This is a genomic window from Chromobacterium sp., from assembly GCF_041912965.1.
In the GTDB taxonomy this organism is placed as follows: Bacteria; Pseudomonadota; Gammaproteobacteria; order Burkholderiales; family Chromobacteriaceae; genus Chromobacterium; species Chromobacterium aquaticum.
The window spans coordinates 54,708-110,588 of record NZ_JAYSGF010000010.1 but is presented as its reverse complement, the minus strand read 5'-3'; the positions used below and the strand labels follow the sequence as shown (position 1 = coordinate 110,588).

The 55,881-nt window shown below is 63.9% G+C and carries 52 protein-coding genes (2 of these 52 running past the window's edge); 25 read left to right on the top strand and 27 right to left on the bottom strand.

Annotated features, from left to right (window positions below):
* Both ccoO and ccoN read right to left on the bottom strand, forming a co-directional pair.
* Window positions 1–16, bottom strand: the 5' end (the start) of a protein-coding gene (gene ccoO / locus ACE3QM_RS07695; RefSeq protein ID WP_043632373.1) for a cytochrome-c oxidase, cbb3-type subunit II. The gene continues 599 nt to the left of window position 1, outside the view; the window shows 16 of its 615 coding nt (coding positions 1–16); the start codon lies at window positions 14–16; the stop codon falls past the left edge of the window.
* A gap of 16 nt (window positions 17–32) precedes the next feature.
* The gene (gene ccoN / locus ACE3QM_RS07690; RefSeq protein ID WP_048410957.1) at window positions 33–1,457 is read right to left on the bottom strand and encodes a cytochrome-c oxidase, cbb3-type subunit I; all 1,425 of its coding nucleotides are present in this window, start codon (window positions 1,455–1,457) and stop codon (window positions 33–35) included.
* Between the two features lie 478 nt (window positions 1,458–1,935).
* Here ccoN and ACE3QM_RS07685 point away from each other — a divergent pair, with 478 nt between their 5' ends.
* Both ACE3QM_RS07685 and pepN read left to right on the top strand, forming a co-directional pair.
* Window positions 1,936–3,714, top strand: coding sequence for a M61 family metallopeptidase (locus ACE3QM_RS07685; RefSeq protein ID WP_374421313.1), 1,779 nt, complete (start codon window positions 1,936–1,938; stop codon window positions 3,712–3,714).
* Window positions 3,715–3,796: 82 nt separating this feature from the next.
* Window positions 3,797–6,421: an aminopeptidase N gene (gene pepN, locus ACE3QM_RS07680; protein ID WP_374421311.1), complete on the top strand. Its 2,625-nt coding sequence runs from the start codon at window positions 3,797–3,799 to the stop codon at window positions 6,419–6,421.
* Window positions 6,422–6,499: 78 nt separating this feature from the next.
* On the opposite strand, the gene ACE3QM_RS07675 is transcribed toward pepN, so the two are convergent.
* Together ACE3QM_RS07675 and ACE3QM_RS07670 are read right to left on the bottom strand one after the other, a co-directional pair.
* Window positions 6,500–6,931 carry an Hsp20/alpha crystallin family protein gene (locus ACE3QM_RS07675; protein WP_231464867.1) on the bottom strand — a complete coding sequence of 144 codons (432 nt, stop codon included), beginning with the start codon at window positions 6,929–6,931 and terminating at the stop codon, window positions 6,500–6,502.
* A 115-nt stretch (window positions 6,932–7,046) separates the two neighbouring features.
* Entirely contained in the window at window positions 7,047–8,717 is a 1,671-nt protein-coding gene (locus ACE3QM_RS07670) for an SgrR family transcriptional regulator (protein ID WP_374421310.1), read from the bottom strand.
* Window positions 8,718–8,770: 53 nt separating this feature from the next.
* Here ACE3QM_RS07670 and ACE3QM_RS07665 point away from each other — a divergent pair, with 53 nt between their 5' ends.
* The 6 genes from ACE3QM_RS07665 (at window position 8,771) to ACE3QM_RS07640 (ending at window position 14,866) form a co-directional block, all read left to right on the top strand.
* A complete protein-coding gene (locus ACE3QM_RS07665; protein ID WP_374421309.1) occupies window positions 8,771–10,060 on the top strand; it encodes an MFS transporter in 1,290 nt (429 codons plus the stop codon).
* Between the two features lie 101 nt (window positions 10,061–10,161).
* Window positions 10,162–11,079 (top strand): alpha/beta fold hydrolase, encoded by a 918-nt coding sequence (locus ACE3QM_RS07660; RefSeq protein ID WP_374421308.1) that lies wholly within the window; start codon window positions 10,162–10,164, stop codon window positions 11,077–11,079.
* Window positions 11,080–11,138: 59 nt separating this feature from the next.
* Window positions 11,139–11,783, top strand: coding sequence for a 2OG-Fe(II) oxygenase (locus tag ACE3QM_RS07655; RefSeq protein ID WP_374421307.1), 645 nt, complete (start codon window positions 11,139–11,141; stop codon window positions 11,781–11,783).
* Window positions 11,784–11,840: 57 nt separating this feature from the next.
* Window positions 11,841–12,941, top strand: coding sequence for a chorismate synthase (gene aroC / locus ACE3QM_RS07650; protein ID WP_374421306.1), 1,101 nt, complete (start codon window positions 11,841–11,843; stop codon window positions 12,939–12,941).
* A gap of 50 nt (window positions 12,942–12,991) precedes the next feature.
* Window positions 12,992–14,428: an EAL and HDOD domain-containing protein gene (locus ACE3QM_RS07645; RefSeq protein ID WP_374421305.1), complete on the top strand. Its 1,437-nt coding sequence runs from the start codon at window positions 12,992–12,994 to the stop codon at window positions 14,426–14,428.
* Window positions 14,429–14,728: 300 nt separating this feature from the next.
* On the top strand, window positions 14,729–14,866 hold the full coding sequence (locus tag ACE3QM_RS07640) for a hypothetical protein (RefSeq protein ID WP_374421304.1): 138 nt from the start codon (window positions 14,729–14,731) through the stop codon (window positions 14,864–14,866).
* A 234-nt stretch (window positions 14,867–15,100) separates the two neighbouring features.
* Here ACE3QM_RS07640 and ACE3QM_RS07635 read toward each other — a convergent pair whose 3' ends face one another.
* Both ACE3QM_RS07635 and ACE3QM_RS07630 read right to left on the bottom strand, forming a co-directional pair.
* Window positions 15,101–16,285 carry an FAD-dependent monooxygenase gene (locus ACE3QM_RS07635; RefSeq protein ID WP_374421302.1) on the bottom strand — a complete coding sequence of 395 codons (1,185 nt, stop codon included), beginning with the start codon at window positions 16,283–16,285 and terminating at the stop codon, window positions 15,101–15,103.
* Between the two features lie 94 nt (window positions 16,286–16,379).
* On the bottom strand, window positions 16,380–17,312 hold the full coding sequence (locus ACE3QM_RS07630) for a LysR family transcriptional regulator (protein WP_048410946.1): 933 nt from the start codon (window positions 17,310–17,312) through the stop codon (window positions 16,380–16,382).
* Between the two features lie 328 nt (window positions 17,313–17,640).
* On the opposite strand from ACE3QM_RS07630, the gene ACE3QM_RS07625 reads away from it, so the two are divergent.
* The 3 genes from ACE3QM_RS07625 to adhE all read left to right on the top strand — a co-directional run bounded on the left by ACE3QM_RS07625 (window position 17,641) and on the right by adhE (window position 22,403).
* Entirely contained in the window at window positions 17,641–18,006 is a 366-nt protein-coding gene (locus ACE3QM_RS07625) for an ester cyclase (RefSeq protein ID WP_231465427.1), read from the top strand.
* A 138-nt stretch (window positions 18,007–18,144) separates the two neighbouring features.
* Window positions 18,145–19,320, top strand: coding sequence for a hypothetical protein (locus tag ACE3QM_RS07620; protein ID WP_374421301.1), 1,176 nt, complete (start codon window positions 18,145–18,147; stop codon window positions 19,318–19,320).
* Window positions 19,321–19,733: 413 nt separating this feature from the next.
* On the top strand, window positions 19,734–22,403 hold the full coding sequence (gene adhE / locus ACE3QM_RS07615) for a bifunctional acetaldehyde-CoA/alcohol dehydrogenase (RefSeq protein ID WP_374421300.1): 2,670 nt from the start codon (window positions 19,734–19,736) through the stop codon (window positions 22,401–22,403).
* A 42-nt stretch (window positions 22,404–22,445) separates the two neighbouring features.
* Here adhE and ACE3QM_RS07610 read toward each other — a convergent pair whose 3' ends face one another.
* Both ACE3QM_RS07610 and ACE3QM_RS07605 read right to left on the bottom strand, forming a co-directional pair.
* Window positions 22,446–23,174, bottom strand: a complete 729-nt coding sequence (locus tag ACE3QM_RS07610; protein ID WP_374421299.1) for a substrate-binding periplasmic protein — start codon at window positions 23,172–23,174, stop codon at window positions 22,446–22,448.
* Entirely contained in the window at window positions 23,174–24,571 is a 1,398-nt protein-coding gene (locus ACE3QM_RS07605) for a methyl-accepting chemotaxis protein (RefSeq protein WP_374421298.1), read from the bottom strand. Before ACE3QM_RS07605 ends, ACE3QM_RS07610 begins: the two co-directional genes overlap by 1 nt.
* A gap of 306 nt (window positions 24,572–24,877) precedes the next feature.
* Here ACE3QM_RS07605 and ACE3QM_RS07600 point away from each other — a divergent pair, with 306 nt between their 5' ends.
* Window positions 24,878–26,275, top strand: coding sequence for an amino acid permease (locus tag ACE3QM_RS07600; RefSeq protein ID WP_374421297.1), 1,398 nt, complete (start codon window positions 24,878–24,880; stop codon window positions 26,273–26,275).
* Window positions 26,276–26,624: 349 nt separating this feature from the next.
* Here ACE3QM_RS07600 and ACE3QM_RS07595 read toward each other — a convergent pair whose 3' ends face one another.
* Window positions 26,625–27,068, bottom strand: coding sequence for a hypothetical protein (locus ACE3QM_RS07595; RefSeq protein WP_156183923.1), 444 nt, complete (start codon window positions 27,066–27,068; stop codon window positions 26,625–26,627).
* A gap of 419 nt (window positions 27,069–27,487) precedes the next feature.
* On the opposite strand from ACE3QM_RS07595, the gene ACE3QM_RS07590 reads away from it, so the two are divergent.
* Complete coding sequence (locus ACE3QM_RS07590) at window positions 27,488–27,829, top strand: DUF6616 family protein (protein ID WP_374421295.1); 342 nt, start codon at window positions 27,488–27,490, stop codon at window positions 27,827–27,829.
* Between the two features lie 306 nt (window positions 27,830–28,135).
* Complete coding sequence (locus ACE3QM_RS07585) at window positions 28,136–28,648, top strand: N-acetyltransferase family protein (RefSeq protein ID WP_374421293.1); 513 nt, start codon at window positions 28,136–28,138, stop codon at window positions 28,646–28,648.
* A 98-nt stretch (window positions 28,649–28,746) separates the two neighbouring features.
* Here ACE3QM_RS07585 and ACE3QM_RS07580 read toward each other — a convergent pair whose 3' ends face one another.
* The 4 genes from ACE3QM_RS07580 to ACE3QM_RS07565 all read right to left on the bottom strand — a co-directional run bounded on the left by ACE3QM_RS07580 (window position 28,747) and on the right by ACE3QM_RS07565 (window position 35,225).
* On the bottom strand, window positions 28,747–29,514 hold the full coding sequence (locus ACE3QM_RS07580; RefSeq protein WP_374421290.1) for a hypothetical protein: 768 nt from the start codon (window positions 29,512–29,514) through the stop codon (window positions 28,747–28,749).
* 338 nt (window positions 29,515–29,852) lie between these two features.
* Window positions 29,853–31,205 (bottom strand): exodeoxyribonuclease VII large subunit, encoded by a 1,353-nt coding sequence (gene xseA / locus ACE3QM_RS07575; protein ID WP_231462575.1) that lies wholly within the window; start codon window positions 31,203–31,205, stop codon window positions 29,853–29,855.
* A 413-nt stretch (window positions 31,206–31,618) separates the two neighbouring features.
* Window positions 31,619–35,023 (bottom strand): transcription-repair coupling factor, encoded by a 3,405-nt coding sequence (gene mfd / locus ACE3QM_RS07570; RefSeq protein WP_374421288.1) that lies wholly within the window; start codon window positions 35,021–35,023, stop codon window positions 31,619–31,621.
* Entirely contained in the window at window positions 35,013–35,225 is a 213-nt protein-coding gene (locus ACE3QM_RS07565) for a hypothetical protein (RefSeq protein WP_374421286.1), read from the bottom strand. The genes mfd and ACE3QM_RS07565 overlap by 11 nt, the downstream gene beginning before the upstream one ends.
* Before the next feature lie 83 nt (window positions 35,226–35,308).
* Between ACE3QM_RS07565 and ACE3QM_RS07560 the strand changes: the two genes are divergently transcribed.
* From ACE3QM_RS07560 to rplI, 9 genes are all read left to right on the top strand, one after another.
* Window positions 35,309–38,611 (top strand): EAL domain-containing protein, encoded by a 3,303-nt coding sequence (locus tag ACE3QM_RS07560; protein WP_374421284.1) that lies wholly within the window; start codon window positions 35,309–35,311, stop codon window positions 38,609–38,611.
* A 68-nt stretch (window positions 38,612–38,679) separates the two neighbouring features.
* The gene (gene rlmB / locus ACE3QM_RS07555) at window positions 38,680–39,435 is read left to right on the top strand and encodes a 23S rRNA (guanosine(2251)-2'-O)-methyltransferase RlmB (protein WP_048410934.1); all 756 of its coding nucleotides are present in this window, start codon (window positions 38,680–38,682) and stop codon (window positions 39,433–39,435) included.
* Window positions 39,436–39,613: 178 nt separating this feature from the next.
* Window positions 39,614–41,107, top strand: a complete 1,494-nt coding sequence (locus ACE3QM_RS07550; protein ID WP_374421282.1) for a multicopper oxidase family protein — start codon at window positions 39,614–39,616, stop codon at window positions 41,105–41,107.
* A 107-nt stretch (window positions 41,108–41,214) separates the two neighbouring features.
* Window positions 41,215–41,541: a metal-sensitive transcriptional regulator gene (locus ACE3QM_RS07545; protein ID WP_048410932.1), complete on the top strand. Its 327-nt coding sequence runs from the start codon at window positions 41,215–41,217 to the stop codon at window positions 41,539–41,541.
* A gap of 25 nt (window positions 41,542–41,566) precedes the next feature.
* A complete protein-coding gene (locus ACE3QM_RS07540; protein ID WP_374421280.1) occupies window positions 41,567–41,869 on the top strand; it encodes a hypothetical protein in 303 nt (100 codons plus the stop codon).
* Between the two features lie 330 nt (window positions 41,870–42,199).
* Window positions 42,200–42,577: a 30S ribosomal protein S6 gene (gene rpsF, locus ACE3QM_RS07535; RefSeq protein ID WP_048410930.1), complete on the top strand. Its 378-nt coding sequence runs from the start codon at window positions 42,200–42,202 to the stop codon at window positions 42,575–42,577.
* An 18-nt stretch (window positions 42,578–42,595) separates the two neighbouring features.
* Entirely contained in the window at window positions 42,596–42,895 is a 300-nt protein-coding gene (priB, locus tag ACE3QM_RS07530; protein WP_048410929.1) for a primosomal replication protein N, read from the top strand.
* Between the two features lie 5 nt (window positions 42,896–42,900).
* Window positions 42,901–43,128: a 30S ribosomal protein S18 gene (gene rpsR / locus ACE3QM_RS07525; RefSeq protein WP_011137185.1), complete on the top strand. Its 228-nt coding sequence runs from the start codon at window positions 42,901–42,903 to the stop codon at window positions 43,126–43,128.
* A gap of 22 nt (window positions 43,129–43,150) precedes the next feature.
* Window positions 43,151–43,600: a 50S ribosomal protein L9 gene (gene rplI / locus ACE3QM_RS07520; protein ID WP_231462569.1), complete on the top strand. Its 450-nt coding sequence runs from the start codon at window positions 43,151–43,153 to the stop codon at window positions 43,598–43,600.
* Between the two features lie 79 nt (window positions 43,601–43,679).
* Here rplI and ACE3QM_RS07515 read toward each other — a convergent pair whose 3' ends face one another.
* On the bottom strand, window positions 43,680–44,015 hold the full coding sequence (locus ACE3QM_RS07515; protein ID WP_374421274.1) for a DUF2322 family protein: 336 nt from the start codon (window positions 44,013–44,015) through the stop codon (window positions 43,680–43,682).
* Window positions 44,016–44,554: 539 nt separating this feature from the next.
* On the bottom strand, window positions 44,555–45,106 hold the full coding sequence (locus tag ACE3QM_RS07510; protein WP_374421272.1) for a hydrolase: 552 nt from the start codon (window positions 45,104–45,106) through the stop codon (window positions 44,555–44,557).
* A 173-nt stretch (window positions 45,107–45,279) separates the two neighbouring features.
* Here ACE3QM_RS07510 and ACE3QM_RS07505 point away from each other — a divergent pair, with 173 nt between their 5' ends.
* Window positions 45,280–45,783, top strand: a complete 504-nt coding sequence (locus tag ACE3QM_RS07505; protein ID WP_048410925.1) for a GNAT family N-acetyltransferase — start codon at window positions 45,280–45,282, stop codon at window positions 45,781–45,783.
* Window positions 45,784–45,826: 43 nt separating this feature from the next.
* Here ACE3QM_RS07505 and ACE3QM_RS07500 read toward each other — a convergent pair whose 3' ends face one another.
* The 4 genes from ACE3QM_RS07500 to ACE3QM_RS07485 form a co-directional block, all read right to left on the bottom strand.
* Window positions 45,827–45,994, bottom strand: a complete 168-nt coding sequence (locus tag ACE3QM_RS07500; RefSeq protein WP_197081514.1) for a hypothetical protein — start codon at window positions 45,992–45,994, stop codon at window positions 45,827–45,829.
* Between the two features lie 238 nt (window positions 45,995–46,232).
* A complete protein-coding gene (locus tag ACE3QM_RS07495) occupies window positions 46,233–46,430 on the bottom strand; it encodes a hypothetical protein (protein WP_231462567.1) in 198 nt (65 codons plus the stop codon).
* 147 nt (window positions 46,431–46,577) lie between these two features.
* Window positions 46,578–46,742 (bottom strand): hypothetical protein, encoded by a 165-nt coding sequence (locus ACE3QM_RS07490; protein WP_197081513.1) that lies wholly within the window; start codon window positions 46,740–46,742, stop codon window positions 46,578–46,580.
* Window positions 46,743–46,771: 29 nt separating this feature from the next.
* Complete coding sequence (locus ACE3QM_RS07485) at window positions 46,772–46,939, bottom strand: hypothetical protein (RefSeq protein ID WP_197081512.1); 168 nt, start codon at window positions 46,937–46,939, stop codon at window positions 46,772–46,774.
* A gap of 194 nt (window positions 46,940–47,133) precedes the next feature.
* On the opposite strand from ACE3QM_RS07485, the gene ACE3QM_RS07480 reads away from it, so the two are divergent.
* A complete protein-coding gene (locus ACE3QM_RS07480) occupies window positions 47,134–48,033 on the top strand; it encodes a LysR family transcriptional regulator (RefSeq protein ID WP_231462565.1) in 900 nt (299 codons plus the stop codon).
* Window positions 48,034–48,231: 198 nt separating this feature from the next.
* Here ACE3QM_RS07480 and ACE3QM_RS07475 read toward each other — a convergent pair whose 3' ends face one another.
* The 8 genes from ACE3QM_RS07475 to purN form a co-directional block, all read right to left on the bottom strand.
* The gene (locus tag ACE3QM_RS07475; protein WP_374421268.1) at window positions 48,232–49,476 is read right to left on the bottom strand and encodes a uracil-xanthine permease family protein; all 1,245 of its coding nucleotides are present in this window, start codon (window positions 49,474–49,476) and stop codon (window positions 48,232–48,234) included.
* A gap of 115 nt (window positions 49,477–49,591) precedes the next feature.
* Window positions 49,592–50,224 (bottom strand): uracil phosphoribosyltransferase, encoded by a 633-nt coding sequence (upp, locus tag ACE3QM_RS07470; protein ID WP_019100726.1) that lies wholly within the window; start codon window positions 50,222–50,224, stop codon window positions 49,592–49,594.
* Between the two features lie 137 nt (window positions 50,225–50,361).
* The gene (locus tag ACE3QM_RS07465; protein WP_048410921.1) at window positions 50,362–51,174 is read right to left on the bottom strand and encodes an EAL domain-containing protein; all 813 of its coding nucleotides are present in this window, start codon (window positions 51,172–51,174) and stop codon (window positions 50,362–50,364) included.
* Window positions 51,175–51,297: 123 nt separating this feature from the next.
* On the bottom strand, window positions 51,298–51,609 hold the full coding sequence (gene grxD, locus ACE3QM_RS07460) for a Grx4 family monothiol glutaredoxin (protein ID WP_019100724.1): 312 nt from the start codon (window positions 51,607–51,609) through the stop codon (window positions 51,298–51,300).
* Window positions 51,610–51,842: 233 nt separating this feature from the next.
* A complete protein-coding gene (locus ACE3QM_RS07455; RefSeq protein ID WP_374421265.1) occupies window positions 51,843–53,222 on the bottom strand; it encodes a chloride channel protein in 1,380 nt (459 codons plus the stop codon).
* Window positions 53,223–53,333: 111 nt separating this feature from the next.
* A complete protein-coding gene (locus tag ACE3QM_RS07450; RefSeq protein WP_048408761.1) occupies window positions 53,334–54,584 on the bottom strand; it encodes an RsmB/NOP family class I SAM-dependent RNA methyltransferase in 1,251 nt (416 codons plus the stop codon).
* Complete coding sequence (locus tag ACE3QM_RS07445) at window positions 54,580–55,746, bottom strand: DUF3108 domain-containing protein (RefSeq protein WP_374421262.1); 1,167 nt, start codon at window positions 55,744–55,746, stop codon at window positions 54,580–54,582. Before ACE3QM_RS07445 ends, ACE3QM_RS07450 begins: the two co-directional genes overlap by 5 nt.
* A gap of 4 nt (window positions 55,747–55,750) precedes the next feature.
* Window positions 55,751–55,881, bottom strand: the 3' portion of a protein-coding gene (gene purN, locus ACE3QM_RS07440; RefSeq protein WP_374421260.1) for a phosphoribosylglycinamide formyltransferase. Its footprint extends 499 nt past the window's final position; only the last 131 of its 630 coding nucleotides appear in the window; its start codon lies off the right edge, out of view; the stop codon is at window positions 55,751–55,753.

Here is a 55,881-nt window from a genome sequence, read left to right as displayed (position 1 = left end):
TTTGAATCTTATCCATGATGATTCCTTGCGCCTCAGTGAGCGTGGGCGGTGATGGCCGGGATCTTGGCGTCTACGGCACGGCCCGCGGTTACGGTGCGGAAGGTGTTGTAGGCCATCAGGAACATGCCGAGCAGGTACAGGAAGCCGCCGATCAGACGCACGAAGTGGTACGGATAGGTTGCCTTGACCGCTTCAACGAAGGCGTAGGTCAGGGTGCCGTCCGGGTTCAGCGCGCGCCACATCAGGCCCTGGGTCACGCCGGAGATCCACAGCGCGGCGATGTACAGCACCACGCCGACGGTGGCGAGCCAGAAGTGGGCTTCAACCAGTTTCAGGCTGAACATGGATTCGCGGCCGAACAGGCGCGGGATCAGGTAGTACAGGGAACCGATGGTGATGAAGCCAACCCAGCCCAGCGCGCCGGAGTGCACGTGGCCGATGGTCCAGTCGGTGTAGTGGGACAAGGCGTTGACGGTCTTGATCGACATCATCGGGCCTTCGAAGGTGGACATGCCGTAGAAGGACAGCGATACCACCAGGAACTTCAGCACCGGGTCGGTGCGCAGCTTATGCCAGGCGCCGGACAGGGTCATGATGCCGTTGATCATGCCGCCCCAGCTCGGAGCCAGCAGCACCAGGGAGAACACCATGCCTACGGATTGAGTCCAGTCCGGCAGGCTGGTGTAGTGCAGGTGGTGAGGACCGGCCCACATATAGGTGAAGATCAGCGCCCAGAAGTGCACCACGGACAGGCGATAGGAGTAAACCGGACGGCCGGCCTGTTTCGGGATGAAGTAGTACATCATGCCCAGGAAGGCGGCGGTCAGGAAGAAGCCCACGGCGTTATGGCCGTACCACCATTGCACCATGGCATCCACGGCGCCGGAGTAGGCGGAGTAGGATTTCCACAGCGATACCGGCACGAAGGCGGAGTTGACGATGTGCAGCAGGGCCACGGCCAGGATGAAGGCGCCGTAGAACCAGTTGGCCACGTAGATGTGCTTGACCTTGCGGATGGCGATGGTGCCGAAGAAAACGATGGCGTAAACAACCCAGACCACTGCGATCAGCACTTTGATCGGCCATTCCAGTTCGGCGTATTCCTTGCTGGTGGTCAGGCCCAGCGGCAGGGTGATGGCCGCCAGCACGATCACCAGCTGCCAGGCCCAGAAGGTGAAGGCGGCGAGCTTGTCGGAGATCAGCCGGACATTACAGGTGCGTTGCACCACGTAGTAGGAGGTGGCGAACAGGCCGCAACCGCCAAAGGCGAAGATGACCGCGTTGGTGTGCAGCGGACGCAGGCGGCCGAAGTGGAACCAGGGCCCGAAGTTCAATTCGGGCCATACCAGTTGGGCCGCAATGATGACGCCCACCAACATGCCGACAATGCCCCACACGACGGTCATGATGGCAAATTGGCGCACCACCTTATAGTTATAAGTGGATTGCGTTTCCATTTAGGGTTTTCTCCAAGGTTGCTAACTCAGAACGTGACATATCTATCCATCGACGGCTTGAAAGTCCGGGCGACTGTCCCAATCTGTACTGATGTGACTGTGTCCAGGCGAAGCCGCAGGGAAAACGACTTTTTTAAAATCAAGCGCTTGACCCGTATCGCAGCGGTTCCGATGTCTGTATTAGCAGTTCATCCCGCATTGCGATAGCGCAATTTCCCCATTTAGTTAACCCGGCATTCTAAATCAATTACCCATATCGGGCCAGTTTGGAAGCCTGGGGAGGTCGCTTTCCCTATTTGTCTTTTTTATGTCTCAAGCGAGCGCAACAGTTCTTGCAAATACTGTTGCTACTGGCGAGATTGTATTGTCTATCGGGCTTGCCTTCTTGACCTGGATCAAAATGTCATAAAACGCGGCGTATCCGCGCAGGAAGTGCTAAAATCAGAAGGTTTTGCAACGATTACAGGCAAATCTGCTCATGACCGTTCCCGTTCGCTACACAATACTCCCTTGCGACCCGGCGGCGCATCTTTTCGAGGTCGCCGTCATCGTGTCCCGGCCCGCCAAGAAGGGCCAGCAGTTCGTGCTGCCGGCGTGGATTCCCGGCAGTTACATGATTCGGGAGTTCTCCAAGCATATTGTTGAAATCCGCGCGGAATCCGGCGGGAAAACGGTGGAACTGGTCCAGCTGACAAAAAACAGCTGGCAAGCCGCGCCGGTCAAGGGCGCGCTGACTTTGCGCTACAAGGTTTATGCATTTGATCTGTCGGTTCGCGGCGCCTATCTGGACGAACAACGCGGCTTCTATAACGGCACCAGCGTGTTCCTGGCGGTGGAAGGCTATGAGAGCGACCCCTGCTCTGTGCAGATACTGCCGCCGGAAGGCAAGGCCTATGCCGGCTGGAAGGTGGCGACCAGCCTGCCTGCGCGCGGCGCCGACAAGAAAACCGGCTTTGGCGGCTACCAGGCCGCCTGTTACGACGAGTTGATCGACCACCCGGTGGAACTGGGCGAGTTCGAAAGCGTCAGCTTCAAAGCCTGCGGCGTGCCGCATGAGTTCGTCGTCTCCGGCCGCTTCCGCGCCGATCTCAAGCGCCTGGCGCGCGACGCCAAGAAAATCTGCGAATACCAGATCAAGCTGTTCGGCGAACCGGCGCCGTTCGAGCGCTACGTGTTCATGCTCTTCGTCGGCAAGGACATCTACGGCGGGCTGGAGCACCGCGCGTCCACCGCGCTGGTGGCCAACCGCGACGATCTGCCGCAACTGGGCGTCGAGGACATCGGCGACGGTTATCTGAAACTGCTGGGCCTGATCAGCCACGAGTACTTCCACAGCTGGAACGTCAAGCGGATGAAGCCGGCGGCGTTCACCCCCTATGACCTGAACCAGGAAGGCTATACCCGTTTGTTGTGGGCCTTCGAGGGCATTACCTCTTATTACGACGATCTGAGCCTGGTGCGTTGCGGCCTGATCGACGAGAAGCGCTACCTGGGCCTGCTGGCGGAAACCGTCAGCGGCGTCGAGCGCGGCGCCGGCCGTCTGAAGCAGACGCTGGAGCAGTCCAGCTTCGAAGCCTGGACCAAGTACTACCGGCAGGACGAAAACAGTCCCAACAGCATCGTCAGCTATTACACCAAGGGCGCGCTGGCCGCGCTGGCGCTGGACCTGACCATACGTCGCGACAGCCAGGGCCGCCAGTCGCTGGACGATGTGATGCGCGCGCTGTGGCGCAAATGGCTGGACGACGGCAAGGGCCTGGCCGAGGACGAGTGGGAAAGCCAGGCGCAAGCCGCCGCCGGGCTGGATCTCACGGCCTTCTTCGACCACGCGCTGCGTAGCGTCAAGCCGCTGCCGCTGGCCGAGCTGCTGGCGACCCAGGGCGTGGAGTTGCGCTTCGAGCCGGCGGCCAATGCCGGCGACCGCGGCGGCCTGGCGCTGAGCGGCAAGCCGGCACCGGCCAGCCTGGGCGTCAAGGCGGTGGCCGAGGCCCAGGGCGTGCGCGTGCTCAATGTCTACGATGGCGGCGCGGCGCAACGCGCCGGCGTGTCCGGCGGCGATGTGATCGTGGCCATAGACAAGCTCAAGGCGGTGGATCTGGACAAGGCGCTGGCGCGCTATCAGCCCGGCGACAAGCTCAAGTTGCACCTGTTCCGCCGCGACGAACTGCTCAGCCTGCAGCTTGAACTGCAAGCCGCGCCGGCGGACGCCTGCCGCCTGCTGGTGCAGGACGGCGGCGCCAAGTGGCTGCGCCACTGACATTCATCGGGGCGTCGCCGCTGCCCGGCGGCGTCCTCCTCCAGCCAAGACCGGCGCAGCCGGCATCGAAGGAGACCTAGGCATGGTTCAACAGCCGCAAGTCAAGTACCGCGAAGATTACGCAGCGCCCCCCTTTCTGATCGACCGCGTCGATCTGAGCTTCGATATCGAAGACGACGCCACCCGTGTGCATGCGCGGCTGGTGGTGACCCGCAACGACAAGGCCGCGCGCCAGGATGACCTGGTGCTGGACGGCAGCGCGACGCTGGCGGCGGTGACGCTGGACGGCGAACGCTTGGGCGACGACGGCTATGCGCTGCTCGACGACAAGCTGACCGTGCGCGGCGTGCCGGACAGCTTCATCCTGGAACTGGAAACCGAGATCGACCCGGTGGCCAATACCAGCCTGATGGGCTTGTACGCGTCCAACGGCAATCTGTTCACCCAGTGCGAGCCGGAAGGCTTCCGCAAGATCACCTATTACCTGGACCGTCCCGACGTGATGGCCAAGTTCACCACCACCATCGTCGCCGACAAGCACAAGTTCCCGGTGCTGCTGTCCAATGGCAACAAGGTGGGCGAGGGCATGGTGGACAAGAAGCGCCACTGGGTTAAGTGGGTGGATCCGTACAAGAAACCGTCCTATCTGTTCGCGCTGGTGGCCGGCAAGCTGTCCGCGCTGAAAGACAAATTCGTCACCATGCGCGGCCGCGAAGTGGCGCTGGAGATCTGGACCGAGCCGGCGGACCAGGACAAGACCCAGCACGCGATGGAAGCGCTGAAGCACTCGATGAAGTGGGACGAGCAGCGCTTTGGCCTGGAGTACGACCTCGACATCTATATGATCGTCGCCGTCGGCGACTTCAATATGGGCGCGATGGAGAACAAGGGCCTCAACGTCTTCAACACCAAGTACGTGCTGGCGCGCAAGGACACCGCCACCGACGCCGACTTTCAGGGCGTGGAGCGGGTGATCGGCCATGAGTACTTCCATAACTGGACCGGCAACCGCGTCACCTGCCGCGACTGGTTCCAGCTGTCGCTGAAGGAGGGCCTGACTGTGTTCCGCGATCAGGAATTCGGCGCCGACATGAGCAGCCGCGCGGTCAAGCGCATCGAGGACGTCAAGGGCCTGCGCGTGCACCAGTTCCCGGAAGACGCCGGTCCGACCTCGCATCCGATCCGCCCGGACAGCTATATCGAGATGAACAATTTCTACACCATGACGGTGTATGAAAAAGGCGCGGAAGTGGTGCGCATGTATCACACCCTGCTGGGCGAGGCCGGCTTCCGCAAGGGCATGGACCTGTATTTCAAGCGCCACGACGGCCAGGCGGTGACTTGCGACGATTTCCGCGCGGCGATGGCCGACGCCAACGGCGTCGATCTGGAGCAGTTCGGCCTGTGGTACAGCCAGGCCGGCACGCCGCGCCTCAGCGTCAGCGGCCGTTACGACGGCGCGGCGCAAAGCTACACCCTCAAGGTGAGCCAAAGCTGCCCGGCCACGCCGGGACAGGAGCGGAAGCAGCCCTTCCACATCCCGTTGGCCTTGGGCTTGGTGGGCGCCGACGGCGCCGATTTGCCACTGCGGCTGGATGGTGAAGCCGAAGCGCAAGGCGGCACCCGGGTGCTGGACGTCAAGGAGGCGGAACAAAGCTTCACCTTCGTCGGCATTGCGGCCGAACCGGTGCCCTCGCTACTGCGTGGTTTCTCCGCGCCGGTGAAGCTGGAGTTCGATTGGCGCGATGATCAGTTGGCCTTCCTGATGGCCAACGACGGCGACAGCTTCAGCCGCTGGGAAGCCGGCCAGACGCTGGCGGAACGGCTGTTCAAGCAATTGCTGGCGACGGTCGCCGCCGGCGGCGAGTTGAAGCTGCCGGAAACCTTCGTCGCCGCCTTCCGCGCGGTGCTGAAAGACCATGCGGCCGATCCTGCGTTCAAGGCGCTGATGCTGACCCTGCCGTCCGAGGGCGAGATCCTGGAAATGGTGGAAGCGGCCGACCCGGCGCTGATCCACCAGGTGAGGGACTTTGTGCTGGACGAATTGGCGCAGGCGCTGCGCGGCGAATGGCGCGAGGCTTACGAGCTGAACCTGACCCGCGACTACAAGCCGCAGGACGCCGGCCGGCGCGATCTGAAAAACCGCGCGCTGGCCATGCTGAACCGGCTGGATGATGCCTGGCCGGCCGAAGCCGCCGCCAAGCAGTGCCTGGGCGCGGATAATATGACTGACCAGATGGGCGCGCTGATGGCCTTGCGCGACCGCGACGGCGCCGAGCGCGATGAATGCTTCACCGCCTTCGCCGCCCGCTGGCAGCAGGACGCGCTGGTGATGGACAAGTTCTTCATGCTGGTGGCCAGCAGCCAGCTGCCTGGCACGCTGGAGCATGTACAAGCGGCGATGCAGCACCCGGCCTTCACCTTGAAGAACCCGAACAAGGCGCGCGCGCTGATTGGCAGCTTCGGCGCCAATATGGCGCTGTTCCATGCGGCGGATGGCAGCGGCTACCGCTTCCTCGCCGACCAGGTGTTGGCGCTGGACGCGATCAACCCGCAAGTAGCCAGCCGCATCGTCAATGCCTTCCGCCGGCTGAAAAAGCTGGAGCCGGCGCGTCAGGCGCTGATGCGCGAGCAATTGCAGCGCCTGGCCGCGCAGCAACTGTCCAAGGACGTGTACGAGATCGTGTCCAAGATCTTGGAAGCCTGACGCTCGCTAGCCATTCACAACAAAGCCCCGGTTTAAAACCGGGGCTTTTTTCATGACGGCTTGGGTTTCCCGCGCGGCTTATTCTATATGTAGCCGCTGTCCGCCCTGTCCACCCTGCTTTTTCGGCAGCGTCAGGCTGAGCACGCCGTTTTCATACTTGGCGCTGGCGGCGTCGCGATCTATCTCCGCCGGCAGCTGGAAGCTGCGCGATACCGCGCCGTAATAGCGCTCCATGCGCAGATTGCGTTCATCCTTGCTGTCGCTGTCCGTCTGGCGTACCTCGGCCTTGATGGTGACCAGCGGACCGTCCACTTCCACATGGATATCCTGTTTGTTGACGCCGGGGATGTCCGCGCTCACGGTGAAATGCGTCGCGCTTTCCTTCACGTCTATCTTGATTTGGCTGGGCAGCGGGTCGCCATGCAGCGGCTTGATGAAAAAGCCGGGGGTGAAATCGCGGAACAATTCGTCAAACAGGCTCACATTGCCGCGGGAAGGCAGGATGTTCATCGTACTCTCCTTTTTGATCAATGGTTTAGCTGAGAAACGGGCCCTGTTGTCGATATAGGGTCTAAGCCGGGATTATCAAGCCCCTGCGTTGTTGGCTGGAGCGGAGGCACTTTGTTCAGCCCGACTGCTCGGGGCGCAACCACAGGCTGGCGAAGTCAGTCCAGCCGTTCTCGCTCATTTGTAGCCCGGCTAGCCGCGGGCTGGCCTGATGCCCTTGGCGCTCATGCGACAGCGGCAGCACCCAGCCCTCGGCGCACAGCCAGTCGCCGATGGCGGCGTAACCGGCCATGCGCAGGCTGGTGTCAGGCTGGCGCTGAATGTCCCGCAGCTGTGCGTTCAAGCGCGCCTGGGTGGCGGCGTCGAGGCCGCGTTGCAGCGGCTGGCGGGTGCCCAGCCATTCGTGACAGCTGTAGTCGCGGTCGTCGTGCAGCACTTCGCTGCACAGCATCAGGTCAGCCTGCGGCCACCAGTCCTGATCGTGAAAGAAGGCGCGCCGGCTGAGGGCGTGGATCTCCAGTTCTATGGACAAGCCGGCCAGGCGTTGGCGGATGGCGGCGGCCAGAGGCGGGAAGCTGGGCAGGTCGTAATGGAACAGCCGTAGGCGGGCGCGCTCAAGCCTGGGGCGGCGCTGGGCTTGCGGCAAGGGATGGCGCCAGCCGGGCAACAAGCCCAGCGCCGGTGTCTGCAGCGGGTCGTTGGGCTGCACCAGCGCCGGTTCCGCCAGCCAGCGCATCAGCGGGGCGCGCTCGCTGCCGGCCCAGTCCGGATTCAGCAATAGATAGGTGCAGGCGGATTGCAGCGTGCCGTCGCTGCCGTCGTTGGCATAGTCCAGGCGCAGATGGAAGTCCTGGCCGTCGTCGCAGTTGGGAATGAACCACAGCTCGATCTCGTCCAGTAGCGCCCGCTCGCGGTAATGGTGGGCGAAGGCGGTCAGGCCCAGCCTTTGCTCGCTGTGGCGGGAGACCCGGAACGGGCCGCTGCCCACCGGCAGGCGTTCAAAGTCGGCGCCGCGCCGCAGCGGCGCGATCGAGCTGTTGGCGGTGGCCAGCCGCTGCGGCCATAGGAAGTCGCCGTCGTCCAGCTGGCAGCTGAAGGATAGCGGGTCATGGATGTCGACCGCGCGCAGATGGCGGTATTGCACTTGGTAGGGATTGCCGGCTTCGCGCAGCCGCAACAGGCTGACGGCGGCGGCGTCGGACTGCAGCGGCGTTCCATCGTGGAATTGCAGACCCGGGCGCAGCCAGAAACGCCAGCGGCGCGCGGCGGCGTCGCTTTCCCAGTGATGGGCCAGCCCGCCTTGCAGGCTTTGCAAGCCGCGGTCGAAACGGCACAGGCGGTCGAAGATCTGTCGCACCAGATGAGACTCCAGCCGGCCGCTGACGTGCAGCGGGTCCAGGCTCAGCGGCGGATGCGGAATCGGGATGCGCAGGCAGCGGCCCTGGGCGGCGCTGCCCAGATATTGCGGCAGCGCCGCCAGCAATTGCGCGCGGCGCTGAGCGGACAGCCGTGCGAACGCCTGTTCCAGCTTGCCGTCGCGCAGCAGTTGCTGCTGCCGCTGCCATTCCAGCTGCTCCGGCGCGCAGAGCAGGCTGAGCCGCGACTTGCGGCCGCGCCCGCGGCCGGGCTCCCAGGCCAGCCAGCCGCGCTCGCGCATCTTGGCCAACTGCAGCCGGGCATTGCGCTCGCTGCAGTTCCACAAGGCGCACAGCTCGGCCAGCCCCGGCTGGGCGGGGCGCTGTTCGGCGTAGGCCTGATACAGGGCCTGATATTGTTGTTCCAGCTTCATCCGCTGCTTTGCTTTCCAGTTCGCACGCCAAAAGCGGAAGTTATTTTCCCGGCATGCATCCATTTTTTGATTCCGCTTTTGACAGGATACTGTCCGGGTTTCCTGTTTGCATAGGCGTGGTGGCGATGGCGGATGTAAGAAATGAGGAGCAAATCCGGTATTTACTGGTCTGCTCATGGCTGTTGACGATGAGCCGGGCGGTGATCGCACCCTTGCTGGTGCTGACCCTGGGGCGGCAATTGCGGCTGGACAGCGAGCAGATTGGCCTGTTGCTGGGCGCGGTGCTGCTGCTGTCCGCGGTGATGGGCCTGTATGGCGGTCACCTGGTGGACCGCTGGCCGCGGCGGCCGGTGTTGTGGGGCGCGGCGCTGCTGATCGCCGGCAATTACTTGGTGCTGCCGCTGAGCCAGCAGCTGTGGTGGACCGCGTTGGCGCTGGCGCTCAGCGAGATCGGCCAGGCGGTGCACGGCATCGCGGTCAAGGCGCTGATCAGCGATCTGCTGCCGCCGGAGCGGCGCGGCAAGGCCTTTTCCCTGCGCTACACCCTGGCCAATGTCGGCTGGGCGGTGGGACCGCTGCTATGCAGCCTGCTGCTGGGCTGGAACGGAAATTGGCCGTTCTGGTGCGCGATCGCGCTGGCGCTGGCCGGCGGCTTGGCGACGCCGCGTGGCGGCGCGGCCGCGCCGCGCGCCGCAGCCGACGCCCCAGGCGCGGGATTCATCGACACGCTGTCCAGGCTGCGTCAGGACCGGGTGTTGGTGTTGTTCACCTTGAGTTGCGCCTTGGCCAATCTGGTGTATGCGCGTTTTTCCAACTATCTGCCCTTGTATCTGATGCAAACCTTGCCCGAGGTGGAGGTGCTGCGCTGGATGTCGGCGCTGATCAGCTGCAACGCGGTGTGCGTGGTTCTGCTGCAATATCCGCTGGGGCGTGGCTTGCGGCCTGGCCGCCTGATGCCGGCGATAGGCGCGGGCTTTGTCTTGCTGGGACTAGGCACGCTGGGCTTTGGCTGGATGCCGGGCGGCTTGTGGGGCATGTGCGCGGCGATGCTGGTGTTCTCCTTGGGCGAGATTGTGCTGGTGCCGGCCGAGTATCTGTATATAGACGCGATCGCGCCGGAGGACTGCAAGGGCATTTATTACGGCGCGCAAAACCTAGCCAGCCTGGGGGGCGCGCTGGGACCGATGCTGGCTGGCTGGGTGCTGGCCCGCGCGTCCGCCGGGCTGCTGTTCGCCGGAATGGCGGCGTTCTGCGCGCTGGCCTGGTTGCTGGCCTTGCGCGGCGAGACCTTGCGGCGGACCCGGCGCGGCAGTCGCTGGCAGGCTTCGGTCTTGAGGGCGTGATGTGACACGGGCTATCTCTTTGGCGGTTTTTTTGTCATGATCAAGCGCTTGTTTGAATTGTCGCGCAGACGACGAAACAAGCCCGATACGAGGAGAAGGCCATGGATAAACGCGAACAGGATTTATTTGTCGCGGTAGGGGAAGAGCAGCTGTATCTCAAGCGCATTTACTGTCGCGAGGAAGGCCCGCCGGTACTGCTGCTGCACGGCGTGATGGCGAATGGCCGCACTTTTTACAGCGACTCCGGCAAGGGGCTGGCGCATTACCTGGCCGAGGCCGGCTACGATGTGTTCGCCGCCGACCTGCGCGGCCGCGGGCGCAGCCTTCCCAAGATCAGCCGCGCCTCGCGCCACGGTCAGACCGAGACCATCTGCGAGGACCTGCCGGCGCTGCATCGTCACATCCGCGAACTCAAGCAGGACGCGCCGCTGCACTGGATGGCCCATTCCTGGGGCGGCGTGCATATGTCCAGCTGTCTGATGCGTTTTCCCGAGCTGGCTGAGCAAGTGGCCAGCCTGGTCTACTTCGGCAGCAAGCGCAGCGTGCGGGTGCGCAATCTGAACAAGCTGGTGGAAGTGGACTTCATGTGGAATATCGCCTCGCGGGTGTTGATCCGCTGCTTCGGCTATCTGCCGGCGCGGCGCATCCGCCTGGGCGCGGACGATGAGAGCGACAAGAGCCATCTGCAAAGCAAGCTGTGGGCGCAGCCCAAGCCCTGGGTGGACAGCGACGACGGCTTCGACTATGGCGCAGCCGCCCAAAGTGCGCGTTTACCGCCAGCGCTGTACTTTGCCGCCGGCAACGATCCCTGTCGCGGCCACCCGGAGGATGTGCGCCGTTTTCGCGACGAATCCGGCCCGCATCTGTCGCGGCTGCATCTGTTGTCGCGGCGCGCCGGCCATCTGCACGACTACAATCATGTGTCATTATTGACCCATCCTGATGCCATCCGGGACCATTTCCCGCTGGTATTGGCATGGCTGCATGGGCAGTATGATAGGGTCAGCGAAAATTACTGATAAATCACATTCTCCTGGACACGCGGCTGTGGTAGAAATCGCGGCTGGGAGAATGAATCATGACACAACACTTTGAAGTTACGCCCTATTTACTGGGGCCTGTTATCGACAACCTTGCCGAACAGGGCTGGGTCGTGGACCGCAGCCTGTTTAGCGCAGAAGAGATCCGCCTGCTGCGCGAGGAGTGCCTCGCCAACTGGCAGCAGGGCAAATTCCACGAGGCCGCCGTTGGGCGCGCCGCGCAGCAAAACCGCCGCAGCGAAATCCGTTCCGATTCGGTGCTGTGGCTGGAGCCGGACAAGGCGGATTCCGCCGCGTCCTTGTATTTCTCCAAGCTGGACGCCGTCCGTCAGGCGGTGAACCAGGCCTTCTACATGGGGCTGGAGGACCTGGAGTCCCACTTCGCCGTGTATCCGCAGGGCGCATTCTATAAAAAACACCTGGACCGCTTCCGCGACGACGACGCGCGCGCGCTGACCGCGGTGCTGTATCTGAACGACGACTGGCCGGCCGACGCCGGCGGCGAGATGCGCCTCTATCTGGACGAGGACGGCGCGCGCCATGTCGATGTCCGGCCGGAAGCCGGCACCCTGGCGCTGTTTCTGTCCGACCGTTTCTGGCACGAGGTATTGCCGGCCGGCCAGCAGCGGCTGTCCATCACCGGCTGGTTCCGCCGTCGGCTGGCAACGGCGGTCGGCTGGTAGCCGGAACGGTCGTGCTAGAATCTTCGCCAAGCATTCAGCACACAAAGGACAGTGAAGATGTCAGGCAATACCATGGGATTGTTGTTCACGGTGACTTCCTTCGGCGAAAGCCACGGCCCGGCCATAGGCTGCGTGGTGGACGGCTGCCCGCCGGGACTGGAGATCAGCGAAGCCGACATCCAGCTGGAACTGGACCGGCGCAAGCCCGGCACCAGCCGCCATGTGACCCAGCGCCGCGAGCCGGACAGCGTTGAAATCCTGTCCGGCGTGTATGAGGGCAAGACCACCGGCACGCCGATCGCGCTGCTGATCCGCAACACCGATCAGCGCAGCAAGGACTACGGCAATATCGCCGACACCTTCCGTCCCGGCCACGCCGATTACTGCTATTGGCACAAATACGGCATCCGCGATCCGCGCGGCGGCGGCCGTTCCTCCGCCCGCGAAACCGCGGTGCGGGTGGCCGCCGGCTCCATCGCCAAGAAATGGTTGAGCGAACGCTACGGCATCGTCATTCGCGGCCATATGAGCCAGATCGGCGAAGTCGCCATTCCGTTCAAGGCTTGGGAGCATGTGTCCACCAACCCCTTCTTCGCCGCCGATCCCGAGGTGGTGCCGCAGCTGGAAAGCTATATGGACAGCGTGCGCAAGAGCCTGGATTCGATAGGCGCGCGGCTGCGGGTGGTGGCCGAGAACGTGCCGGTGGGCTGGGGCGAGCCGGTGTTCGATCGGCTGGACGCCGACATCGCCCACGCGATGATGAGCATCAACGCGGTCAAGGGGGTGGAAATCGGCGCCGGCTTCGGCTGCGTCACCCAGCGCGGCAGCGAGCACGGCGACGAACTGACGCCGCAGGGCTTCGCCAGCAATCACGCCGGCGGCGTGCTCGGCGGTATTTCCACCGGCCAGGACATCGAGGTGTCCATCGCCATCAAGCCGACATCCTCCATCGCCCAGCCGCGCCGTTCCATAGACAAGCAGGGCCAGCCGCTGACCATGGAAACCCATGGCCGCCACGATCCCTGCGTTGGCATCCGCGCCACGCCCATCGCCGAGGCGATGCTGGCGCTGGTGCTGATCGACCACGCCTTGCGCCATCGCGCGCAATGCGGCGATGTTTCGGTAGATACTCCCAGAATTGCCGGCCGAATCAGCTAGACTTTAAACCGTAAGCCGGGACGACGCCGGCATATCCGGTGGGACGGAACATGCTGAAAAATCTGATCAGTGGCCTGACCGGCCGTTTGAAGAAGCCCGCGGACGCCGCCTACGACGAGGCGGTGGTTCCGACGCCATTCACTGAGCTGGCGCCCAATAGCGCGGCCAGCCGGCAGCTGGAAAACTCGCCGCCGCTGGACCTGCCCGCCACCCTGGGCTTTGTGTCGCACCAGCCGGTGATGGACCGGTTGCAGCGGGTGGTGGCTTACGATTTCTTCGTGCGCCAGGGCAAGCGCAACATCGCCGCCGGCAAGCAGCAGGAATTCGACCGGCTGATGCTGAGCACTTTGCAGAATATGGACATCTTTCGCCTGCTGGCTTTCCGCCGCGCCTTCGTCCATATCTCCATCGACACGCTGGACGATCCCATGCTGTCCAATATGCCGGCCAGCAGTGTGATCTTCGTGTTGGAGCCGTCGCAGACTGGATCGGTCTCCGACGAGATGCTCCAGCAGCTGGACACGCTCAAGCAAAGAGGCATGCGCTTCGCGCTGGAGCCGGCGGCCTACGATCCTGGCAGCCTGCCGGCGCATCTGCAGAACGATTTGTTCAGCCGCATGGACTTCATGGTGCTGGACTTCGCCGCGCCCTCGTCCAAGGTGCTGGCACCGATTCTGGATCAATTGCCCAAGCGCTACCCCACGGTGCGCTGGATGGCACGCAATGTCGGCACCGCCGAGGATCTGGACGTCTGCCTGCGCGGCCCCGGCCATCACCGTTTCGCCTTGTTCCACGGTCCCTTCATCGCCACCGTGCGCGCGCTGGAAGGCGGCAAGGTGGACGCCAGCCAGACCAGGGTGCTGCAGATCATGCGCATGTTGCGCGCCAATGCCGAGGCGGCCGAGATTGAAATCCAGTTCAAGCTGGATTCGGTATTGCTGTTCAAGCTGCTGCGCTTCATGAATTCCCCGGTGCATGGTTTGTCGCGCAAGGTGCAGACCATAGAGGAAACCCTGATGCTGCTGGGGCGCGAGACCTTGTTCAAGTGGCTGTCCATGCTGTTGTTCACCTCGCGCAAGGACGATGGCACCGCGGTGTCGCTGCTGGAAAAGTCCTTGATCCGCGCGCGCCTGCTGGAGCGCATGGGCAGTTATCGCGGCAATAAGGTGGAAGCCGAGCATCTGTTTCTTACCGGCATGTTCTCCATGCTGGATGTGTTGCTGGGCGTGCCGTTTCCCGATGTGCTGGACCCGCTGGAACTGGCCTCGCCGGTGCGCGAGGCGGTGGTGGAGCACCGCGGCATGTTCGCCCCCTTCCTGGCGATGGCCTTGGCCTGTGAGCAGGGCGACACCGAGCAGATCGAGGCACTGGCCAAGGTACTGGATTTCGAGGTGGAACTGGTGAACCAGTACTATATGGACGCGGCGGTATGGGCGCAGGTGGTGTTGCGCGACGGCGAGGTCCACAACAATGTGGAAGCGGTGTGAGCATCTGTTCGCCAGCGCGTTGACAGCAAGCAGGCCGCATCCTTGGATGCGGCCTGTTTGCTTTGCCTATTGGCTGTTGCCGGCCTGGGCTGGAGCCTGTCCCTGCGCGGCCGCATCGTCGGCGCCGGGCGGCGCGTGACGGTCTCCCGGGGGCGCGCCGCTGGGCTGGCCGGATGGCGCATTGCCCGGGGCCGCGCCGTGTTGCGGGCCGTCGTTGGCCTTGCCTGGGCCGTTGCCGCCTTGGGGGCCGCCGTCATGGCTGCCGGCCCCGCCGGGACCGCCTGCTGATCCGCCGCCGCCGTGGCCTCCACCTCCGCCATCATGGCCGCTACCACCGCCTCCGGAACTGCCGCCGCCGCCATCATGTCCGCCACCGCCACCGCCACCGCCACCGCCACCGCCACCGCCACCGCCACCGCCACCGCCTTGGCTGAATAGCGGGCCGTGCGTCGGCGCGGCGCACCAGGCCGGCATGGTAACGGCGCCGAGCGTGCAAACCAGGGTTGCCAGCAATGTCAGGCGTTTCATCGGAGAGGCTCCTTGAGCGGTGGCCGGCTCGCCGTGAAGGCGGCATCGGCACAGATGAGAGCGCGCCCATGAGGGCGCGGCTGCTTCAGCATAGCCGTCCAAGCGCCATGGCGCCGTGGCCGGTCAAGGAAAAATGGTCAGGCGTCAGCCGCCTTTCAAGCCCAGCGCATAGCGTATCGCCTCGCGTTTCAACGGCCCGGCGTGGTCGGCCAGGCGCATGCCCAGGCGGCGCGCCAGCCGCAGCGGCGCGATATCGTTGGCGAAGCCGTAGCAGAACGCGTCCATCGCGGTTTGCATCGCCAGATTGGCCGGCTTGCGCGCGCGCTGGTAGCGTTGCAGCGCATCGGCGCTGGCGAAGTCGCGGCCATGGGCGGCTGCCTCCAGTATCACCTCGGCCAGCTTGGCGGCGTCCTGGAAGCCCAGGTTGACGCCCTGGCCGGCCAGCGGGTGTATGGTATGGGCGGCGTCGCCGACCAGGACCACGCCGTCCTTGATGTAACGCTGCGCGTGGCGGCGGGTCAGCGCGAAGCTGCCCTTGGCCAGGATGCGGCGGATATTGCCCAGCTTGCGCGGGAAGGCGGCGTGAAAGGCGGCGGCCAGCTCGGCCTCGTCCAGCGCCAGCAAGCGCTGCACTTCCGGCGGGCGGTGATACCAGACCAGGGAACCGTAGGACCCGGTCAGCGGCAGGAAGGCCTGCGGGCCGTTCGGGGTGAAGCGTTGCCAGGTGATGTCCTGCTGCTCCTGATCCAGTTCGCAGCTGGCCACCAGCGCGTGCATGGGATAATCCCAGCTGGTGACCCCGATACCGGCGGCGTCGCGCACCGCGGAACGCGCGCCGTCGGCGGCGATCAGCAGCCGGGAGCTCAATTGGCGTCCATCCTCCAGCGTCACCCGCGATGCAAATGGCTGATAAGCCAGTTCGGCTATGCGCGCAGGCGCCAGATAGTCGACGTCGGCGCATTGGCGCAGCGCTTCGGTGGCGGCCAGCTGCACGATGCGGTTTTCCACGATGTGGCCCAGCGCCGCCTCGCCGGCCTCGGTGGCGCTGAACAGGGTGCCGGCGGCCTCCTCGTCCTCCCATACCTGCATGCGCAGATAGGGCGCCGCGCGCATCTCCAGTACCCGGGGCCAGGCGCCGATGCGCTGCAGAAAGCGCGCCGAGGCCGGGCTGATCGCCGATACGCGCAGATCCGGTGGCTGGGCCGCGTCGAACGGGGCGGGCGGCGCTTGCTCCAGCACCGCGATGCTCAGGCCATGGCCGGACAAGGCGGCGGCCAGCGCCGAGCCCACCATGCCGCCGCCGACGATGAGAATATCGCTGTATTGCATAAATCCCTTTCCAATCGTTTGCCCGCGCTTTTCGCCGAGCGCCGGGTCGCGCGCCAGCATAGCCCAGGGGAGGCTTCGCGCGTCTTGGCTTGGATCAAGCCGTTTGCGGTTCCGCCGCCAGCAGCGCGCGCAGCCGCGGCACCACGTGCTGGATGAACACTTCGTTCTTGCGCGGCAGCGGGTGGCGATAGGGGTAGACCAGGAAGGCCGGCCAACAGTCGTGGCTCCAGCCCGGCAGCACCGGCACCAACTGGCCGCTGGCGAGAAAATGGCTGGCCACATAATGCGGCAGCAGCGCCAGCCCGCAGCCGGCCACCGCGCCGGACAGCAACGGCGCGTACTGATTGCAACTGAGCACCGGCCGCACCGGCATGCGCAGGTAAACGCCGTCTTTCTCCAGCGACCATTCCACCGCCTCGCTGGGCGCCTTGCTGGAGTCATACAGCACGCGGTGCAGGCACAGGTCCTCCGGGTGCTCCAGCCGCGGCGCCTGCGCCAGGTAGCCGGGGGAGGCGTAGACGGTTTCGCGCATGAAGCCCAATGGCTTGGCCACCAGGCCCTCATCGTAGACATTGCGCGTGCGCACGCAGAAATCCAGGCCCTCGGCCACCGGGTCCTGCAGGCGGTTTTCCACTTGCAACTGCATTTCCAGCCCCGGGTACTGATTGGAGAGCTCGGACAGAATGGGCACCAGCAGGAATTGGGCGAAGGCGGAGGCCGAGCTGATCACCAGCGGCCCTTCCACGCAGTCCTGCACATTGCCGACATCGCCGCGCACCCGGTCCAGCATTTCGCGAAGCTGGCGCGCATGCACGGCCAGGCGCTGGCCGGCCTCAGTCAATGCCACGCGCCGGGTATTGCGCAAGACCAGCACCGTGCCCAGCTCCTGTTCCAATTGCTTCACCAACTGGCTGATGCGGCTTTTGGCGCAGCCGAGCGCATCGGCCGCCGCGGTGAAGCCGCCATGACGGGCCAGCGCGTCGAAGGCCAGCAAAGCGTCTGGCGAGGGAGGATGATTTGTTTTCATTTCAGAACAGTGTGTGGGTTTTTGGCGGATTTTATTGTTTGTGCATGTAGATTAGCATGGCTGCGTAATCAATAGCAGAACAATTGGAGCGCATCATGGTGTCGGGAGCCAAGCAGGCATGGAGTCGGTTCTGGGGGCGGCTGGGTCGCTTGTGGTGGGAAGGGATGTGCGCGCATGCGCGGCATGCGCTCCGCGATGAGGTCGAGGCGCTGGAGCGGGTGAAGTGCACGGCGGCGCGAGGGGGGCGGCCGTGCGTCAATTCGGTGGACGGCGCGCGGGGCCGCCGCGTTTTTCATTGATGGCAATGGCCAATAGAGGAGGAATGACGATGCAGGATACGAGAGCAGTGGTAACGGGATTTTTGAACGAAGTGCGCTCCGGGCGCGATCCGGACGCGGCGGAGCGCTATTTCGCGCCGCGGGTACTCGCGCATCAATTAGTGGCGGAGGCGCCATATGCGCTGGAGCGCAGCCCGGCCGACTACGCCGCGCATATACGCGAATTCCTGCGCGACTACGGCGCGTTCGAATTGCGGGTGGATGAATTGCTGGTGGACGGCGACAAGGCGTACGCGCGCTGGACCCAGACCGGGCGCGACCTGGCGGGCAGCGGCGAGACGGTGCGGCAAATCGGCAGCGCCTGCTATCGGGTGGCGGACGGCCGCATCGTCGAATACTGGATACAGAGTAGTTGACGGCGGCGCCGGCCACGCGACCCATGTCGGGTTTGAGCCGTTATTCATGCAGAAATCGACGCCGGCTTTCAGTTTTGTCAAACTTGGCCGATATTGCATAAATATAATGTTGGCCAAGATGACAATAAGGAGTTGTGCATGGGGATGCTTGGACGCAAGGGCCGGTTAGCGCTCTGCCTGGCGATGTTGATGGCCCAGGCCTGGGCCGAGGAAGCGCCGTCGGCCGATGGCTCGCAGCCCAAGACCGTGATCAAACTGCCCTTGAAGCTGAAGCCGCAAGCCGCCGCCGACGCGCACAAGGACGAGCCGGCCAAGCCCGCGGCGCCGGTGGCCAAGCCGGAAGCGAAACCCGCCGCCAAGGCGGAGCATCAGCCCGAGGTCAAGGCGGCCAAGGCGGCGGAGCATCCGCCCGAGGCCAAAACCGCCAAGCCGGAAGCCAAGCCAGGGGCCAAGCCGGAGGTCAAGGCCGCCGCCAAGCCTGAAGTCAAAGCCGAGGCCAAAGCGGTCGCCAAGCCGATGGCGAGCAAGCCGGCCGAGGCCAAGGCGCCGGAAAAGCTGGAGCCGGCCGTCAAGATGTCGCCGCCGCCGGTCCACAAGGACTTGAGCCAGCCCAGCCCGGAAGTTCACGGGCCGGATTCCTTGCGCCATGCGCCGCGCAAGCGGCTGGTCAAACGCAAGCTTAAACCGGCGGCCGCAGCCGCGGGCGATATGCAGGCGGCCACCTTGCGCCAGTTGCAGCCCTTGCTGGCCTCGGTGGCCAAGGCGGGCCATGGCCTGCCGGGCGGGCAGGACGCGCGCGCCACCCTGGTGTCCTGCTCCGCGTCCAGAACGCCGGCCAAGGCCGAACGAGTGGGCGAGGGCAAGCAGGTGCTGCTGGTGCCCAGCTATGGCAGCCAACTGGCCGGCGCCGGCGGCGCCGTCGAATACGGCGTGCGTCAGCTGCATACCCCGCTGTTGGTGTTTGTCAGCCAGGCCGATTGCGAAGCGGTCAAGCTGGCCGCCTCGGATTACAGCCAGCAGTCCGAAGCCCAGCAGCAGGCGCTGGCCGCGATCAATATTCCCAAGGACATCGACGCGACCAATGGCGCGCTGCTCAATATCAATAATCAGGTGGAAGCGGCGATCATGACCTTTTCCGGCGAAGTGGAGGCCGGGCGGCTCGCCGTGGTGGGCGCCTTCTACGACGTGGGCAACGATCTGAAGCAGGGACGCGGCAAGCTGGTGATCACCAATCTGAACGGGGAAACCGATCCGGCCAAGATTCGCGGCATGAGCCGCGCCGGGCAGTACTTCAAATACAGCTTCATGAAGTAGCGGCTCCGCCGCCGCTCACGCCGATGGCCGCCGCAAGGCGGCCATTTTGCTTGCGCGGTAGCGCCGCCGTTACAGCCGGCGGCGGCTTATTTCCCGTCATTATTCCGACTACGACATTTTTTCTCCGCTTAATCCGTATTTGTTTGGCAATGCGCAAAACCGAATATTGTTTTTTCGCTTAGCATGGGTTTATTGATGCCGCCGCTATGGTTTCGTCTTTGCCGGCGACAAGGTTTTCTGCATTGAAAGCGCCTTGTTGTAACGCGCTTGCTACAAATAAGTTTTAGCGCGATGAGAATGCGTGGTAAATGGACAATAGTATTGTCACGATTTTATTTTCATAAATGAAAATGAATTGTCGCCAATTAGTCATTCTCTCGCCGCGACAGGTTTAACTGTTTGGGAGACTTGAAATGACCGTTAGCAATGAACTGGAACTGGACGCGCTGGTGGCGCGGGTGAAAAAGGCGCAGGCCGCGTTTGCCGGCTTCAGCCAGGAGCAGGTGGATCACATCTTCCGCTCGGCGGCGCTGGCCGCCGCGGACGCGCGGATTCCGCTGGCCAAGATGGCGGTGGCGGAGACTGGCATGGGCGTGCTGGAAGACAAGGTGATCAAGAACCACTTCGCTTCCGAGTACATCTACAACAAGTACAAGGATGACAAGACCTGCGGCGTGCTGGCCGAGGATGACACCTTCGGCACCATCACCATCGCCGAGCCGGTGGGCCTGATCTGCGGCATCGTGCCGACCACCAATCCCACCTCCACCGCCATCTTCAAGGCGCTGATCTCCTTGAAAACGCGCAACGGCATCATTTTCTCGCCGCATCCGCGCGCCAAGCGCTCCACTTGCGAAGCGGCGCTGCTGGTATTGCAGGCGGCGGTGGCCGCCGGCGCGCCGCCGGACATCATCGGCTGGATAGACGAGCCCTCGGTGGCCTTGTCCAATCAGCTAATGCATCACCCCGACCTCAATCTGATCCTGGCCACCGGCGGCCCGGGCATGGTGCGCGCCGCTTATTCCTCCGGCAAGCCCGCCATCGGCGTCGGCGCCGGCAACACCCCGGCGGTGATAGACGAAACCGCCGACATCAAGCGCGCGGTCGCCTCCATCCTGATGTCCAAGACTTTCGACAATGGCGTGGTGTGCGCGTCGGAGCAGTCCGTCATCATCGTCGACGCCATCTACGACGCGGTGCGGCAGCGCTTCGCCAAACATGGCGGCTACATCCTGTCCAAGCGCGAAGCCGAGGCGGTGCGCAAGGTGATTCTGCAGGACGGCAGCCTCAACGCCGCCATCGTCGGCCAGAGCGCGGCCAGGATTGCCGCGATGGCCGGCATCGAGGTGCCGCCGGCGACCAAGGTGCTGATCGGCGAGGTCAGCGATGTGTCCGCCGCCGAGGCCTTCGCCCATGAAAAACTGTCGCCGACGCTGGCGATGTACCGCGCCGGCGATTTCGTCGACGCCTGCGACAAGGCCGCGGCGCTGGTGGCGATGGGCGGTATCGGCCACACCTCGGCGCTGTATACCGACCAGGACTTGCAAGGCGAGCGCATCCGCTACTTCGGCGACAAGATGAAGACCGCGCGCATCCTGATCAACACGCCGTCGTCGCAAGGCGGCATCGGCGATCTTTACAACTTCAGCCTGGCGCCGTCGCTGACCCTGGGCTGCGGCTCCTGGGGCGGCAACTCGATCTCGGAGAACGTCGGGCCCAAGCACCTGATCAACAAGAAGACCGTGGCCAAGAGGGCCGAGAACATGCTGTGGCATAAGCTGCCCAAGTCGATTTATTTCCGCCGCGGCTGCCTGCCGGTGGCGCTGGAAGACCTGGCCGGCAAACGCCGCTGCCTGATCGTCACCGGCCAGTATCTGTTCGACAACGGCTTTGTCGACGAGCCCATTCGCCTGCTGAAGAAAATGGGTCTGGAAGTAGAGGTGTTCTTCGAGGTGCCGGCCGATCCGACGCTGGCGGTGGTGCGCAAGGGCGCGGACCTGGCGCACGCCTTCAAGCCGGACGTGATCATGGCCCTGGGCGGCGGTTCGCCTATGGACGCGGCCAAGATCATCTGGGTGATGTATGAACACCCGGAAGTGCATTTCGAAGACTTGGCGCTGCGCTTCATGGACATCCGCAAACGCATCTACCAGTTCCCGAAACTGGGGCAGAAGGCACTGATGGTGGCGGTGCCCACCACCTCCGGCACCGGCTCGGAAGTGACGCCGTTCGCCGTGGTCACCGACGAGAACACCGGGGTCAAGTACCCGATCGCCGACTACGAGCTGACGCCGAACATGGCCATCGTCGACGCCAATCTGGTGATGAATATGCCCAAGTCGCTGACCGCCTTCGGCGGCATCGACGCGGTGACCCACGCGCTGGAGGCCTATGTTTCGGTGATGGCCAACGAGTATTCGGATCCGCAAGCCTTGCAGGCCTTGAAGCTGCTCAAGGACTACCTGCCGTCCGCTTACCGCAACGGCGCCGGCGACCCCAAGGCGCGCGAACAGGTGCACAACGCCGCCACCATCGCCGGCATCGCCTTCGCCAACGCCTTCCTCGGCGTCTGCCACTCGATGGCGCACAAGATAGGCGCGGAATTCGACCTGGCCCACGGCCTGGCCAATGCGTTGCTGATCAGCAATGTGATCCGCTACAACGCTGCCGACGTGCCCACCAAGCAGACCGCTTTCAGCCAGTACGACCGCCCCAAGAGCGTGGCGCGCTACGCCGAGATCGCCCGCTACCTGGGCCTGGAGGCCAGCCGCGATCATGAGCGGGTGGAGAAGCTGATCGAATGGGTGGACGAACTCAAGCGCACGCTGGGCATTCCAGCCTCGATCCAGGCCGCCGGCGTGGCCGAGGCCGATTTCCTGGCCAAGGTGGACCTGCTGGCGGAAGCCGCCTTCGACGATCAGTGCACCGGCGCCAACCCGCGCTATCCGCTGATCAGCGAACTGAAGCAACTGCTGCTGGACAGCTATTACGGTCGCGCTTACAAGGAAAGCTGGGAGCGCGAGGCAGAGGCGGAAGCCAAGCCGGAAACGCGTCCGGCCAAGGGCAAGCTCAAGGCGGTGTGAGCCTGGTGGCCGGCCAAGCGGCGCGCTCGCGCGGCGCTTGGCTCAACGGGCGTCTTGGCGCAGGATTTTCAGGCCGCGGTTGACAATGGCGGCCAGGCGTTCGCCGTCCCGCCCCGGTTTGAAGCAGACATGCAGCGTCTTGGTTTCCAGCAGCCGCGGATTCATCTCCAGCCTTTGACCGATGTGTCGCACCAGCGAGTCGTGGCGCAGCAGATAGTGGAAAACGTTCTGGTCTATCACCGCCAGGTCTATGCTGCCGCTGGCCAGCTTCAGCAGATTCCTGCCGTCGTCCGGCGCCGGGTCGAAGCGCTGTCTGTCCTCGGCAATATTGCGGTCCAGTTGGTAGTTGTTGACGTAATCCTGCACCACGCTGACGCGGTAGGCGGCCAGGTCCGACACTTCGCGCCAGCGCAGGCGCTGGCCCTTGCGTTGCGCCAGGCCCAGCGGGCCATGGCCTATGGGGTCGGAGCAGATGAAGTGGCGGCGCACTTCCGCCGCGTCGTATTCTGGGAAATACCCCATCACCGCGGGCTTGTGCCGCGCGGCCGCCACCGCGCGCGCCCAGGGGTAGAACTTCACTTCCAGCGTATAGCCGGCGGCCTGGAAAATCCGCGCCAGCGTCGCCGTGCTCAAGCCCCGCTCCGGTAGTTGGGCGCCGGCGTAAGGCGGCCACTCCAGCGAGGCCAGCGTGACAACCGGCTGCGCGCGCGCCTGGCCGCACAAGGCGGCCACCAGTACCGGACATAAACGGATCAAAACGCTAAACCGCATCAATACCTGAAATAGCCTATGGTTTGCGCCAGCTCCGCCGCCTGCTCGCTCATGCCGCGCGCGGTGGCGGTCAGCTGTTCCGACGCCGAGGCGTTGGCCTGCATCGAACGGCTGATCTGGCTGACGCCCTGGTTGATCTGCTCCACCTGCAATGCCTGCTGGTTGGACGATTTATTGATTTCCTGCACCAAGCTGGCGGTGTTCTGGATCGCTGGCAACATCTGCTGGAACAGTTCGCCGGCATGCTCGGCGCGCTGCACGCTGCTCTGCGTCAGCTGGCTGATCTCCTTGGCCGCCTGCTGGCTGCGCGCGGCCAGCTTGCGCACCTCGCCGGCCACCACCGCGAAGCCGCGGCCGTGCTCGCCGGCGCGCGCCGCCTCGATCGCGGCGTTCAACGCTAACAGATTGGTTTGATAAGCGATATCGTCGATGATCAAAACCTTGTTGGCGATATCCCACATCGCGCTGATGGTTTCGTCCACCGCCTGGCCGCCGGCCGCTGCGTGCTTGCTGCTGTCGCTGGCCATCTGGTCCGTGTTTTTGGCGTAATCCCGATTCTTCCACACAAAGGAAGAAATCTGCTCCAGGCTGGCGCTGCTCTTGTCGATATTGTTGGCCTGCTCCGATGCCTGCTGGCTCAGCGTGTCCACCGCCTGGCTGATCTGACGCGCGGCATTGGCCAGGTCGGCGGAAAAGGCGTCGATATGGGCGAGAATGCCGGCCAGCTTGCTCACCAGCCGCCGCGTCGATTCCGCCAGGTCGCCCAGCTCGTCCCGGCTGTGGTAGCGCGGCGGCGCGGTCAGGTCGCCGTCGGCGATCGCGTGCAGCGCCTGGCTCACTTCGCGTATCGGCTGCTGCAGCAAGCGCCGCAGCAGCAGCGACAAGAGCAGCAGCGTGGCCAGGGCCAGCAGCAGGATTTCCGCCGCTACCCGCCACAGCACCGCGCGCAGCTGCTGGCGGATGCCGTCGGTGGAAACCTGCAGGGTCAGTTTGCCGACCTGGCGCGTGCCGGCGCCGTCGTGGAAGACGATTGGAAAGCCCTGCGTCAGGTCGGCCTCCGGCGGCGGCGCGCCGCCGCTCAGCAATGCGCCCCCGGCATCGCGGCGGTAGCCGGCGAATGCCGCGCCGTTGGCGTCGCGGACGAACACCCCGCTGAGCGCGGCCATGCTCATTTCCGCCTCCACCACCCGCCGGCCCTGGGTATTGTCGAAGTTCCACATCGGTCCGGCCAGATTGGCGGCCAGCCGCTTGCCGACCGCGGCCACCTCGCCGTCCAGCGCGTGACGCAATTCCTGCTGGGTGCGCCAGTAATCCAGCGCGCCGAATATCGCCAGCAAGACCGACATGATGAGCATGAAAACCAGTTTGAGTTTCATGCCTATGCTGTTGTACCGCATGGCTTCGCGCTCCAGGTTCTGGCAATGGATTCAATGCTTTATTGATAGCAGTTGGGACCGCCGCGCGGGCGACAAGGACGGCTGACGCCGGCTTGCGCGCCGCGATGCGCCATCAAACGCCGCATTTATGCTTTTTGTGCGCATGCTTATTCTGAAACATGACATGACAAAGGTCTTGAGGTAATCTCGAGCCCCTGTGTTATGGGCCATAACGACAATCCCAAGCCATAGCATCGGCAGCGGCGCGGCCACGCGGCGCTCCTGCCATCACCCTTACGCAATACAAAGACAGTTAAAGGAGCAACTATGCAACCTGCTCAAGACACCCTGCATCGGGGCTTGGAAGAGCGGCATATCAACCTCATGGCCCTGGGCGCCACCATTGGCGTCGGCCTGTTTCTGGGATCGGCCACCGCCATCAAGATGGCTGGTCCCGCCATCATGCTGGCCTATGCGCTGGGTGGCTTCGCCATCTTCCTGATCATGCGCGCGCTGGGCGAAATGGCGATTCACAACCCGGTGGCCGGTTCCTTCAGCCGCTACGCGCTGGATTACCTCGGCCCCTTGGCGGGCTATCTGACCGGCTGGAATTACTGGTTTCTGTGGCTGGTCACCTGCATGGCGGAAATCACCGCCGTCGGCGTCTATATGGGCATCTGGTTCCCGGACATTCCGGCCTGGTACTGGGCGCTGGCCGCGCTGGTGGCCATGGGCGGCGTCAACTTCATCGCGGTCAAGGCCTATGGCGAATTCGAGTTCTGGTTCGCGCTGATCAAGATCGTCACCATCGTGCTGATGATCATCGGCGGCCTGGGCATGATCATGTTCGGACTGGGCCACGGCGGCGTGGCCACCGGCATTTCCAATTTGTGGAGCCACGGCGGCTTCATGCCCAACGGCTTCAGCGGCGTGCTGATGTCGCTGCAAATGGTGATGTTCGCCTATCTGGGCGTGGAAATGCTGGGCCTGACCGCCGGCGAAGCCAAGAACCCGAAGAAAGCGCTGGCCCGCGCGGTGGATTCGGTGTTCTGGCGCATTCTGATCTTCTACATCGGCGCGCTGTTCGTGATCCTGGCGATTTATCCGTGGAACGAGCTGGGCACCCGCGGCAGCCCCTTCGTGCTCACCTTCGAGCAGCTGGGCATTCCCGCCGCCGCCGGCATCATCAACTTCGTGGTGCTCACCGCCGCGCTGTCTTCCTGCAATAGCGGCATCTTCAGCACCGGCCGCATGTTGTACAACCTGGCTCAGCAACAGCAGGCGCTGCCGATTTTCGCCAAGGTGTCGCGCCAGGGCGTGCCGGTGTTCGCGCTGCTGATGTCGGTGTTCGCGTTGCTGATGGGCGTGCTGCTCAACTACCTGGCGCCCAAGGAAGTCTTCACCTGGTTGACCGCCATTTCCACCTTCGGCGCGATCTGGACCTGGGTCATCATCCTGCTGGCCCAACTGCGCTTCCGCCGCACCCTGAGCCGCGAACAACTGGCGACGCTGGCCTACAAGATGCCGTTCTGGCCGTATGGCTCCTATATCGCCATGGGTTTCCTGGTCTTGGTGGTGGGCTTGATGGCTTACTTCCCGGACACCCGCATCGCCTTGATCATCGGCCCGGGTTGGCTGGCCTTCCTGGTGGTGGCTTATTATCTGTTGGGCTACAACAAGCGCAGCGCCGAGGAAGTGGCGCGGCTGGCGCAGAACGCTCGCTGAGTTTGATGGACGCAGGCTGTGATGAAAAACCCGCTCTCAAGGAGCGGGTTTTTTTGGGTCTTAGAGCCTGTTCAAAGTCTCGCGAGCAAGGGCGAGACAAGGCGAAAACGAGCGAAAAAGCGGAATGTACACGTGGTACATGAGCATTTTGAGCTTGGTTTCAACGCCGTATCGCCGAAGCGCAGCAGACTTTGAACAGGTTCTTAGAACGTGTTTACGATCTTGCGAGCTAAGGGGAGACAAGGCAAAAACGAGCGAAAAAACGGAGTGTACATAGGGTACATGAGCATTCTGAAGCCGTACTCACCGTGTCACCCTCCACGACGCGCAGCAGATCGTAAACAGGTTCTTAACGCGGCAGCCAACTGCCGTGCAGCGAGTAATCGCCGGCTTGCTGCCGCGTGGGGCCGCTGAGCGGATAGGCTGGCGGCGGCGCATGCTGGGCGCAGTTGTTTTGGCCGAAGCAGTGCGGCAGCGGCTTGAAACCCGGGCAGCCCGGCGGCGGGTTCGCGCCGATGCAGTGCTGCATCCGCTCTTTTTGCGTCCGTTCCAGCAGGCTGGGGGAGCGTATCTCGGCCTTGACCGAAAAGTCGGGCCCGGCGTCCAGGTTCTTCAATTGCACCGCGCCCTTGTACTTGAGCGCTTTATCGGTTTTGTCCTTCGCCTTCATCGACGGCTTGGAGCGCGTTTCCCACGGGTCTTTGACGGCGAAGTCGTAAGAAGGCAGGGGCGCCGCCGCCAGGCTTGCGCTCAAGGCGGCCAGCGACAGCAATAGGGCGTGTCTACACTGCATGATGGATCTTTGTCCTGCGGTGGCAATGCCGCTGGCGCCCGGCTGCTGCCAGGCAGCGGGTTCGCGCGCGGAATGCTCTTGTTGGGGGAGTTGGCTGGCGCGGCCGTGGCCGCGGTGGCTGAACGCCGCTCTTGTAAATTTCAATGGGAGCGGGCGGGTGCTTTTTATAACATTAAAGTTTTTCAGCTGGCAATAAGATGCAATGACAGGCGAAGCGGCGCGCGGCTTAATCAGTGGGCCGCGGCTTAGAACGTGTTTACGATCTCGCGAGCTAAGGCGAGGCAAGGCGAAAACAGCGGAGAAAGCGGAATGTACAGGTGGTACATGAGCATTTTGAGCTTGTTTTCAACGCCGTATCGCCGACGCGCAGCAGATCGTAAACAGGTTCTTAGGCCGTTCACACTCACGGAGATTCTCTAATGGCGCACTACCTGGTGGAACTGTACAACCCAAAGCCGGCCTGGCTGGCCCTGAGTTTTTTGCACCGCACCGACTTCCTGGATCAGGTCAAAAGCAATATCGAGGCGCTGCCCGGCCTGGGCATTCAACTGCTGACCTTGAGCCAGATCGCCGCCGACGCGGATCAGGCGGCGCCCTATCGCTTCCTGGGCGTTTGGAGCCTGCCTGACCAAGAGGCCTGTGAGGCGATGCTGGCCGGCATCCGCGCCAGCGGCTGGTACGATTATTTCGATCACGTCAACGCGGTGGGCGTGGCCGCCGGAGTGGACGTGCACCTGGCGGACCTGTTGCAAGCCAAGTGAGCGCTTCGCGCATCAATGCAAAACCCGGTTGAGGCAGGCGGTGAAAACATTTTCGAAATGCTGATGTGCCACGTGTACATTCCGCTTTTTCAGCCGCAAGGCCTTGTCTCGTTCTTGCCCGCGAGACCTTGAACAGGCTCTTAGGGTTCAGGCTGACCCGGCGCCGTCAGCAGTTGTTCGAAAGCATTGTGTGCTTAGTGCATGTCCAAGCATCCGGCGGCAAGGGCGGAACAATGCGAATGGCGTTGCCGGATGTGGCAGCTTGGCTTAGGGTGGCTTCATCGCTCATTCACTGCCGGCATCGCCATGTCCTTGCTTCTCTCCGAATCTCCGTCATTGTTTCAAATCCGTTCCGCGCTGGCGCAGGATGCCGAAGGTTTGATCCAGCTGCATTTCCGCGCGGTGCAGGCGATAGCGTCATCATTCTACCCATCGCCAGTGCGCGCAGCCTGGTCGCCGCCGCCCAGTCCCGCGCGCGCCGCGTGGATGCGGCAGACGATTGCCGCTCCGGAACGGCGGGTGCTGCTGGCTGCGGCCGAGGGCCGCTTGGGCGGTTTCGCCATCTGCGCGCCGGAACAGGGCCTGATGCAGGCGCTGTACGTGGACCCGGCCTGCACCGGCCTGGGTTTGGGCCAGCGCCTGTTGGGCGCGGCGGAAGAGGCGATGCGGCAGGCCGGCTGTGCCCGCGTCACGCTCAAGGCATCGCTGAACGCATTGGGTTTTTACCAGGCCATGGGGTATAGGCTGGGCGCGGCGGCGCGGCAGCCGCTGGCCGATGGCGTGGAAATGGACTGCCGGGAGATGGACAAGGCTCTCTAGCTCAGTTTCCGGCTAGCCAATATCTGGCCCTTGGGCGTGTCGGAGCCGAGGTGTTCCGCGCAACGCTGCAAGGCACTGCTGAACGATGGTGAACCGGTTCAAGGGTGTTTCGTCGCGATATAGCTGCGGCAAAAGCGCGCGGTCATGCCGGCGATCAGCGCGCTGGCTTCGGCGATGTCGGTCATCACGCGCTTGGGCGGCGGGTTTTCCGACGCGCCGTGGCGCGCATAGATGCCGAGAATGCTGGTGTTGTTGCAGGCGGCGGTGAACAGGCTGAGCTGCTCCGGGTCGGCGAAGGCGTCGATGGCGGCGCCCATGGCCTTGGCATGGTGTTTGACGCTGTCCAGTATCTTGTACAAGGTGCTCCAGGTCAGCACTTTTTCCAGCGTGGTGCAGGTGGAAATCAGGCCCAGCAGGAAGAGCAGGTCGCGCAGATCGGGATCGCGCTTGCACAGGTAGAGCAGGTGGGACGGGTAGCGCTGGCGCGGGTTTTCGTAGCGGGTGTGGATCTGGTCTATCCTCGGGTTGCGGCTGAACGGGTGTTCTTCTATCTGTTGGGCGCTGATGGAGTGAAAGCCGCCGTCCTCGTGGGCGCTGAAGCCCAGAAACTGGATCGGCATGCTGTTTATATTGCCGGTGGCGGCGCGCAAGGCGCCGTTGAGCAGCAGTTGCAGGCTGTAGAGACGTTGGGAAACGTGCTCGGGATCGTCCAGTTCGTCGATATGGCGGGAATAGGCGTAGAACTGCATGCCGATGTGGTCGTTTTCATAGCCCAGGTCGATGTCGTTGCCGAAGAAGTTGTGGGCGAGATCGGGGTAGTAGCCGCCGGCGGCGACGGTGATTTCCCACTTGTGTACTGGCGACATGAGGCTTCCCTAGCGGAGACTGGAGGGGGCGGACGCGGGCCGCGCTAGGGGCCGGATGCTAGCATAGCTTGAACCCAAGCGCATAAATTGCTTGAGCCTGCGAGACTTTGGTCATGCCCGGCGCAGCATTGATTGGGGGGGAGGATGGCGCTTGAAGTTTTAAGCCCGGCGCCGGCGTTGCCGGCCCGGCATGGCAATGGTCTGCTATGGGCACACCGGGCAGTGGGAGGATGTCATGCTGGCGCTGGCTGAGCGTCCTCTTGGATATTTCTGATCGTAAGCGGCAATGGGGGTGTGCGGCTTTTCGCCGGCGCCCGCGTGCGCGGGCGCCGGCGGCGTCAGAACAAGCTGGGTTGCGCGCCTTGCGGATGCTCGATCACGGCCTCGGTGCTGCCTTCCGCCAGACGCAGGGAAACCCGCTCGTGGTTGCGCAGCTCGGCCGGGGATTTGACCGCGGTGCCATCCTGTTTCTGCACGATGGCGTAGCCGCGGGCGAGCACCGCTTCCGGATTGAGCGCCAGCAGGGTGGCGGCCAGGGTGTCAAGCTTCTGGGCCTGGCGGCTGAGCAAGTCCTGGCGCGCGCGTTGCAGCCGGCCTTGCAGCCGCTCCAGCGTCTGAGCTGTGTGCGCCAGATCCGGCCGGTGGCGTTGCAGCTTGCTGTCCGCTAGTTGCAGCGCCCAGCGCCGTTGTTCGAACAATCCGCCCAGCCGGCGTTGCAGCCGTTCTTGCTGGCGCTGCAGCGCCTCGCGCTGGCGCTGCAGTTTTTCTCCGGGGTGGGCCAGCCGGCGCGCCAGATAGTCCAGTTGCTGGGATTTGTCGGTGAGCAGACGGCCGAGCGCGCGCTCCAGACCGCGCTTGGCGGTTTCGAGCTGGGCGTTCAGGTGCTCGCGGCTGGGCGAGACCAGCTCCGCGGCGGCGGTGGGCGTGGGCGCGCGCTTGTCGGCGACGAAGTCGCAGATGGTGAAGTCGGTTTCATGGCCGACGCCGCTGACGGTGGGGATGGGGCTGGCGGCCACCGCGCGGGCGACGATTTCCTCGTTGAACGACCACAGGTCTTCTATGCTGCCGCCGCCGCGGCAGACGATGAGCACGTCCACTTCGCGCCGTTCGCCGGCGCGGCGGATGGCGTCGGCCACTTGCTGGGCGGAGCCTTCGCCCTGCACCTGGGCCGGGTAGAGAATCAGTGGGATGGCGGGCATGCGGCGGCGCAGCGTGCTGACCACGTCGCGCAGCGCGGCGGCGGCGGGCGAGGTGACGATGCCGATGGCGGCTGGGTGGGCCGGCAGCGGGCGTTTGCGCGCCGGGTTGAACAGGCCTTCCGCCTGCAGCTTGGCCTTGAGCTTTTCAAAGGCCTCGTACAGCCGACCCAGGCCGGCGGAGCGCATCTGGTCGACGTTGATCTGGAAGTCGCCGCGCGCCTCGTACAGGGTGACGGTGCCCTTGAGTTCCACTTGCATGCCTTCGGCCGGGCGGAACGGCAGCTGCGCCACCTTGCCGCGGAACATCACGCAGCGCACCTGCGCGCCGCCGTCTTTCAGCGAGAAATAGGCGTGGCCGGAAGCGGCCAGCGTGAGGTTGGAAATCTCGCCGCCTATCCACATCGGCGGCAGACCGCTTTCCAGCAGGTCGCGCGCCATACGGTTGAGGGAGGAGACGCTGATGACGTCGTTCTGGGGTGCGGTAAAAAACATGGTTGTCAAGTGATCCACAGCGGAGGGCGGAAAAAATTTTCAGATAAAGCAAGTTGCCGCGCGCGTTGCGTAGCGTTTGATATCTGTTAAAAACACAATAAAATCAATAACTTGATTGTTTTCTTATCCAGGATGGCATGCAGGTCGAAGCAGCCTGGATGCTGGCTTGAGAGCATATTTACACAGTTTTATCAACAAAGTTATCCACAGGGTTTTCGGTTTCAATCCAATGACAGTAATTTTTCCATAAAAAACAAGGATCAAGACGTTTTGCCTCAGAAACGCTGTCCTCGTTTGTCTTGATCTTGCTCAAGTAAGCGCTTTCTTCTTTCCTCTGGGCTGAATGCCGCTGGCTTGGGCGTGTCAGCCGTTTATGCCTTTGGCGTGACTGGCGGAGGGCTCCATATCAGGGTTTAGGCGCTCAATTCCTTCAGCAGTTCTTTCACCCTTACCACGCGCAGCGCCACATCGTCGATATTCGCCTCCACCCGCAGCTTGTCCTGGCCGGCCAGCTTGTAATTGCGCTTGGTCTGCAGCAGCTGGATGATCTTCATCGGGTCTATCGGCGGGTTCTTGATGAAATGAACCTGGATGGCCACTTCGCTGGCGTCCAGCTTTTGCACGCCCAGCGGCTTGGCCAGCAGGCGCAGGCGGTGGCTGTCTATCAGGGTCTTGACGGTTTGCGGCGGCAGGCCGAAGCGGTCTATCAGTTCTTCGTAGATATCGTCGATTTCCTGTTCGCTCTCGCAGGTGGCCAGCCGCTTGTACAGCACCAGCCGTTCGTGCACATCGGGGCAGTAGCCGTCCGGCAGCAGCGCCGGGCTATGCATATTGATTTCGGTGGTGACGCCCAGCGGCGCGTCCAGGTCCGGCGTGCGGCCTTTCTTGAGGTCGCGCACCGCTTGTTTGAGCATTTCGGTGAACAGCGCGAAGCCGACTTCCTGCATCTCGCCGGACTGGCCTTCGCCCAGCACTTCTCCGGCGCCGCGGATTTCCAGGTCGTGCATCGCCAGATAGAAGCCGGCGCCCAGTTCCTCGGACATCTGGATGGCCTCCAGCCGCTTCATCGCATCCTTGGTCATGCCGTCCGGCGTCAGCAGATAGGCGTAGGCCTGGTGATGGCTGCGGCCCACGCGGCCGCGCAACTGGTGCAGCTGGGCCAGGCCGAACTTGTCGGCGCGGTTGATCAGGATGGTGTTGGCGTTGGGGATGTCGATGCCGGTTTCTATGATGGTGGAGCACAGCAGCACATTGAAGCGCTGTTGTAGGAAGTCGCGCATCACTTGTTCCAGCTCGCGCTCGCGCAACTGGCCGTGGGCCACGCCGATGCGGGCTTCCGGCACCAGTTCCGCCAGCTTCTCCCGCATATTCTCTATGGTGTCCACCTCATTGTGCAGGAAGAACACCTGGCCGCCGCGCTTGAGTTCGCGCAGCACCGCTTCGCGGATCACGCCATTGGCAAGCGGGCTGACGAAGGTTTTCACCGCCAGCCGGCGGCTGGGCGCGGTGGCGATGACGGAGAAGTCGCGCAGCCCTTCCAGCGCCATCGACAGCGTGCGCGGAATCGGCGTCGCGGTCAGCGTCAGCACGTCGACATTGGCGCGCAGCCGCTTGAGCTGTTCTTTCTGGCGCACGCCGAAACGATGTTCCTCGTCGATGATGACCAGGCCCAGGTTCTTGAACTGGATGTCCGGCTGCACCAGTTTATGGGTGCCGATGACGATGTCGACGCCGCCGTCGGCCAGGCCGGCCAGCGCGGCCTTGCTTTCCTTGGCGCTGCGGAAGCGGGACAGCTCGGCGATTTTCACCGGCCAGTCGGCGAAGCGGTCGGAGAAGTTCTGGAAATGCTGTTCCGCCAGCAGGGTGGTGGGCACCAGCACCGCCACCTGCTTGCCGCCGAGGACGGCGACGAAGGCGGCGCGCAGCGCGACTTCGGTCTTGCCGAAGCCGACGTCGCCGCAGACCAGCCGGTCCATCGGTTTGCCGGAGCACATGTCCTGCACCACGGCTTCGATGGCGCTGGCCTGATCCGGAGTTTCCTCGAAGCCGAAGCCGGCGGCGAAGGCGTCGTAGTCGTGGTGGGACAGGTTGAAGCTGTGGCCTTCGCGCGCGGCGCGCTGGGCGTAGAGGTTGAGCAGCTCGGCGGCGGTGTCGCGGGCTTTTTCCGCCGCGCGCTTCTTGGCTTTCTCCCAGGCCGGGTTGCCCAGCTTGTGCAGGTGGATCTGGTCCGCCGCGCCGCCGGCGTAGCGGGAGATCAGGTGCAGCTGGCTGACCGGCACGTAGAGGGTGGCGCTGTCGGCGTATTCCAGCTGCATCAGCTCGGTTTCGCCTTCGCCCAGGTCCATGGACACCAGGCCGACGTAGCGGCCGATGCCGTGCTGTTCGTGCACCACCGGATCGCCGGCCTTGACTTCGGCCAGGTCGCGCAGCATGGAGTCGGAACCGGCGCGCGCGCTCTTGCGGCGGGTGTGGCTGCGCGCCACGTGCTGGTAGAGCTCGGATTCGGTGACCACGGCGATGCCGGCGTCGGACAGCACGAAGCCGGTATAGAGCGGGGCCACGGCCAGCGCCAGCGGCATGTCGCCGGCGAGGAATTCCGCCCAGTTGTCCACTGGACGCGGCTTGATGCCGTGCTCTTGCAGGAATTGATGCACGGTTTCGCGGCGGCCCAGGCTTTCCACCGTGATCAGGATGCGCTGCTGGCCGCCGCGGATGAAGGCGTCCAACAGATGTAGCGGGTTGTCGGCGCGGCGCTCCACCGCCAACGGCGGCAGCGGCGCGCAGTCGGCGGCCAGTTCGCCGTCGCCGGCCAGCTCGATGCGGGCATAGGGCTTGAGCCGCGCCATCAGTTCGTCCGGGCGCAGGAAGATGTCGGCCGGCGGCAGCACTGGGCGCTCGGTGTCGCCGCGCGCCATGTCGTAGCGGCCTTCCACGTCTTGCCAGAAGACGGTGGCGGCTTGCTGCACATCGTGGTGCTGCACGATCAGCGCGTCGTCGCCCAGGTAGTCGAACAGGGTGGCGGTGTCGTCGAAGAACAGCGGCAGGAAGTATTCGATGCCGGCCGGCCACAGGCCCTGGGACACGTCTTTATAGATTCGGCTCTTGCTGGGGTCGCCTTCGATGCGCTCGCGGTAGCGCTGGCGGAAGGCGGTGACGCCGCTGTCGTCGGCCGGGTATTCCCGCGCCGGCAGCAGGCGGATTTCCGGCACCGGGTACAGGGTGCGCTGATTGTCCGGATCGAAGGTGCGCAGGCTGTCGATCTCGTCGTCGAACAGATCGATGCGGTAGGGCAGCGCCGAGCCCATCGGGAACAGATCGATCAGGCCGCCGCGGATGGAGAACTCGCCCGGGGCCATCACCTGGGTGACGTGATGATAGCCGGCGGTGACCATATTGGCGCGCAGCTGTTCCACGTCCAGCCTTTGCTTGGCTTGCAGGAAGAAGGTGCGTCCCAGCAGGTAGCTGATCGGCGCCAGCCGCGTCATCGCGGTGCCTACCGGGGCGATGATCACATCGCATTCGCGCTGATGGATTTGCCATAGCGTGGCCAGCCGTTCGCTGACCAGTTCGCCGTGCGGGGAAAAGTGGTCGTAGGGCAGGGTTTCCCAGTCCGGCAGCAGGGCCACGCGCAATGCCGGCGCGAAGAACGGCGCTTCGGCTTGCAGGCGCTGCGCCGATTGCGCGTCGGCGGTGAGGATGAGCAGGGGGCGTCGCTCGGCGGCGAGGCGGGCGACGACGCTGGCGTCCAGGCCGGCGGGCAGGCGTCCGTGACGGGTTTTCTGGCTGGCGGGGGGAATCCGCGGGAGGTTATCCAACATGCAGCTTCACTGTTTTGGCGGTTACGGGCTTGGCGGTGTCGCGATTATAGCAGCCGTCCGTGATGGTCCGTTGCTTGGGCTTGCGCGCGCGGCGGCGGTTGGCGGAAAAGAGCTTGCGGGGTGAATATTTTTCATCGCCATTGTCTGGTTTGCGCGGACGATTGCATATATTGTATGTCAGCCGGGTGCTTTTGTTTTTCATTTGGCATGAATGTTGATAATACCTTGATGCGAAAATAATTTCGGCGCGCGGCGGGATGCCCGCGCGGATGGGGGCGGGGTGGAGTGACAGTCGGATCGGCCTGCCGGGACGCGGCGGTGTTTCTGGGGTTTCTGGCGTGCACGGCGTTCTGGCCGCGCGAGCCGGTATTGGGTTTTTCGCTGGCGGCGTTTCTGGCTCACGGCGTGTGGAGCTACCGCTTTTTGAGCCGTGGCTGGCGCCAAGCCTGGTGGTGGCCCTTGCCGGCCGCTGCCTTGCTGACATTGTGGTCGTCACCGCAATGGGCGGCTTTGTTGTTGATCAGCCTGTACGCGCTGGTGCCCGGCCTGTACGCGGCCGGTCTGCGCGGCGAGAAGGGGCTGGCGGTGCGCCAGCCGGCGGACCTGCTGCGGGTATTGCTGCGCCTGGCCTGCTATCCCTCGGTGCTGCTGGCCGGCCTGGCCGCCGGCGATGGCTGGCGCTGGTTCGGCATGGAGGGCTTGTGGTCGTGGGCGGCCCAGGCCTGGGGCGTGTCCGGCCTGGCGCTGTCCTTGTGCGTGCCGCCGGCCTTGTACGCGGCCGGCGCCGCGCCCACGCGGCGGCAGGCGCTGGAAACCGGCCTGATCATGGCCTTGGCCGGCGTGCTCTGGTTCAGCTTGCTGGGCAGCAGCGTCGCTTATTCGCTGCCTTGCCAGCTGGTGTTCTTCCCGCTGATGCTGTGGGCGGCCTTCCGTGTCGGCTTTCGCGGCGCGGCGTTGGTCGGCGCCTGGGTGGTGGCGTTGTTGTCGCTGTATGTGCTGGCGCCGCAATGGACCATGCACGCCAGCGTGCTCAACGGCGCCAGCGAGGTGGCGCTGACCCTGGCCTTGAGTTGCGCCACCCTGCTGGTGTCGGTGCTGGCCGACGGCCACCGTCAGAACGAGAACGCCTTGCGCGAGTTCCGCGCGCGGGTGGAGTCCCTGGTCAACAACAGTCCCAATATGATGTCGCTGAAAGGGCTGGACGGCCGTTTCCTGCTGGCCAACGCCGCCTATGCGCGGCGGGTGGGGCGCGCGCAGCAGGGCATGCAGGGGCTGACGGTGGAGGAGCTGTTCGACGGCATTGACGCCGCCCAGATCCGCGAGCAGGACGCGGTGGTGCTGTCCTGCCTGGAGCCGCGCCAGTTCGAGGAAAGCTTTCTGTTCAACGGCGTGCTCAGCCATCTGCTGGTCACCAAGTTTCCCTTGTTCGACGCCGATGGCCGCCCGGCCGGTGTCGGCAGCGTGGATACCGACATCACCCAGACCCGCCAGGCGCAGAAGGCCAAGCGCGAGGCGGAAGAGCGCTATCGCGCCTTGGTGGAGCAGTCGCTGGTGGGCATCTACATCCTGCAGGACGACAGGCTGGTGTACGCCAATCCCAAGCTGGCCGCCATTGTCGGCTACCCGCCCAAGGAACTGGAAGGCATGGGCCTGGAGCAGTTGCTGGTGCCGGGCGAGGCGGTGCGCATCCGTCAGCAGATCGTCAAGCGCTATCGCGAGAACATCGCGGTGCTGCAGTACGGCACGCGCGCGGTGCGCAAGGATGGCGTGGTGGTGGATGTGGAAATCCACAGCCGCTTGTTCGACTACGGGGGCAAGAAGGCCATCATCGGCGTGGTGATGGATATTTCCGAGCGCCTGGCGGCGGACGCCAATCTGCGGCTGGCTGCCAAGGTGTTCGAGAACTCGGCGGAAGGCATTCTGCTGATGGACGCCGAGGCGCGCATCATCGCGGTCAATCACGCTTTCAGCCGCATCACCGGTTATGCCGAGGCCGAGGCGCTGGGCAAGGTGTCGCGGATTTTCGGCGATCAGAAACAACTGGGCCGGCTGGCGATGCTGGAAGCGTTGGCCGACGGCGGCCACTGGCAGGGCGAGATGCTGGACCGGCGCAAGAACGGCGAATGGTATCCGGCCGAGCTGTCGATCTCGGCGGTGCGCGACGCCGGCGGCGAGCTCAGCAATTATGTGGCGGTGTTTTCCGACATCACCCTGCGCAAGCAAGCCGAGGAGCGCTTGCAGTTCCTGGCCAATCACGACCCGCTGACGCAGCTGCCCAACCGCAGCAGCCTGACCGCGCGGCTGGACGAGGCCATCATCAGCCTGGATTGCGTCAACGGCTCGCTGGCGCTGATGTTCATCGATCTGGACCGCTTCAAGCTGATCAACGACTCCTTCGGCCACCAGGCCGGCGACGAGCTGCTGCGCGAGACCGCGTTGCGCCTGCAACGCGCCGTCGGCGCGCGCGGCCTGCTGGCGCGGTTGGGCGGCGACGAATTCACCCTGCTGATGACCGGCTTCAAGGACGCCGCCGCGCTGGTGGCCGCCGCCGAGGACACGCTGGCGGCGCTGGGCCAGCCGCTGCGGCTGGAGAACCACGAAGTCTACGTCACCGGCAGCATAGGCATCAGCGTCTTTCCCAACGACGGCACCGATGCCCAGACCCTGCTCAAGAACGCGGACGTGGCGATGTACCGCGCCAAGGAAGCGGGCAAGAACACTTATCAGTTCTTCGCCGCGGAAATGAACACCCAGACCTTCGAGCGTCTGCTGCTGGAAAATGGCCTGCGCCTGGCGCTGGAGCGCGGCGAACTGGAGCTGCATTACCAGCCGCAGGTGGAAGCGCTCAGCCGCCGGGTGTTGGGGGCGGAGGCGCTGATCCGCTGGCGTCATCCGCAGCTGGGCCTGGTGCCGCCGGCCCGTTTCATTCCGTTGGCGGAGGAAACCGGCCTGATCAAGCCCATCGGCGACTGGGTGCTGCAAGAGGCTTGCCGCCAACTGGCGGTCTGGGACCGTCAGGGCGTGGCGGTGCCGCGGCTGGCGGTGAATCTGTCGGCGCGCCAGTTCGAACAGCAGTTGCTGCCGTTCAAGGTGGCGGAGGCGCTGCGCGCGGCGGGGTTGTCCGCGGCGCGGCTGGAGCTGGAAATCACCGAAAGCATGATCATGCAGAATCCCGTCGAGGCGGTGCGCCAGCTGGGCGAGTTGAAGGCATTGGGCGTGGGCCTGTCCATCGACGACTTCGGCACCGGCTATTCCTCGCTGTCCCACCTGAAGCGTTTTCCGCTGGATACCTTGAAGATCGATCAATCCTTCGTCGAGGGCCTGCCGGACGACGGCGACAACGCCGCCATCGCCGAGGCCATCCTGGCGCTGGCGCGCAAGCTGCAATTCCAGGTGGTGGCCGAGGGAGTGGAGCACGAGCGTCAGGCGCAGTTCCTCACCAGCAAGGGCTGCGCGGTGCTGCAGGGCTATCATTTCGGCCGCCCGGTGCCGGCGGCGGAACTGCCGGCCTTGCTCGCCGCCATCGCCGCCGCCGGCGAGCAGCGGCAACTGGCGCTGGCGTCCGGGGTGGAGGTGCTGGGCAGCTGAGCGCACGCCGGTTTTGCCCTCGGCGGCGGCGCGCTCTAAAATGGCGGGATTGTCATTCGAGAATCGCCATGAGCAACAAACGCCTGATCCACGGCTTTCACGCCATCAATGCCCGCCTGTGGCAGAACCCCAAGAGCCTGCTGGAGATCTGGCTGGCCGGCGGCCGCCACGACGCCCGCGCCAAGGCGGTGCTGGACAAGGCCGCCGAGGAAGGCATCAAGCTGCACATCGTCGACAAGGAGCGCCTGGACAGCATGAGCGGCAACGCCCGCCACCAGGGCGTGGCGGCGACGATAGACGCCAGCCGCAACTTCGTGCACCTGGACGACGTGCTGGACAATCTGAGCGAGCCGCCCTTGCTGTTGATCCTGGACGGCGTCACCGATCCGCACAATCTGGGCGCCTGCCTGCGGGTGGCCGACGCGATGGGCGCGCACGCGGTGATCGCGCCCAAGGACCGCTCCGCCGGCCTCAATGCCACTGTGTCCAAGGTGGCGTGCGGCGCCGCCGAGGTGATGCCCTATATCACGGTGACCAATCTGGCGCGCACGCTGCGCGACCTGAAGGACGCCGGCATCTGGATCGCCGGCACCACCATGGAAGCGGATACCGACCTCTACCACTGCGATGCCGCCGGCGCGCTGGCCTGGGTGATGGGCTCGGAAGGGGAGGGAATGCGTCGGCTGACCCGCGAGCATTGCGACGTGCTGGTGTCCATCCCGATGTTCGGCACCGTGGAAAGCCTGAACGTGTCGGTGTCCGCCGGCATGGTGCTGTCGGAAAGCCGCCGCCAACGCACGCTGGCCCAGGCCAAGGCCGATTGATCCCTGGCCGCCCGCACCGCCAAGCCCCCGTCCTCGGGGGCTTTTTCTTGGGCGCGGGGTTTGACTGTGATCAGATGCGAGCCTAAAAAAGTAGACAGAATACGGAACCGATCTGGCGCCGCCGTAGTCTTGTTGATACCTTACCTGGGTATCCTATTTGCGAGAGGGGAGTGCAGTGATGGATAGACGTGGATTCATCGGCGCCGGCGCGGCGTTGGCTCTGGTTCCGTTGTTGCGGCAGGCCTGGGCGGCAACGCCCGCGGCGGTGGATCATGCGGCGATGGGGCATGGCGTGATGGACGCCGAAACGATGCCGGCCGCGGCCGCTTTGGGCTTGCCGGCGGGCCTGGCTTTGCCGGCCCTGCCGCTGCTGCGTAATCAGAGCGCCTTGCCCGGCGTGTTCAGCGCGGCGCTCAGCGCCGGCGCGCAGGCCTTGCCCTTGTTGCCGGGCAAGCCCGCCACCGTGTTCTGGAGTTATAACGGCCAGGTGCCGGGGCCGGCGATAGAGGTGTTCGAAGGCGACGAGGTGCGCTTGCACTTCGAAAACCATCTGTCCCAGCCCACCACCATTCATTGGCACGGTTTGCCGATTCCGGCGGAACAGGACGGCAATCCGCAAGACCCGGTGCTACCGGGACAGAGCCGCGAATACCGCTTCACGCTGCCGGAAGACAGCGCCGGCAGTTACTGGTATCACCCGCACCCGCACGGCCATACTGCCGAGCAAGTGTATATGGGCCTGGCCGGCGTGTTCGTGGTCAAGAGCCGCAAGGACCCGCTGGCCCACTTGCCGGAGCAAAGGCTGGTGTTGTCGGACCTGAAGCTGGACGCCGACGGCAAGATCGCGGCCAATAGCGACGCCGATCGCATGGACGGCCGCGAAGGCCAGTTCCTGCTGGTCAACGGCGCCTGGCGGCCGCATCTGACGCTGGGCGTCGGCGAGCGCCAGCGCTGGCGGGTCTGGAACGCCAGCAGCGCGCGCGTGCTCAAGCTGGTCCTGCCCGGCCACGAACTGGAACTGGTGGGTAGCGACGGCGGCCTGCTGCAGCGGCCGCTCCGCGTGGACAGCGTGCTGCTGCCGCCCGGCGCGCGCGCCGAACTGGTGGTGACCGGACGCTTCGCGCCAGGTCACGGCGCCGGCCTGCTGGCCCTGCCGTATCGGCGCGGCAAGATGATGTCGGCCGAGCAGGAGGCGACGCTGAACCTGCTCAGCCTGCGGCAGGGGCCGGCGCGGAAGACCGCCGCGCTGCCGGCGCGGCTGCGCGAGATCGCGCCGCTGGGCGCGCCGGCGCTGCGGCGCAGGGTGGTGTTGTCCGAGGACATGGCCAATCCGCAGGCGATGTTCCTGATCAATGGCAAGACCTTCGACATGGAGCGGGTGGATTTCCACGGCAAGGTTGGCCAGGTGGAAGAGTGGGACATCGATAACCAGGCGGATATGGATCATCCCTTCCACATCCACGGCACCCAGTTCCAGGTGCTGGCGCGCCGCAACAACGGTGTCTGGCGCGAGGAATCCTTCCTGGCCTGGCGCGATGTGGCCAATGTCTCCGCCGGCGAGACCTTGCGGCTGCGTTTCCGCCAGGACATGCCGGGCCTGCGCATGTTCCACTGCCACATTCTGGAGCATGAGGATGCCGGGATGATGGGCATGCTGCGGGTGCAGCCCTAGGCGTCCGCGCGCAACTGCGTCACAATGAGCCGTGCTTCCGTCCGCCGCCGGCGGGCGGAACAAGGCTTGGGATGGTTTGGATTAGGGTTTGGAGATTCGGGATCGACATGACGCGAGAAAAAACGCCGGACGGCTGCTGCGAAGAGCTGGCGCAGCTTTCCGACAAAACCGTGGTGCAGCCGGGCAAGGCGGCGCTGATCAAACGGCTGGCGCGCATCGAGGGCCAGGTGCGCGGCATCAGCGGCATGGTGGAAGCGGACCGCTACTGCGTGGACATCCTGACCCAAGTGGCGGCGGTGAAGTCGGCGCTGGACGCGGTGTCCATGCAATTGCTGGAAAACCATATGAAGGGCTGTGTGACGCGGGCGCTGCAGCAGGGCGACGCCACCGGAATGGTCACCGAACTGATAGACGTGGTCAAGAAAGTGCGCTGATCGGCGCACGATGAAGGATGCCAATATGAAACGCGTGCTTGCCGGCCTGCTATTGGCCGCTTCGACGCTGGCCACGGCCGCGCCCATCCCGTTCGAGGTGTATATCAAGTTGCACAACGGCATGTCCGAGGCCGAGCTGGTGTCCCAGGCCGGCGCGCCGGATTACAGCAGCGACGGCCCGACCACCAAGACCAAGAGCGCGACGGGAGTGACCGAGTCCAATACCCGCGCGCTGTCCTGGATCGCCGACGACACCATTCCGTACACCACCACGGTGACGTTACGCAATGGCGTGGTGGTGGATATCACGCGCGACAAAAAACTCTGAGAACCTGTTCAGAGTCCGCTGCGCGTAGACGATGCGGCCTTGAAAACATCTTCAGAACCGCTCATATGCACACGAGTGCATTCCTATGTTTTAGCCGTTTTCACCTATCCCGCTCTTGCGCGCCAGGTTTAGAACAGGGTCTGATGCCCTGTTTGGCGAGACGCGGGCTGACGCCAAGTCGTTGCCTGCGCCACAGAGTCACGACCACGCGGCGCGGAAGCCCCTGATTTATTTGCTTGCGGTGGTTTAAGCGCGTAGAATGCTGCGGTTTCAACCCCTTGCCTTTTGCAACTGCATGGCAAAAGGCTTCAATAGCCACAAGGAGTTAACATGCGTCATTACGAAATCGTGTTCATCGTCCACCCGGACCAGAGCGAACAGGTTCCGGCCATGATCGAGCGCTACAAGGGCATGGTTCTGGCCGCTGAGGGCAAGATCCACCGTCTGGAAGACTGGGGCCGCCGTCAACTGGCTTACCCGATCCAGAAGCTGCACAAGGCTCACTATGTTCTGATGAACGTAGAGTGCCAGTCCGAGACCCTGGCCGAAATCGAACACGCCTTCAAGTTCAACGACGCTGTTCTGCGTCACCTGACCATCAAGCTGGAGCGCGCGGTTACCGAAGCGTCCCCGATGATGAAGGACGAAAAGGCCAAGAACCTGCTGGACGCCCAGCAGCCGGCAGCCGAGGCTGAAGCTTCCGCCTAATCGGCGAGGAGCGAGGTCTTGCAGAACCGTCTGGTACTGACCGCCACGGTCGACCGCGAGGATGCGCTGAGATACACCCCCGCCGGCTTGCCGGTGCTGGAAATGTGGCTCAAGCATCAGTCCAGACAGACAGCTCACGGTTTTGATCGGGATGTGGCCTGCGAAATACAGGCCGTGCTGATAGGCGAAGAAGCCCGGAAGTTTTCCGGGAAACTGGCGGGAAACACGGTGAATCTCACCGGCTTTCTGTCCCAGCGCAGCCTCAGGAATCCGCGGTTGGTACTCAATATCGAATATGTTGAATTTGTAAAAGGTTAGTCAAAATGGCTCGTCAACTCTTCAAGCGCAAGAAGTTCTGCCGCTTCACGGCAGAAGGCATCAAGGAAATCGACTACAAATCCGTTGATCTCCTGAAAGACTTCATCGCCGAAAACGGCAAAATCATTCCGGCTCGCATCACCGGCACCAAGGCCCGCTACCAGCGTCAGCTGACCACTGCTATCAAGCGTGCTCGCTTCCTGGCCTTCCTGCCGTACACCGACCAGCACTAAGCCGGGAAAAGGAACTTAAAAGATGCAAATCATTCTGCTCGAAAAAGTTGCCAACCTGGGTCAACTGGGTGATGTGGTTAAAGTCAAGGATGGTTACGGCCGTAACTTCCTGATCCCGCAAGGCAAAGCCAAGCGCGCTACCGAAGCCAACCTGAAACAGTTCGAAGCTCGTCGCGCCGAACTGGAAGCCAAGCAAGCCGAGATCCTGGCCGATGCCAAGGTCCGTGCCGAGAAGCTGAACGAAGCCGTTGTCACCATCGCTCAGAAAGCCGGCGTTGACGGCCGTCTGTTCGGTTCCGTGACCAACGCCGACGTGGCTGAAGCCGTGACCGCCTTCGGCGTTGCGGTTAAGCGCGCCGAAGTTCGCCTGCCGAACGGCCCGTTCAAGGCCATCGGCGAGTACGACATCGAGATCGCTCTGCATCACGACGTCGTGACCCCGATCAAGATCGTGGTGGTTGCCGAAGCTTAATTCCTGCTTTCAGGAACGCTTTAACAAAAAGCCCGCTCATTCGAGCGGGCTTTTTGTTTGCGCGCGCTGGCGCGCGGCGTCAATCGTCCTGGCTCAGCACCAGGCGCGCGCGCAGGCCGGGGGCGTCGGCCTCGGCGATGGACAGCAGGCGGTCGATATTGGGATGCTTGCCCGGGTTGGCGCGCGCGTCCGGCGTGTGTTCGGCGTACAGTTCCAGACCTTCGCGCGCGGCCTTGCGGTCGATGTGACCGTGGCGCTTGATCAGCGCGTGATAGACGCGGACCGAGCCGGCGCTGCCGGGCTGATTGTCCAGGCGGCCGACCGGCTCGCCCTTGGCGTTCAGCAGCACGATGGCGTGGATGTCGTCGACGGCGGGCAGGGTGTTGAGGATGTCCTTGAAAGCGCTTGCTTGCATGATGTGGTTTCCTATTGTCTTTTTCGTGGCGGGCCGATGGCTGCGGTCCGTTGGCTGGGGGCGCAAGGCGGGCTGGTCCTGGCGCGCCTTGATGTTAGGCGCGCGCCGATTGGATAAAGTTCGTCGGGCGCGCAATGAATGCACATTTTTGGTGCGGCCTGCCTTGTATTGGTGCAGGTTTTGCCGCCGCAGCGCCCATTAAAGCATGGCTATGCTGGCATTGTGTTGCGAATTTGTTAAGCAATCAACGGCTTGGCGTTGAACTGTTAACTTGGCACGACAATTGCTATTTATAAAGCGATCTGGTGACGCCAGGGCATGGCCCGGCGTCTCGCGCCAGTCTCCAAAGGGGATAAGAGAGCGGCACAGCCGCCTTGGATCGGGGTCGATCGGCGAAGCCGGCGACCCCGTTTCGCTTTCAGCGCCTGCGCAAAGTCTCGCGCGTTAGATCGAGACAAGGCGCTGCGGCTGAGAAAGCGGAATGCACGCGTGGCGCATGGGCATTTCGAAGCCGTGCGCAACAGGCTTTGAACCGGTTTTCAGGGCTGTTCGCCCATCAGGTAGCACTGGCTCATCCGTTTGAAATGGTCGCCGCCGGCCTGGCGCAGGCACTCGAACAAGACCATTTCCTTGCTGACGATGACGGCGCCGGCGTCGCGCATCCGCTGCAGGCCCAACTCGATGTCGGAAGCCTTGCGGCTGGACACCGCGTCCGCCACCACGAATACCTGTTTATCCAGCTCCAGCAATTCCAGCACGGTCTGCAATACGCAGACATGGGCTTCCATGCCGCAGACGATCACCTGCGGCCGGGATAAGACGGCTTCCGGCAGACAGTTGGCGGCGACGCAGGAAAAATGGGTTTTCTCCACCACGGTCGGCGCCGGCGCTTGGGCCAGCAGTTCCGGCAGCGTGTGTCCCAGGCCGCGCGGGTATTGCTCGGAAAACACCACCGGCACGCCGTTGTCGCCGGCCACGCCTATCAGCCAGCGACAGCACGCCGCCATGCCGGCGGCGTCCACCACCGCCGGCGCCAGCTTTTCCTGAACATCCACCACCAGCAGGCTGGCCAGCTCCTTGTGCATCAGCATAAATGCGCTCCTTAGAGGTGTTGAGAGGGCTTGTCGCAACGTATCAGGATACCTGTTTTGGCCGGGACTTGCGCCGCGCTGAAATCACTTTGTCATTTCCTCTTGCCGGGCTCGCCCGATTCCGCTGATGATGAGGAATGGATTGAATCGCGATAATCGACAGGAGATGAATTGTGCAGGAACTGCGTATCCGGAAAGTGGAGCCAGAAGATGCGTCCGCCTTGGCGGCGATGATGGTATTGGAGCCGGTGGTGGCCAATACATTGCAACTGCCCTATCAATCGGTCGAGGACTGGCGGCGGAAACTGGCGCAAACGCCGCCACATGTGCATTCCCTGGTGGCCTGTAACGCCGAAGGGCGGGTGATAGGCAATGCCGGCCTGATAGGTAACGAGCGTCCGCGCATCCGGCACGCGGCCAGCCTGTTCATCGTGGTGCACCCGGACTGGCATGGTCGCGGCGTGGGATCGGCCTTGCTGCGGGCCTTGCTGGAACTGGCCGACAACTGGCTGGGGCTGCTGCGGGTGGAGTTGGCGGTGGTGCATGACAACGAGCCGGCGATCGCGCTGTACCGCAAGTTCGGTTTCGAGCTGGAAGGACGGCGGCGGATGGAGCAACTGCGCGCCGGTCGCTATGAGGACACCTTGATCATGGCGCGGCTGCGCCGGCCGGAATGACAAAGCGCCTGCGTAAGCAGGCGCTGGCCTGGCGTTGCTGGGTTTATTTGCCGGAGGCGTCTTGCGCCTGCGGCGCCTGTTGTTGCTGTCCTTGCAGTTGCGCATCCATGCGCGCGCGCATTTCCCACATATTGGAGAGTCCTTCGCCCGCCAACGCGGCGCTGGACAGCAGGATCAGGGACAGAGTGGTCAGTACGGTTTTCTTCAGCATGATGTTTCCTTTCATGACAGATTGACCGGTCGACCGGTGCGGCGCTGAGCGTCGACGGGGTCGGCTGCGGGCCTGGCAAAGCCCGCCGCGATGACGGCTGGTTTTGCTCTTGAATTCTAGTGAATGCCGACGGCTTGTCTGCTGAAAGCAGGTGGCAATTTGCTAAGGAATATGTGCCGCCCAGGCTTGGCGGCGCGGCCCTTCGCCGCGATAGCGGCGGAAGGGCGCGATATCGGCATCAGCTCTTGCTGCCGGCGTTGTCCTGCTGGGTGCTGGCTTGTTGCTTGCTGTCCTGCTGGACAGCGGCCTGCTGGGCTGCGATCTGGGCATCCATGCGCGCGCGCATTTCGCGGGCATTGCTGGCGCCTTCGCCGCCGGCCATGGCGGCGCCGGACAATAGCAGCAGGGACAGCGTGCTCAGTATGGCTTTTTTCATGATGGTTTCCTTTCGCGACGATCTTGCCCGCATGGGCCGGTTTGCGGCGGCTTGGGCTTGAGTCGATATTCTATGGCGAGCCTGGGCGCCGTGCGGTAAACGATTGTGCGGGTGTGCTAATGAGTTTTGATCGCGTTTACAATGTGCTTATTTGCCGGCTTGGGCGGTTTGCGCCGGGGCCTGCTTGGCGGCGATCTGGGCCTGCATGCGCTCGCGCATTTCGCGGGCATTGCTGGCGCCCTCGCCGCCGGCGGTGGCGGCGCCGGACAATACGATCAGGGACAGGGCGGCGATTACGGTTTGTTTCAGCATGGGGAATTCCTTGTAAAGTGTAGGTTCGCTTATTTGGCTTGCGGAGCCTGGGCCGGGGCTTGCGCCTGCTTGGCGGCGATCTGGGCCTGCATGCGCTCGCGCATTTCACGGGCGTTGCTGGCGCCTTCACCGCCGGCGGTGGCAGCGCCGGACAACACGATCAAAGACAGGGCGGCAATAAGGGTGTGCTTCAACATGGTCAAAATCCTTGTGTGATTGAGTGGCTTGGCGGCGGAGAAGATGTTCAAAATGCTAGAATCGTCTCGCTTCACCGCTAAGTGGTCGTATCGCCTTGTTTGGCGGGCTGTGCGACTTAGTGACTGAATCTTAAGGATGTTTTCCCGCTGCAGATAGCGGAATGATTTGCACTGAACCATCAGTAAATTTGAATATGAAACTATCACTCGACGCTTTGCTGGTGCTGGACGCCATCGACAACCACGGCAGCTTCGCCGCCGCCGCGGACGCCTTGTTCCGGGTGCCGTCAGCGGTTACCTATACCGTGCAGAAACTGGAGCAGAGCCTGGGCGTGCAGATCTACGATCGCAGCGGCCACCGCGCCCGGCTGACGCCGGCCGGCGAGCGCCTGCTGCGAGACGGCCGTCATTTGCTGGACGCGGCGCGCCAGCTGGAACTGCGCGTCAGCAAGCAGGCTCAGGGCTGGGAGCACCAGTTGCGCATCGTGATCGGCGATCTGGTGGACTTCGCCCAGGTGATTCCCTTGATCGCGGAATTCGATCAACTGGCCTCGGCGACGCGGCTGATTTTCCGCAGTGAGATTTTCGGCGGCACTTGGGACGCCTTGTACGACGACCGCGCCGACCTGGTGATAGGCGCGCCCAATATGCCGCCGCCCGGCGATTATTTCACCCGCACCATAGGCAGCTATGATTTCGTGCTGGTGGTGGCCGCCGGCCATCCGCTGACGACGGAGGACAAGCCCTTGCCGCCGCATGTGCTGCGTCAGCACCGCGCGGTGGCGATAGGCGACACCTCGCGGCGCTTGCAGCCGCGCACCGGCGGTTTGCTGGATGGACAGGAGGTGCTGACCGTGCACAGCAGCCGCGCCAAGCTGGACGTGATCCTGGCCGGCCTGGGTAGCGGCTATCTGCCGCGTTCCATGGTGGGCCCTTATCTGGCCAGCGGTGAACTGGTGGCCAAGGAGGTGGCGGAGGATAGCCCGGACCACCAGATGTGTTTCGCCTGGAAGCAGGCGCAGCCGGGCAAGGCTTTGCAGTGGTTCATCCAACGGCTGGAACGGGCGGTGGAGGCGGGTGAGCTGAGGCCGTGAAAAAGCCGGCGTCCGCGAGGATGCCGGCTGGATGGGCTCAATTGCGAGCGGGTTCTTAGAGCCTGTTTACGATCTCGCGAGCAAGAGCGAGACAAGGCGGAAATGACCGAAGAAGCGGAATGTACATAGGGTACATGAGCATTCTGAGGTCATTTCCAACGCCGTATCGCGGAAGCGCAGCAGATCGTAAACAGGCTCTTACACGTCCTGGCCCTCGACGATGCCGTCATGGCTGGCGGCGCGCTTGGGCAGCAGCAGGTTCAGCACGATGGCCAGCAGCGAGCACAGGCCGACGCCGGCCAGTTCGAAATCGCCCAGCTTCAGGCTGAGTCCGCCGATGCCGGCGGTGAGCACCACCGAGATGATCACCAGATTGCGCGGTTCCATCAGGTCCACCTTGGCCTCGATCAGGGTTTTCAGGCCGATGGAGGCGATAGTGCCGAACAAGAGCACCATGATGCCGCCCATCACCGGCAGCGGGATGGATTGAAGCAGCGCGTTGAACTTGCCGAAGAAGGCCATGGCGATCGCGAACAGCGCGGCCCAGGTCATGGTGACCGGGTTGAAGTTGCGGGTGATCATTACCGCGCCGGTCACTTCGGCGTAAGTGGTCACCGGCGGGCCGCCGATCAGGCCGGCCACGCAGACGCCCAGGCCGTCGCCGGCCAGGGTGCGGTGCAAGCCCGGCGACTTGGTGTAGTCCTTGCCGGTGACGCCGCCTATCGCCATCACGCCGCCGATGTGCTCGATGGCCGGCGCAATGGCCACCGGCAGCATGAACAGCGCGGCCGCCCAGTTGACTTCCGGGCTGTGGAAGGCCGGCATCGCGAACCACGGCGCGGCGGCCAGCTTGGCGAAGTCCACCACGCCGAACAGCGCGGCGGCGATATAGCCGACGATGACGCCGGCCAGAATGGGCACCAGTTTGAACAGGCCGCGCGCGAAGATGGAGACCACGATGGTGGTGCTCAGCGAGATCGCCGCCAGCAGCATCGACACGCCATAAGGCGTCGCCTGCTTGCCGCCGGCCAGGCCCATCGCCATGCCGGATGCGGCGGTGGCCACCGACAGGCCGATGATCATGATCACCGGGCCTATCACCACCGGCGGCAGCAGTCGGTTGACGAAGTCCATGCCGCGCCAGCGGACCACGGCGGCGAACAGGAAGTACATGAAGCCGGCGCAGAACAGGCCGAACAGCGTCGCGCCCTGGCCCCAGGTGTGCATCGAATAGATGATGGGGCCGATGAAGGCGAAGGAGGAGCCCAGGAAGATGGGTACCTGGCGACGGGTGCATAGCTGGAACAGCAGGGTGCCGACGCCGGCGCCCAGCAGCGCCATCGCCGGATTGAGGCCGGTCAGCAGTGGCACCAGCACCAGCGCGCCGAAGGCGACGAACAGGATCTGGGCGCCGGACACGGCCAGTTTCAGTTGTTGGAACATGCGAGATTTCCTCTGGTCGTTTCTATTGGTTTTTTTGGGGTGCGGCGGCTTGCGCGCGGGCGCAAAAAAGCGCCGCTTCCGGTAATGGGAGCAGCGGCGCTGGATGGGCTCATGATCAGGCTTGCTTGGTGCCGAAGATCTTGTCGCCGGCGTCGCCGAGGCCGGGGATGATGTAGCCGTGCTCGTTCAGGTGGCTGTCGAGCGAGGCGGCGTAGATTTGCACGTCCGGGTGGGCGTCGTTGACGATCTTCACGCCTTCGGGCGCGGCCACCATCACCACCGCCTTGATCTGCTTGCAGCCATTGCGCTTGAGCAGGTCTATGGTGGCGACCAGGGAGCCACCGGTGGCCAGCATCGGGTCGATGATGATGGCGATGCGCTCGTCCAGATTGCCGACGAATTTCTCGAAGTAGGACACCGGTTCCAGCGTTTCTTCGTTGCGGGCCAGGCCGACCACGCTGATCTTGGCGGAGGGCACCAGGTCGAGCACGCCGTCCAGCATGCCGATGCCGGCGCGCAGGATGGGGACCACGGTGACTTTCTTGCCCTTGATCTGCTGGACGTCGATCTTGCCGCACCAGCCATCTATGGTGACGCTTTCCAGTTCGAAGTCGCGGGTGGCTTCATAGGCGAGCAGGCGCGCCAGTTCCTGGGTCAGCTGGCGGAATTTCATGGTGCTGGTATCGGCTTCGCGCAGCAGGCCGAGTTTGTGTTGCACCAGCGGGTGCTGGACGACGGTGATGTTCATGAGACGTTCCCATACCTTGGCAAAGAGCTGCTTTCGGCGCGGGCGCGCCGAAAGCAGCTCTTGGTATTAATTATGAAACCGGCAGCCTTCATTGCTATCGGGCTGCCAGTGCGGGGTATTTGGTATGGGGCGGTATTTTACCCCTTTTCCCATTCCGAAATCCACTGCAAGAATTCCGCGGCGGCGCAGGGCGCGCTGCAGATATAGCCCTGTACCGCGTCGCAGCCCAGCTCGGTCAGCGTGGCCAGGTCGGCGCTGTCCTCCACGCCTATGGCCACGGTGGTGAGGCCGGCGGCCTTGGCCAGGCCGAAGTCCTCGCGCAATATGGCCTGTAGGTGCTGGTTGGTGTTGACGCCCTGCACGAAGGCGCGGTCCACCTTCAGCATGCTGAAATGGCTGCTCAGCAGCTTGTCGGTCAGGGTGACGCCGATGCCGAATTCGTCTATGCCGGTGCCGAAACCGGCCGCGCGTAGTTGGGCCAGCTTGGCGTCGGCCTTGAGCCAGTGCTGACGCAGCGTGGATTCGGAAAATTCCAGCGTCAGTTTGGCCGGCTCCAGTCCCAGGATGCGCACTTTCTGCAGCAGTTGATCGCACAGGCTGTCATCTTCCAGCGACATAGAGGTCAGGTTGATGCTGACCGGGATGTCGTGGCCGCGCTCCTGCCAGTCGCTGCAGGCGTACAGCGATTTCTCCAGTATCAGTTCGGTCAGCTCGCGTATCATGCCGCGCTCTTCCATCGCCGGCACAAAGCTGACCGGCGACAGCACGCCCAGCGCCGGGTGCTGCCAGCGCGCCAGCGCTTCGGCCGCGATCACCTTGCGGCTGGCGATATCGACTATGGGTTGGAACCAGGGGATGAGCTGATCGTTGACCAAGGCGCGCCAGATTTCCTCTATCGGCATGGCGTTGGCGGGTACGGAGACGGGGGAGTGGTCCTGATGTGTCGGCATGAGTTGGCTAGGGCGCGCGGATATCACCCTGATTGTATGACATGCTTAATGTTTTCGAAACGCGAAATGCCGTGGCAAAAATAAAGGTCCCGGCCGGAGCCGGGACCTTGGCGGGACACTGAATCACAGGTCTTTCAGCAATTCCTGCAGTTCGCCGTTCTGGAACATCTCGTACATGATGTCGGAGCCGCCGACGAATTCGCCCTTCACATACAGCTGCGGAATGGTCGGCCAGTTGGAGAAGTCCTTGATGCCCTGGCGGATGTCTGCGTCCTGCAGCACGTCCACGGTGACGAACTGTTCCAGGCCACAGGCCTTGAGAATCTGCACCGCGCGGGAGGAAAAACCGCATTGCGGGAATTGGGCCGAGCCCTTCATGAACAGCACCACCGGGTTGTCGGTCACGGTTTGCTGGATGGTTTGTTGCGCGCTCATCTATGGTCCTTGCTGGGATTGTTAATCTGGCTGCGGGTTTGCGCCTGAGAGCCTGTTCAAAGTCTGCTGCGCTTCGGTAGAGACATGGCACGATGAGTACCGGCTTCAGAATGCTCATGTACCACTTGTACATTCCGCTTCTTCAGCCGTTTTCGTCTTGTCTCGCCTTTGCTCACGAGACTTTGAACAGGCTCTGATAGCGGCGAAATACCCGAGCGTTTCAATGGGTTATTCTACTTTTCGTCCGCGCGCGGGTCAATTTGCTTGACCGCTTGCGGCTGGTTCGCCTGCCACTGGCGCAGGAAAATGTGCACCTGGCCGTCGTACAGCGCGCGGCGGGTGATCAGCCGCGACACATTGGACGCCAGCAGCGCGGTGGCCATCAGCGGAATGATCATCGCCGAGGAGTCGGTCATTTCCATCACGATGATGAAGCCGGTCATCGGCGCGCGGGTCATACCGGCGAAAAAGCCCACCATGCCCAATAGCACGATCAAGGTTTGCGGCAGGAAGGGCAGCAGATTGGCCATGTTCAGGCCGAAGCCGGCGCCCACCGCCAGCGAGGGCGCGAACATGCCGCCGGGCACCGCGCTGATGAAGCTGATGAACATGCTGAGCAGCTTGAGCAGGCCGTAGCCCTGCATGCCGGCGCCGCTGCCCTCGATGATTTCGCGGGCGCGGAAATAGCCGGTGCCGAAGGTGATGCCGTCGCTGGCGATGCCTATCACCGCCAGCGCCAGGCCGCAGCCGGCGGCGAACAGCACTGGTTTTTGCAGGCGCCAGCCATGCAGCGGACCGGGCAGGCGCTGGGTCAGCGCCAGCATGATGCGGCAGCAGACGCCGCCAAGCAGGCCGCCGATGACGCCGCAGACTGGGATGGCCAGCCAGGACTGCTCCAGTTCCATATTCACCGACACCATGCCGAAATAGCTGTAATTGCCGAGGATGGCGGTGGCGGTGAGGCCGGACACGATCACGGAAAGCAGGATGGTGGAGCTGGCGCGTAAATCGAAGGTGCGGCCCATTTCCTCGATGGCGAACACGATGCCGGCCAGCGGCGCGTTGAAGGCGGCGGCCACGCCGGCGGCGCCGCCGGCCAGGATGAAGCTGCGCGCCGCGCCCTCGTGGCGCAGCGCCGCGTGGCGGTTCAGCGAATACTTGATCGCGGCGCCCACCTGCACGATGGGGCCTTCATAGCCGAAGGTGGCGCCGGAGCTGATGCCGATCAAGGTCAGCAGCATTTTGCCTATGGCGGCGCGTATGGTCAGGATGCGTTCGCGCAGCGCCTGCATGCCGCCTTCCAGCGCGGCGATGGATTGCGGGATGCCGCCGCCGGCGGAGCCTGGGAAATAATGGCGCATCAGCCAGATGGCCAGCGCCAGGCCGGCCGGGGTGATCAGCAGGCTCCAGTACGGCGAGTTGTCGTAGATGCGGGTGAAGATGGCGTGCGACAGATGGCTGCCGTTGGCGAAGACGCTGGCCATCAGGCCAATCAGAATGGCGGCGGTCCAGATCGGGATGTGGCGGCGCCACAGGACTGCGGACAAGTAGAGGTAACGCAGGCGGCGCTGGACGCGGCTGCGGACTTGTCTGGCAGTGGGAGAATCTGGCATGGAGCCGGCCTTTGCGGATGAATATGTGAGGTTTTGCTAATATTCAATGGTAAGGCGTATTGCCTGGAATGACAAACCCCGGCCGCATCAAGGGCCGGGGTTCTCGCATGCTCAGGCGGTTTTTTCCAGCACCGCGGCGAAGAAACCGTCGGTATTGTGCTGCTGCGGCTTCAGTTCCAGGTAGTCGCCCATTTGCAGCGGAATCTTCTGTTCCGCCAATACCTCGTCCATTTTCACCAGCTTGAACTCGGGATGGTCGGCCAGGAAGGCGGCGACGATGTCCTGATTCTCCTGCGGCAGCAGGCTGCAAGTGGCGTAGACCAGGCGGCCGCCGGCGCGCACCAGCCGGCAGGCGGAGGCCAGGATGGACGCCTGCTTGGCGTTCAGCTCGGCCACGCTGTCCGGGCTCTGGCGGAATTTCAGGTCCGGGTTGCGGCGCAGCGTGCCCAGGCCGGAGCAGGGCGCGTCCACCAGCACGCGGTCGGCCTTGCCGGCCAGGCGCTTGACCTTGGTGTCGTTTTCCGAGGCCAGCAGCTGCGGATGGACATTGGACAGGCCGGAACGCGCCTGGCGCGGCTTCAGCTTGGCCAGTCGTTTTTCCGAAACGTCGAAGGCGTACAAGCGGCCGCTGGAGGCCATCTGCGCGCCCAGCAGCAGGGTCTTGCCGCCGGCGCCGGCGCAGAAGTCGACGACCATTTCGCCGCGGCGAGCGCCGGTGATCAGGCCCAGCAGCTGACTGCCTTCGTCCTGCACTTCGAACACGCCGGCCTTGAACAGCTCGTGCTTGGCCAGCGAGGGCTTGCCCTTAAGACGAATGCCCAGCGGCGAGTAGGGCGTGGCTTCGCATTCGAGGCCGTCGGCCTGCAGCCGGCCCAGCAATTCGTCGCGCTTCATTTTCATGGTGTTGACGCGCAGGTCCAGCGGCGCGCCTTCGGCCAGGCCCTTGCCCAGCGCGATCACTTGTTCCGGCGTCTGTTCGCCCAGGCGTTCTATCACCCACTGCGGCAGTTCGGCGTCCACTTCCAGGCTGGCCGGCAGCGTCTTGCCCTTGATCTGGCCCAGCCATTCCTTTTCGCCGGCGCTGGCGGCGTCGCCCAGTTCCTTGACGTTGAGCTTGTGGATCTTCAGCAGGGCCACCAGGGCCAGCCGGCGCGGGGTGGCCTTGTCCGGCGCGATCAGCGCGCGCAGCTGCAAGAGGCGGCGCAGCGCGCCGAAGGCGGTTTCGGCGATGATGTGACGGTCGTTGGCGCCCAGCTTGCTGTGTTCGCGGAAATAGGCCGACAGCACCGCGTCGGCCGGGCGGTCGAAGCGTATCATCTGGCCGATGACGGTTTCGATATGTTTCAGTTGATGGTGATTAATAGTCATTCTTGTGTTTTCTCGTGGGTTGCGGCGGCAGCTTCCATTGCGGCACGCCGTTCACGTCGATGCGGAAAGCCCTGAGGTCGATCCGTTTATCCTTGTCGGTGCGCTTGATGCGCACCGGCAGATTGGAGAATTCCGGCGCCAGCCAGAATTCATTAATGTCGCCGTCGCCCTCGGCGCGGAACACGATGACCCGAATCTTGCCGGCGCCGGTGTCGTAAACGGCTTCGCCGCTGGGGCGCATCGGGTACTCGTACACTTTTTTGCCGGTGGTGATCTGGATGGGCGCGGGGCCCAGTTCACCGCCTTTCAGCCCCAGCTGGAAGGCTAGGCTGAACACGTCCTGCGCGCCGGGCTTCAGCTCCAGCAGTTTGTCGCCCTGGTCGCCGTAGCGCAGCTGACCCGCATTGTAGTCGAAATGCGCGGACTCTTTGGCTTGCTCGCCACGCCAGGCTTGCAGGCTGTCCGGCCGCAACCCGTTTTTTAGCTGGAAGCCACCCTCGGAAAGATAGCGCAGCTTCGGGCCGATGAAGGGGCTGGCGCTGATGTCCAGGCGGTAGCCGCCGTTGCCGCGGCTCCATTCCAGCGTGCCGGTGCCGGCCATGACCGAACCCCAGAACACTTGGTAGCCCAGTGTGGCCTGGCGCGGAAAGCCGCGCAGCGCGCCCTTGGGGTGAATGTAGCCGTCATCGGCGGCGGTTTCGGCCGCCGGCGCGCTGGCCTCGTCCTTGTCGTTCGCCGCCATCTCGTCCGCGACCGGCGCCGACGAGGCGATCTTGATGTCGGCGTCCGGCGCCGAAGCCTCGCGCTTGGCTTCCGCCTGCGGCGCGCTGCTGTCCTTGCTTGGCTGCGCCTGGGCGAGGATGGCCTCCGACGCCGCCAGCGGCGCCGATGCCTCCGCCTTCTTGGCGACGGACTTGGGCTTGGCCGGCGCCGGCTTGGGCGTGGCCGGCCGCAGTTGCGCCACCGCGCCTTGCGGCTCCGGCTTGGCCGCCGGCTCATCTGCGTCCAGTGCCTGCATCTTGACGCTGATGCTGCGCAAGTCCTGATCCGGCGGCAGTTCCAGCTGCACTTCCGGCAGCAGGCCGGAACCCAGCACGCCAAGGTGAATGGCGAGCGACAGGGCCAGGGCCAGCAGGATCAGGCGACGGCTGCTCATGAACTCAGGGCGTGGGCGCCATCAGGCTGCCGGCAAGGGCGGCGCGGCTGGCGATCTTGCCGGCGACGATGTTCAGTTCCCCGGCGACGAAGCGGCGCACCGCGGCCGGGTAGAGCTGGTGTTCTAGTTGCAGCA

Bases quoted from the DNA above. Each gene is read 5' to 3' on its own strand.
- ACE3QM_RS07480 (WP_231462565.1), top strand. From the start codon at position 47,134: ATGAAACTATCACTCGACGCTTTGCTGGTGCTGGACGCCATCGACAAC.
- ACE3QM_RS07635 (WP_374421302.1), bottom strand. From the start codon at position 16,285: ATGCAATACAGCGATATTCTCATCGTCGGCGGCGGCATGGTGGGCTCG.
- mfd (WP_374421288.1), bottom strand. From the start codon at position 35,023: ATGTTGGATAACCTCCCGCGGATTCCCCCCGCCAGCCAGAAAACCCGT.
- ACE3QM_RS07485 (WP_197081512.1), bottom strand. From the start codon at position 46,939: ATGTTGAAGCACACCCTTATTGCCGCCCTGTCTTTGATCGTGTTGTCC.
- ACE3QM_RS07610 (WP_374421299.1), bottom strand. From the start codon at position 23,174: ATGCGGTTTAGCGTTTTGATCCGTTTATGTCCGGTACTGGTGGCCGCC.
- rpsF (WP_048410930.1), top strand. From the start codon at position 42,200: ATGCGTCATTACGAAATCGTGTTCATCGTCCACCCGGACCAGAGCGAA.
- adhE (WP_374421300.1), top strand. From the start codon at position 19,734: ATGACCGTTAGCAATGAACTGGAACTGGACGCGCTGGTGGCGCGGGTG.
- ACE3QM_RS07630 (WP_048410946.1), bottom strand. From the start codon at position 17,312: ATGAAAACAAATCATCCTCCCTCGCCAGACGCTTTGCTGGCCTTCGAC.
- ACE3QM_RS07455 (WP_374421265.1), bottom strand. From the start codon at position 53,222: ATGCCAGATTCTCCCACTGCCAGACAAGTCCGCAGCCGCGTCCAGCGC.
- rplI (WP_231462569.1), top strand. From the start codon at position 43,151: ATGCAAATCATTCTGCTCGAAAAAGTTGCCAACCTGGGTCAACTGGGT.
- ACE3QM_RS07620 (WP_374421301.1), top strand. From the start codon at position 18,145: ATGGGGATGCTTGGACGCAAGGGCCGGTTAGCGCTCTGCCTGGCGATG.
- ACE3QM_RS07490 (WP_197081513.1), bottom strand. From the start codon at position 46,742: ATGCTGAAACAAACCGTAATCGCCGCCCTGTCCCTGATCGTATTGTCC.
- ACE3QM_RS07545 (WP_048410932.1), top strand. From the start codon at position 41,215: ATGACGCGAGAAAAAACGCCGGACGGCTGCTGCGAAGAGCTGGCGCAG.
- ACE3QM_RS07595 (WP_156183923.1), bottom strand. From the start codon at position 27,068: ATGCAGTGTAGACACGCCCTATTGCTGTCGCTGGCCGCCTTGAGCGCA.
- ACE3QM_RS07590 (WP_374421295.1), top strand. From the start codon at position 27,488: ATGGCGCACTACCTGGTGGAACTGTACAACCCAAAGCCGGCCTGGCTG.
- ACE3QM_RS07465 (WP_048410921.1), bottom strand. From the start codon at position 51,174: ATGCCGACACATCAGGACCACTCCCCCGTCTCCGTACCCGCCAACGCC.
- ACE3QM_RS07580 (WP_374421290.1), bottom strand. From the start codon at position 29,514: ATGTCGCCAGTACACAAGTGGGAAATCACCGTCGCCGCCGGCGGCTAC.
- pepN (WP_374421311.1), top strand. From the start codon at position 3,797: ATGGTTCAACAGCCGCAAGTCAAGTACCGCGAAGATTACGCAGCGCCC.
- rlmB (WP_048410934.1), top strand. From the start codon at position 38,680: ATGAGCAACAAACGCCTGATCCACGGCTTTCACGCCATCAATGCCCGC.
- ACE3QM_RS07445 (WP_374421262.1), bottom strand. From the start codon at position 55,746: ATGAGCAGCCGTCGCCTGATCCTGCTGGCCCTGGCCCTGTCGCTCGCC.
- xseA (WP_231462575.1), bottom strand. From the start codon at position 31,205: ATGTTTTTTACCGCACCCCAGAACGACGTCATCAGCGTCTCCTCCCTC.
- ACE3QM_RS07540 (WP_374421280.1), top strand. From the start codon at position 41,567: ATGAAACGCGTGCTTGCCGGCCTGCTATTGGCCGCTTCGACGCTGGCC.
- grxD (WP_019100724.1), bottom strand. From the start codon at position 51,609: ATGAGCGCGCAACAAACCATCCAGCAAACCGTGACCGACAACCCGGTG.
- ACE3QM_RS07500 (WP_197081514.1), bottom strand. From the start codon at position 45,994: ATGCTGAAGAAAACCGTACTGACCACTCTGTCCCTGATCCTGCTGTCC.
- ccoN (WP_048410957.1), bottom strand. From the start codon at position 1,457: ATGGAAACGCAATCCACTTATAACTATAAGGTGGTGCGCCAATTTGCC.
- ACE3QM_RS07670 (WP_374421310.1), bottom strand. From the start codon at position 8,717: ATGAAGCTGGAACAACAATATCAGGCCCTGTATCAGGCCTACGCCGAA.
- ACE3QM_RS07600 (WP_374421297.1), top strand. From the start codon at position 24,878: ATGCAACCTGCTCAAGACACCCTGCATCGGGGCTTGGAAGAGCGGCAT.
- ACE3QM_RS07665 (WP_374421309.1), top strand. From the start codon at position 8,771: ATGCATCCATTTTTTGATTCCGCTTTTGACAGGATACTGTCCGGGTTT.
- ACE3QM_RS07675 (WP_231464867.1), bottom strand. From the start codon at position 6,931: ATGAACATCCTGCCTTCCCGCGGCAATGTGAGCCTGTTTGACGAATTG.
- ACE3QM_RS07625 (WP_231465427.1), top strand. From the start codon at position 17,641: ATGCAGGATACGAGAGCAGTGGTAACGGGATTTTTGAACGAAGTGCGC.
- ACE3QM_RS07660 (WP_374421308.1), top strand. From the start codon at position 10,162: ATGGATAAACGCGAACAGGATTTATTTGTCGCGGTAGGGGAAGAGCAG.
- ACE3QM_RS07565 (WP_374421286.1), bottom strand. From the start codon at position 35,225: ATGAAAAACAAAAGCACCCGGCTGACATACAATATATGCAATCGTCCG.
- ACE3QM_RS07475 (WP_374421268.1), bottom strand. From the start codon at position 49,476: ATGTTCCAACAACTGAAACTGGCCGTGTCCGGCGCCCAGATCCTGTTC.
- aroC (WP_374421306.1), top strand. From the start codon at position 11,841: ATGTCAGGCAATACCATGGGATTGTTGTTCACGGTGACTTCCTTCGGC.
- ACE3QM_RS07655 (WP_374421307.1), top strand. From the start codon at position 11,139: ATGACACAACACTTTGAAGTTACGCCCTATTTACTGGGGCCTGTTATC.
- ACE3QM_RS07585 (WP_374421293.1), top strand. From the start codon at position 28,136: ATGTCCTTGCTTCTCTCCGAATCTCCGTCATTGTTTCAAATCCGTTCC.
- ACE3QM_RS07495 (WP_231462567.1), bottom strand. From the start codon at position 46,430: ATGAAAAAAGCCATACTGAGCACGCTGTCCCTGCTGCTATTGTCCGGC.
- ACE3QM_RS07550 (WP_374421282.1), top strand. From the start codon at position 39,614: ATGGATAGACGTGGATTCATCGGCGCCGGCGCGGCGTTGGCTCTGGTT.
- ACE3QM_RS07605 (WP_374421298.1), bottom strand. From the start codon at position 24,571: ATGCGGTACAACAGCATAGGCATGAAACTCAAACTGGTTTTCATGCTC.
- upp (WP_019100726.1), bottom strand. From the start codon at position 50,224: ATGAACATCACCGTCGTCCAGCACCCGCTGGTGCAACACAAACTCGGC.
- ACE3QM_RS07515 (WP_374421274.1), bottom strand. From the start codon at position 44,015: ATGCAAGCAAGCGCTTTCAAGGACATCCTCAACACCCTGCCCGCCGTC.
- rpsR (WP_011137185.1), top strand. From the start codon at position 42,901: ATGGCTCGTCAACTCTTCAAGCGCAAGAAGTTCTGCCGCTTCACGGCA.
- ACE3QM_RS07685 (WP_374421313.1), top strand. From the start codon at position 1,936: ATGACCGTTCCCGTTCGCTACACAATACTCCCTTGCGACCCGGCGGCG.
- ACE3QM_RS07645 (WP_374421305.1), top strand. From the start codon at position 12,992: ATGCTGAAAAATCTGATCAGTGGCCTGACCGGCCGTTTGAAGAAGCCC.
- ACE3QM_RS07510 (WP_374421272.1), bottom strand. From the start codon at position 45,106: ATGCTGATGCACAAGGAGCTGGCCAGCCTGCTGGTGGTGGATGTTCAG.